The sequence below is a fragment of the Deltaproteobacteria bacterium genome (assembly GCA_026388415.1).
Taxonomy (GTDB): Bacteria; Desulfobacterota; Syntrophia; order Syntrophales; family JACQWR01; genus JAPLJV01.
This window is the reverse complement of the sequence record JAPLJV010000054.1, coordinates 1-51698: the sequence shown is the minus strand read 5'-3', so window position 1 is coordinate 51698 and position 51698 is coordinate 1. Positions and strand designations below refer to the sequence as shown.

The window sequence follows — 51698 nt, the reverse complement described above, 5'->3', positions numbered from 1 at the left end:
CACAATCTCCAGGATAGATACCAAGCGTTCCTCCTGGGCGGTAAGTGGTGTCTTCAAGCATTGGTTCAGATGGGGGAATAAATTCTCTTGGACACGCCCCATCAACCATGATACCTTTTCCACGACCTTCATGGCATCCTCTTCGGTTCCGTTTTGCTGGTTACAAAACTATACCAGGAAATACCTTGAAGGTCAATAATTACAATATGTTATTTTGCATTTTTTGGTAAAAATAAATCATCCCTCTTTTTGCAAGAGGCTCGCGCGTTAACGAAATTGTTTTCCGTTGGAAACAATTTCTAACTTGCTAAGGAGCACACAATGACCCGGAAAAATAATTGTCCTCCCCCCACTATGGCGGCCGGTGGGCAGCGGCACGGCTTTAATGTGTTGCGGGTGGAGCAGATAGAGGATATCCGCGTCACGGCCTATGAAATGGAACATGTTAATACGGGGGCCAAGGTACTGCACCTCCACTGCGACGACCCGGAAAATCTCTACGCCATCGGCTTTCGCACCCCGCCCACCGATTCCACGGGGGTTCCGCACATTCTGGAACATTCGGTACTGGCCGGGTCCGAGAAGTTTCCGCTCAAGGATGCCTTCAACGAGTTGCTCAAGGGAAGCCTCCAGACCTTCATCAACGCCTTTACCTATCCCGATAAAACCATTTATCCCGTAGCGAGCCAGGTGCGCAACGATTTCTTTAATCTGGCCCGTGTCTATACCGATCTCGTCTTGAGGCCCCGGCTCCTGAAGGAAAGTTTTTACCAGGAGGGGCACCATCTGGAATTTACCGATCCCGATAATCCGGAAAGTGAACTGACCATCTCCGGCATTGTCTACAATGAAATGAAGGGGGCCTATTCTTCGCCCGATACCCTGATGTTCAAGGCGATCCAGGAAAGCCTTTTCCCCGACAACACCTACGTTCATGATTCGGGCGGCAATCCCGAGGTCATCCCCTCGCTCACCTATGAACAGTTCAAGGCCTTCCATCGCTCGTACTATTCGCCGAGTAACGCCCGTATCTTTTTGTACGGCGATATAACCACCGAAGATCATTTGCAGTTTCTCGCAGAGATGTTTCGCGGCTTTGGCAAGACCGCCGTGGATTCCCTGATCGTCAGTCAAGAGAAGCGGGAAAAGCCGGATTACTTGAGAGGCGTCTATCCTCTGGGCAAGGAAGAAACAGCAGTCCGCAAGACAACCGTCAATTGCGCCTGGATGCTGGCGGAAAATACGGACATCGAAACGGCTCTCCTGCTGAAAATCGCCTGCGCCATGCTCGTGGGGAGTTCAGCCGGGCCGCTGCGCAAGGCGTTGATTGATTCTCATTTGGGCGAGGATCTGTCGCCGGTCACGGGTCTGGAAGCCGACTTCAAGCAAATGGTCTTTGCGGTCGGCTTGCGGGGGACGGAAACTGACCAGGCGCCGCTGATCGAGGCACTGATCATGGAAACTTTGCAGAAGATTTACGCCGACGGCTTCGACCCGGAACTTGTCGAAGGCACCATCCACCAGGTGGAATTCCACGGCAAGGAGATTTCGCGCACTTCCATGCCTTACGGGATTATCCTGATGGGCGGGGCCTACCATACCTGGCTCTATGGCGGCGATCCGCTGGCTGGGCTTAACTTCCCCCTGGCTATTCGGCAGGTGCGCAAACGCTGGGCTGAGAATCCGGCTGTCTTCCAGGAGATGATAAAATCATGGCTCATTGATAATCGCCACCGCGTGCTGTCTATTCTCGAACCGAGCAGCACGCTGCTTGAGGAGCGGGAGACGGCATTCCGGCAAAAGATGGCCGATCTGAAGGCTTCCTTGTCTTCTCAGGAATTGGAGAAAATCCGCACCGATGCAGTCGCCCTGCGCCGTTTTCAGACGGAACCCGATACCCCGGAGGTGGCCGCCACCCTGCCCCGGCTGAAGATCAGCGAACTCTCCCGGGAAACAGACAAAATCCCTACCGAAAAAAGCCTGCTGCAAGGCGTGCCGGTGTTGAGGCACGACATTTTCACCAACGGGATTGCCTACCTGGATATGGCTTTCGATGTGAGCGACATTCCCGAGGACTTGCAGCTCTATCTGCCCCTGCTGGGCAAACTGACGACCAGCATGGGGGCGGCGGGGCTGGATTACGAGGCAATGGCCAAAAGGATCGCCCTGAAGGCCGGCGGCCTCTCCTGCCACCTGGCAGCCGCTAACAACGCCGCCGGGGACGGAAACTGGCAAAAGATGATCTTTCAAGTCAAGGCCCTTTACCGCAATGTGGAGGAAGCCGTGAAAATTTTGACCGATATCCTCACTGCCGGAGATCTTTCCCAGCAAGACCGGATGTATGATTTGATTGCGGCAAGAAAGAATGGCCTCCATGCCTCCATAGTCCCTTCCGGGCATATTTTTGCCAAACGTACCGCCGCCGCCGCGCTCTCCCTTCCCGCCTGCCGTGATGAACAGTGGCACGGCCGGACGCAACTTGGCTTCATGAACGGCATCGCCGGGACAGGTAAAGGCGGCCATAATGACCTGGCGGAAAAGCTTGATCATCTGCGCAAGCTGGTTTTCCGCCCCGAGAGACTGACGCTGAACATGACTGCCGATCAGGAGGGCCTGGCTATATTGTCGCAGGCCACGGCCGCTCTCCTTTCACAATTGCCGGGCCGGGGAGAAGGCGGCGTGCCTTACACTGCCCGCCCTGCCGCCCCCTCCTGTTTTGTTCCCATCAATCTGGGTATCGCTATCCCCACGGAAGTCTCTTATGTGGCCAAGGCCTTCAAGGCCCCCGGTTACGCCGACCCCCGGGCCGCTTCACTGCTCGTAGCGTCCCGGTTGCTGTCCAACGGCTATCTTTACAAGCATATCCGTGTCCAGGGCGGCGCTTACGGGGGCATGTGTCAGTACGACCCCGCGAGCGGTCTTTTTGCCTTTCTTTCTTACCGTGATCCCCATATCGTGGAAACTCTGCAGGTCTACCGTAACGTACAGACATTCATGACTGGCAGCCGACCTGCTCGTGAAGATATGGAAAAAGCCATTATCGGCACCATAGGCGCGCTGGATAGGCCGATGGATCCGTCAACACGGGGTTACGTAGCGATGATCAGAGATTTTGCCGGCCTGGACGACGAGGCAAGATCCAGCCTGAGGCGCAAAATACTGGCTATGGAGGAAGCGCATCTGGGAGACGATATTTCCCACTATCTGGAAGAAGCGGCGGCGTCAGGCATAGTGGCTGTATATGGGGAAGAGAACCGGCTCCGTGTCGCGAATGCCGCCCTGACAGGAAACAGTCTTAATCTGGAACCCCTGGTGTGAGAAATCCTAAATAACAATTCCTTTGACCAACACCCATGCCCGGCGCGGGCACAACGAAACATGAAAATCCCCCCTTAACCCCCCTTTGGTAAAGGGGGGATGGGGGGGATTTTCATATAAACGAAAAGCTAATCGGCGCAAGGTTTTTTGCGCGCCCGGGCTGGGTTCTTGGTAACGCAAGCCGATCAATAGCAGTGTGATGGCTGGTCGCTGTTATCAGCGCTTTGATCCCAATGTCAATTTCTATTGACTTATCGGTCAACTTAGTCATATCATTCGCAATAAATCAAGATCATTAAATATATAAGGTGCGACCAAAGAATCTGCCGTTCTTTAAGGTAGGGAAAAGGCTGAAGGGATTGGTTGATAGGAATAAACAGGACATGAATATGGGGGATAACCATGAAAATCACTAGAATTGGCGATATGGAAAAAACAAGGATGGCGATGGAGGGAGCAAAAGATGTGTGGAAACAGATGCCTATATCAAAAGCTGACGGTACGCCGCATGTTTCTATTCGCGTCTTTACGATCATGCCAGGAGGACATACCCCTTATCATGTCCATCCGTTTGAACATTTGAATTATGTCATTGACGGTAACGGGGCTGTTATCACTGAGACTGGTGAAGAGCGACCTGTCAAAAAGGGGGACTTTGTGTTGGTGCTACCGGATGAAAAACATCAGTATAAAAACACATCTGCACAGGAGCCTATGGTTATGATCTGTGGAGTGCCCAAGGACTATGAATGATAGATCGTTGGAAATTTAATAGGGAAATTCGGCAAGAGCTTTTGGATGTCATTGAATGGCTCTTGGGAGAATAAAACTAATGATTCAAAGCCTTCTACACCCTACAGCCTGGAAAAAGTTTCTCTTCTTTTTTCTGTCCGATATAATTTTATTTTATCTTTCTTTATACATTGCCTTTCTTTTCCACTTTGATTTCAGTGTCAACATCGGCTATCCGGCTCTTATCATTGAGGTGCTGCCGTATTTCCTGGCCTTGAAACTCGTATTTTTGTGGTTCTTTCGTGTTTACAAGATCACCTGGCGGTATGTTGGCCTCTATGACATGATCCACATCGTGATGGCCCTGTTCGTGGCCGGTTGCGTTCTTATCATCCTGAGTCTTCCCAATCTGCCCATACCGGAACTGACCATTGCCAACTTCCCGAAACGCGTGATCTTTGCCGACAGCGTGATTTCCCTGTTTCTCGTCTCGGGCCTGCGGATTTCCAAGCGTCTGTACATGGAAGTCTTCCGGGAAAAGGGGATGTCGAAGCAGGGGAAGCGCACCCTGATTATCGGGGCCGGTAATGCTGGGGAGATGATCCTGCGGGATATGGCCCGGCAGGGGTACGATTTGTACCGGCCCGTGGGGCTCTTAGACGACGATGACATGAAAGTGGGCACCTATCTGCGCAATCTGAAGGTGTTCGGCAGGACGGCGCAATTGTCGGACGTTATTGCGTCGGAACGTATCGAGGCGATCATCATCGCCATTCCCTCCCTGGACCATAAAGCGCTGCGGCTGTTGTACGAGGCGGCGCGGAAATCGCGGGTGCTGGACATCAAGGTAATCCCGCGCATCTACAATTTCAATAAGCCGGAGTTGAATGTCAAGGGGCTCGAGGAGATCAGCATTGAAGACCTCATCGGGCGGCAGTCGGTGACCGTGGATTCGTCGGCGCTGGAGGGTTTCATCGCAGGGAAGGTGGTTCTCGTTACGGGCGCCGGCGGCTCAATCGGTGCCGAGATCGTCATGCAGGTCTGCGCCTTCCAGCCGGGCCGCCTGATCCTTTTTGACAGCGATGAGACGGAATTGCACAATCTGGGGATTAGATTGCAGCGGCGTTTTCCCCACCTGGCAGACCGGATTAATTATGCCAACGGCGACATCCGGGATCGGCTACGGTTGGAGGAGATATTCCGGGAGCTGGCGCCGCAGATCGTATTCCATGCGGCAGCGCTCAAGCATGTCCCCATGATGGAGTACAATCCCAAAGAGGCGGTCAAGGTCAACGTCTTCGGGACTTATGAGCTGGCAAAGGCGGCGGCGGCGCATGATGTAGAGAAATTCGTCATGATTTCAACGGATAAGGCGGTGCGGCCGACAAGCGTCATGGGGGCGACGAAGCGGGTGGCGGAGTATATTTGTCAGGCGATGAATGCGAGCGGAGGAACCCAATTTGTGTCGGTGCGGTTTGGGAATGTTTTGGGCAGCCGGGGGAGCGTCCTGCCCATGTTTCTGGATCAGTTGCGGCATGGCGAGGCCCTGACTGTTACCCATCGCGATATGAAGCGTTACTTCATGACGATCCCCGAGGCGGTTACCCTGGTTCTGCAGGCGGCGGTTATTGGCCGGGGCGGTGAGGTCATGGTGCTGGATATGGGGAAACCGGTCAGAATCACCGATTTTGCCGAGGGATTGATCCGTATCCACGGTCTGGAGCCATACAAGGATGTGGATATTGATGTTGTGGGACTGCGGCCGGGGGAAAAGCTCTTCGAAGAGATACTGACGGCTGAGGAAGGCACTGACGCCACCCGTCACGAAAAGATCTTCACGGCCCGCAATCCAAATGGCTACAATCGGGAACAGATTGAGGGCATCCTGGCGGAATTTCAAACGGCGCTGCAGGAAACATCCCGGCAGAATGACAGCAAGGTGCGGAATTTGCTAAAAAAGTATGTTAAGCATTATGAGGAGGGTGACAAACAGATTTAAGCTTTAAGCTAAGGAAGATGGGGAGGGAAGATGATAAGGAAACATTTATTGGGATTCTTGGTAATCGGATTGTTGTTATCCTTGTGTTGTGTAACGGGGTTTGCCGAGGATTCGGAGGTCAGCCGGGAGACGCTGGTCGGGATTCCGGGGTTTAGAGTGGTCGTGGAGGAGGTGCAGCCCAATGTGCAGAAGTATGCCGCCAAGTTCGGGCTGAGCGGCGCGCAGATTCGCCGCGATGTGGAGCAGAGGCTGCGGGAAAACGGGATACGGGTTATGGAGGGCAATGACTGGCTCGCAATCCCCGGCCGGCCTGCGCTTTGTGTCAACGTCAATACTCATGAGACGGAGAAGTACTGGTATGCCTACGATATCAAACTGGAATTACGTCAGTTAGCTGCGCTGGAGGCCAATCCGCAGGTAAAAACGCTGGCGGCTACCTGGTCGCTCAGTATCACGGGGCTGGCTAATATCGGCAGTCTGAACGTGATTCGGCAGGATGTGGGGGTGCTGGTGGGGAGGTTTGTGCAGGCTTACAAGGCGGTGAATGGTAAAAGATAGTTTTTCATTAAAAAGTATTGACAAGCTAATCATTTTGTAGTTATAACATAGCCAGAATAGAATTATCTTGATTTGAAAGGAGGAACAATATGGCAAATGTACCGGACAAAATCTTGACTTGGCAAATGGTCCAACCAACCTCGCGTAACAAGGAGACGGGGGAAGTCACACCAGGGAAAATCGAAAAAGCGGAGTTACCTGTGCCGGTGTTGAAGGCCGGAGAGGTATTGGTGGAAGTTGCAGGCTGTGGTGTGTGCCACACGGATCTGGGATATTTTTACGACGGCGTTCCCACCGTATCGAAACCTCCCCTGACACTGGGCCATGAGATATCGGGCACGGTCGTGGCGGGTGACGCAAAGTGGATCGGCAAAGAGGTTATTATCCCCGCGGTTATGCCTTGCCGTCAATGTTTGCTCTGTAAAACAGGCCGGGGCAACAGATGCCTGGCTCAGAAGATGCCGGGCAACAGCCTGGGCGTTTACGGCGGCTTTTCCAGCCACATCCCGGTTCCCAGCGTTGATCTCTGCGAAGTTAAAAACAGGGGCAGCATTCCCCTCGCCAACTTGGCTGTCGTAGCCGATGCCGCCACGACGCCTTATCAGGCGGCTAAGAGAGCTGACTTGCAGCCCGGCGACAACGTGATCGTAATCGGTATTACCGGTGGCGTTGGTCAGTACATGGGACAGGTGGCGAAGGCCCTGGGGGCGAAGACCGTCATCGGGATCGCACGCAATAAGGAGAAATTGGAGAGATCACTGAAATACGGGGCGGATTTCGTTATCAACTCTACGGACAAGGATGCCAACGCCATTTCCAAGGAATTTCGTGAACTTTGCAAAGGCAAGGACCTGCCGAACTTCGGCTGGAAGATCTTCGAGATAACCGGTGTCAAGGGAGGGCAGGAGATTGCGCTGGCGCTCTTAGGCTTCACCGGCAAGCTGATTGTAGTTGGTTTCGGCATGGCCAAGACGGAGTACGCCATCGGCCGGCTGATGGCCTTTGACGCCGATATTATCGGCAGTTGGGGATGTCTGCCCGAGTATTATCCCATTGTGCTGGATATGATCCTGACGAAGAAGATAGATATGGAACCCTTCGTGGAGAAGAGGCCCATGAGCACGATTGCCCAGACCTTTGCGGACGTCCACAAGGCCGGCTCACCTGCCAAGCGGATCGTGCTGACACCCGATTTTTGATCACTGTCGTCATTCCGGCGTAAACCGGAATGACGGTAATTTTTTGTGTACAAATAAAACCTATCAGGAGGAAAAATTATGGCTTTAGAATGGATGCCCAGAGAACATGGCAAAAAGGATCACGACAGGCACGGCTCTAACCACTGGGGAACAACGGCGCCCTGCGTAACTTATGAGAAGAAACCCCTTAAAGACCCCAAGGGTAACGTAGTTCCGGGGCTGTTTACGTCCTGGATCACGCTGAACAACCCGGCCCAGTACAACTCCTATACCACCGAGATGGTAAAGGGTGTCATCGCCTGTTTTGAGAACTCCTCGACGGATCGCGAAGTGGTCGCTACGATCTTCACGGGTACGGGACCCAACGCCTTCTGTACTGGCGGCAATACCAAGGAATACTCCGAATATTACAGCATGAGGCCCGAAGAATACGGTTCCTATATGGAGCTTTTCAACAACATGGTGGACTCCATCCTGATGTGCAAGAAACCCGTAATTTGCCGGGTCAACGGGATGAGAGTTGCAGGCGGCCAGGAAATCGGTCTGGCCTGTGATATCGCCATCTCCTCTGACTTGGCGATTTACGGCCAGGCAGGTCCGAGACACGGTTCTGCCCCGGTGGGCGGTTCATCCGATTTTCTCCCCTGGTTCCTCTCCGCTGAAGATGCCATGTGGAACTGCGTTTCCTGCGAGATGTGGTCTGCCTACAAGATGAAGGCGAAGAACCTGATCAGCAAGGTTGTGCCGGTCCTTAAAGACGACAAGGGCAAATGGGTACGGAACCCGCAGGTTATTACCGAGACCTACGTAAAAGACGGTGAGATCGTATATGGCGAAAACAAGACCGGCGACGAGGCCAAACAGGCGCGGACGTGGGTAAACGATAAACTGAAGAATAACGACTATGACTTCTCCCTCCTCGATGCCGAAGTGGACAAGATCGTGTGGATCTTCGCGAACCTCTTCCCGGGCTGCGTCATGAAGTCTATTGACGGTATCAGGCAGAAGAAGAAATCCTACTGGGATACCATGAAGAACGATCACCGGTACTGGCTGGCCACCAACATGATGGGCGAGGCCTTCCTCGGCTTCGGCGCCTTCAACACGAAGAAGATCACGGGCAAGGATACCATTGATTTCATCAAGAACCGTCAGCTCATTGCCGAAGGCGGGCTGGTGAACGAGGCTAATTTTGCGGCAGTTCTCGGTACCCCGCTGCCACCGAAGTAGTTTTCTTTGCGTCAGATTTGTATCTGCAGGCAGACTGTTCAGGCAGTCTGCCTGTTTTTTTTCGTGCGCCAGCTTATGAAGATTATCTGTCCACGATAAATATCTCCACGGGCGTCTTGCTTATCAGGCGGCCTCCCTTTTCCGTAACCACAAAGACACTTTCAATACCTGCGGCAAATTCTCCTTCGAAAACCAGCTTTGGTTCCAGGGCGAAGGTCATGCCGACTTCAAGCAAATCTGATCGTCCTTGAGCGATGTACGGCGGTTCCACGAGTTCCAGCCCGACACCGTGGGCGATGAAGACAACCTTGTATCCCGGAGGGCCAAGATATTGTTCTTCGTAACCCAGAGCTGCCGCCCGGGAAACGGAGAATTGAAACAGTTCGGAGACGGCAGTGCCCGGCGTTGCCCGTTCCAAAATTTCATCGTGTATCTCCATGGCGGCCAGGCAGGCCTGCTTGGCGCGCTCCGGCATGGAACCGATGGCAAAGAATCTTGTTTCGTCAATGTGATAGCCGTTCACTACCGTCCCGAAGTCAATCATGATCGGCTCATCGGCAGCCAAGAGTTTGCGCCCCGGCCCAGTGGGGTAGGCAGCCGAAGTTCCTTCTCCCGTGGCGGGTGAATCTATCAGACCGACGATGCCGCCGCTTCTGCCGCTCAGGATATGTCCGGGATAGGCCAGGGTTTGATAATCCCTGATCCGGAGCTGGGCGCCGTGGCCATGCTTGCGGGAAAAGGTCTCCATCATTCCGGCAAATTCCAGCTCCGTAAAGCCGGGTTGCAGTGTTTCCTGAGCGTAGGCAAAGGTGTCCCGCGACAAGGCCGCCGTCTTTTCCATCTGCTCGATTTCCCACGCCGATTTGATGGCGCGCGTTTTCAGGATACCGGCCGAGGCATCCACGAATTTCCGGATGGCAAAGAGGGACTGGTAAAAATGGAATTGCTTGACGGGCATTACATCAAATTCGAGACCCATGACCCCCGGTAGCCGGCCGTAATAATCAGCGATCAACCCCGGGATTTCCTTGACAGAATCAACCCCTAAGATCTGTTTGAGCGATGATTCCTTTAAAGCCCTCGGCAGGTATTTCTTGATGAGTAATAGCGGCTCACCCGCGGCGGGGATGTAGAGCCAGCCATTCTGTGCGGTGCCGGTGAAGTAAAACAGATCTACCTGTTGACCGACCAGAATCCCTTCAATGTCTCTTTTCTGCATTTCCTGCTGGATCTTTTCCCGGCGCGCCAGAATCTCGCTTGCCGGCACTCTAAATTCATCCATAATTTCTCCTGATTAACCCTACGTTACTAAAATCATCATCACCCGGTCAACCTTTAATCACCGCCAGGGGTTCCAGCCTGGCGACGATATCCACGAGATCCTGCTGTTCCTCCATCACCACATCAATGTCCTTATAGGCGCCGGCCGCTTCTTCGAGGTCCTGCTTGCCGCGGATGGCATGGAGAATCCCCTTGTCGTCGAGGATCTTTTTTTCCGCTTCCAGATCGAGGGTCCTGATGGCCGCTTTTCTTCCCATTTTACGGCCGGCGCCGTGGGAGCAGCTCATGAAACTCTCGGGATTTCCCTTCCCTCTGACAATATAGCTGGCCGTTCCCTGGGAGCCGGGGATGATGCCCATCTCTCCCTCCCGCGCCGATGTTGCGCCTTTCCGGTGGACGATGACGTTCTTGCCGAAATGATGCTCGAATGCTGCATAATTATGATGAATATTAATGGGTTCATCAAATTCCACCTCCGGTATTTCCGCGCGGAAGGCTGTTCGCACCCGGTCGGCCATCAGTTTGCGATTGGCAAGGGCAAATTCCAGACAGTAACGCATCTCCCGCAGGTATGTCTTTGCCTCATCCGTTTCCATGGGCAGATAGGCCAGCTCCCATTTCTTCGGGACAACGGAATGCCAGCGCTCGTTCAAGGCAATGGCCGTCTGGTTATAGCGGCTGGCCACCTTGAGCCCGATATTCCGGCTTCCCGAATGGATCATAAACCAGATACGGTCGTCTGATCCTTGCTGGATTTCGATGAAGTGGTTGCCGCCGCCCAGGGTTCCGATCTGCTTGCACGCGGAGCGGTATTGGCGGTTCACCTCCGGATACAGGTCCGGATCTTCCATCTGCGGCATCAAACTTTCGTCCTGGGCTTTTTTCTGGTGGTCGAAGCCGACGGGAACAGTTTCCCTGATTTTGCCCAGGATTTTCTTGAGCGTCGGTAAAGCGATTCCCGTCAGGTTCGTTCCGGTCGCCAGCATTCCACAGCCGATATCAACGCCGACGGCATTGGGAATCACCACCGCACTCGTGGCAATGACGCCGCCGATGGGCATCCCGTAGCCTTCGTGGGTGTCGGGCATGAGACAGACCTGCCTGAAGATGAACGGCAGGTTGGCCAGATTCTTAGCCTGTGCAAGGGCATTTCCTTCCGGGTTGTCGCACCAGCTCTTGATGATAACGCCTTCCGTATCGAAATATTTCATCTTTCCGGTCCTCTAATTATTGGGGAGGGGGCTGCCACTGATTAATTCACAGTGAGTGGCTCTCCCTGATTCGCTCGGCGGTAAAGATGGCAACATGCCGGAATTCCTCTGGTTCATCAAGATCTGGGCAGGTTATGGCCATTCCGCAGCCAATCTTGGCATAGGGCGCCGGGAGTTCCTTGACCCTTGAATCGGCCACCACCACCAGCTTTGAACGTTCAATAAAGATATCCAGAAGTTGCAAGTTGTTTCGGTCATAGAGGACATCGGCGGCCAGAAGGATATCAAAATCACCTCTTAGGGAATCCAGATTCGCTGCCGGGGTGACGGTTACACTGTTCAGTTCGGCATTGGCCTCGATTGCCCTGCGGGAGAGCGGGTCTGTGTCCAGAGCGATGACTTCGCGGGCGCCGGATAAGGCAGCGGCGATGGCCGCAATGCCGGATCCGGAGCCAAAATCCAAAACCCTTTTTCCGGCCAGTCCCTCCCCAAAGTCGCGGAGCCATCTGGCCAGCACCTGCCCGCTTGACCAGCAAAAGGCCCAGAAAGGCGGCTCATCCATGAGCACGCACCGTTCTTCATCCGTCAGGTCTTCCTGCCGGTAGTCATGGCGCAGCAGGTAAAGACGGATTTCCGGCGTGAGCGGCAGAGGTGTCTCCACGATCTCGGCATTCTTCAACAGGCGCCTGAGTTCAACAGTCAGGTTTTGCTTTGCCATCAATCTTCAAGTTCCTTTCCATGTTCACCCCTTAATGCGGGTTTTTTATTAAACCCTGCTTAAAAAATTCTCCAAAACAAAGATATTTCGTCTCCTGAAAAACACGGGGCTTTGCACAATGGCAAACGCCTTGATGTTTTCAATCTCCGCGACAAACCAGGGTTCTGATAACCCGGGCACTTCGCAGGACAAACCCGGTGTTGTCATCTTCAACTCACCGCACAAATATTTTCAGTCGAAGCCAATAACGCATCCAAGCGTGGGGAATCAAGCGCAAACCGTTCGGGAAGAAGCAGAGATAAATTCCGGCAATACCGGAAATCATCCACGAAATCGAAAAACGGCACTTCCCATTGTTGTTTTTTAGCCCTAATCATTGCCGTCTTGGTCGTCGGTATATAGCTCAATCAAAAAGCTCCTCTATCAGGGTTTTCGTCGCAGGCTTAATCATGTTTTTTGGATAATACTTTTCTATAAGTTTCAGCGCTTCAGATGCAGCGGTCAATTCCATCTCACGAATAAGAAAGCGAGTAAATCATATCAACTCTTAATGCAAAGGGCAAGTCACATACCGCTCCCCCTCATACATTAGCCGGTAAAATTTATGAAAACAGTGGTCGGTAAAAAATTTTTCTTGACAAAATTATTTTCAGAGTTTAATTACTACCAACATATTAACATTAGTAGTAATTGAAAAAGGGATTTTTATTATGAAGCTTTCGACGCGATCGCGGTACGGTGTCCGGTTTATGCTCGCTTTAGCACGTAATTATGGCCAAGGCTATGTTTATTTGAAGGATATCGCCAGGGGTGAGGGCATGTCGGAGAAGTATTTAAGCCAGATTACGATATCCCTCAAAGGCGTTGGCCTGGTAAATGCCAGCCGGGGCGCCCGAGGCGGATACACCCTGTCCCGCCAGCCGGCGGAGATTAACATTAAAGAGATCGTTGATGCCTTAGAGGGCGAGTCTTGCCTGGTGGACTGCGTCAAGGATACCAATACCTGCCCGCGCGTTCCCATTTGTGCGAGTCGCGACATCTGGGTTTTCTTAGGCGGCAAGATTGACGAAACCCTGAGTTCCTTTAATCTGGAGCAATTAGTCAGACTGAATCAGGAAAAGGCGGAAGCAACCCTGGCGCATAATATTTGATCGGCACAGTTAACTAAATAACCCCCATGCTCGGCACGGGCACAACGAAACATGAAAATCCCCCCTTAACCCCCCCTTTGGTAAAGGGGGGATGGGGGGGATTTTCATATAAAATAAGGATGGATCATGAAACGTATATATCTCGACAATGCCGCCACCACGCCCATGGAACCGGAAGTAGTAGCAGCGATGCTGCCGTACTTCACGGAAATTTATGGCAATCCTTCCAGTCTGCATTCCTTCGGTCAGGAAGCGAAGCGGGCGATAGAAGAGGCGCGGGACAGGGTGGCCCTGTTTATCGGAGCGTCACCGGAGGAAATTATTTTTACGAGCGGGGGCACGGAAAGCGATAATCATGCGCTAAAAGGTGTGGCCACGGCCCTCCGGGAGAAAGGCGATCATATAATTACAACGGGAATTGAACATCACGCCGTCCTGGAGACCTGTCATTACTTGGAAAAACAGGGATTCCGCGTGACTTTTCTGCCGGTGGACGGCTTCGGCATCCTGGACCCGGCGGATGTGCAGAAGGCCATTACGGAAAAAACGATTTTGATCTCCGTGATGCACGCCAATAACGAGGTTGGCAGTATTCAGCCTTTGCAGGAGGTCGGCCGGATTGCCCGGGAAAGGGAAATTACGTTGCATACCGATGCGGTCCAGACCTTCGGGCATCTCCCGATTAACGTGGATGACCTCGGTGTATCGCTGTTGAGCGCCTCGGCCCATAAATTGTGCGGACCCAAGGGAACGGGCATTCTCTATATAAGAAAGGGTGTCAAGATCAATCCTTTTATGCATGGGGGAGAGCAGGAACGAGGGCGGCGGGCCGCAACGCATAATGTGCCGGGCATCGTCGGTTTGGGAAAGGCGGTGGAGCTGGCAGAGAAGGGCTTGCCCGAGGAGATGGCAAGAATCAGCCGCCTGCGGGACAGATTTATCCAGGGTATCCTGACGGGGATAGAGTATACCCGTCTGAATGGCCATCCTGCGCAGCGCCTGCCGAACAACGCCAATGTCTGCGTGCAATATATTGAAGGCGAAGCGATGATCCTGAGACTCGATATGAGCGGTATTGCCTGCTCCTCCGGGTCAGCCTGTTCGTCCGGCAGCGCGGAGCCATCCCACGTGCTGAAGGCGATTGGCCTTGCCCCGGAGTTTGCCCACGGCGCCCTGCGGTTTTCGCTGGGGAGACACACCTCGGCAGAAGATATTGATCAGGTGCTGGCGGAGCTGCCGGGGATAGCGGAGAAGCTGCGTTCCATCTCGCCGCTTTATAAGAAGGCAGGTTAGTAAGTTAGAAATTATTTCTTGCGTTTTTCCGGCAAGAAATAATTTCGTTAACTTACTTATCCCGGTTAGCGGGGCTAAGGGGAAGAGAAACGGCGTGGCGGAAAAAGTAATGGTGGCGATGAGCGGCGGCGTTGATTCTTCCGTGGCCGCTCTGCTCTTGAAAAACGAGGGTTATGAAGTCACGGGCGTAACCATGTGCCTGGGCGTCGAGATGAGCGGGGAGAAGAGATGTTGCGGCCTCGATGCTGTTGATGATGCCCGGCGGGTCTGCGATCGCCTCCATCTTCCCCATTACGTATTTGATTTTTCCCAGGAGATGGAAGAGCAGGTGATCGGCAAGTTCGTCGCCGAATACAGCCGGGGCCGGACGCCGAATCCCTGTATTGACTGTAACCGCTTCCTGAAATTCGGAAGCCTTTTGCAGAAGGCGACGGCTCTGGGTTTTGATTACCTGGCCACGGGGCATTACGCTGCAATTACGCGGGAGAAAGAGCGTTTTCTTTTAAAGAAGCCGCGGGATAAGGTGAAGGATCAGACCTATTTTCTCTATGCTATGCCTTATGAAGCGCTCAGCCGGATTCTTTTTCCGCTGGCCGATCTGACTAAGGCGGAGGTACGCGGCATGGCCTTGAAGGCCGGTCTGCCCGTGGCGGAAAAGGCGGAAAGCCAGGATCTTTGCTTCGTGAACCGGGACAGCTATCCAGACTTTGTCGCCCGGCGTATGGAGACGGTTTGTCCGGGGCCCATCGTAGATCAGACCGGGCTAAAATTGGGGACGCACCGCGGGATTGTTTATTATACCATCGGGCAGAGAAGCGGTCTCGGGATTGCGCATCGGGCGCCGCTTTATGTGGTGGCAATTGATGCAGAGGACAATCGCCTGATCGTGGGCGAGAAGTCAGCTTTGAAGGCCGCGGGGCTCGTCGCGGGAGATTTGAATGTCCTGACGGACAGTTGGCCGGCGGAGGTGGAAGCCAAAATCAGATACCGCCGGAAGCCGGCAAAATGCACTTTGGTCTGGAATGGCGATAAGATAACGGTTTTATTTCAGGAGGCGGAAGAGGCGATTACCCCCGGTCAGGCAGTGGTTTTTTACCAGGGCGATTGTGTTCTCGGGGGCGGAGTCATCGAAGAGGTATTATATGGAACTTGTTGAAAGGATAAACAAATTACGCCGAGAAAAGAAGGCCGTCATCCTGGCCCATAACTATCAACTCCCGGAAGTGCAGGACATTGCCGATTATGTTGGCGATTCTCTGGGCTTAAGCGTTCAGGCCTCCCGGACCGACGCCGAGGTGATCGTCTTTTGCGGCGTTCATTTCATGGCCGAGACGGCCAAGATTCTTTCTCCGGGGAAGACGGTGCTGTTGCCGGACAAGGATTCCGCCTGCCCCATGGCCGATATGATCAATGCCGACCAGCTCCGCAAGTTAAAGGCCCAGCACCCCCGCGCCAAGGTGATGTGTTACGTGAATACTTCGGCGGAGGTAAAGGCGGAGTGCGACATCTGCTGCACCTCGTCGAATGCCGAAAAGATTGCCCTGGAGGCCTTCGCGGCTGATGAAGAGGTCATTTTTGTCCCCGACAAGTATCTGGCCCATTATGTGGCCGCCCAGACGGGGCGGAAATTTATCGTTTGGAAAGGGTTTTGCCCGACCCATGCCCGTATTTTGCCGGAGGCTATTTTAGAGCAGCAGCGCCTGCATCCCGCGGCCAAGGTCATTGTCCATCCCGAAAACCGGCCGGAAGTGATTGCCCTGGCTGATCGCGTGCTTTCGACGGGCGGGATGAGCAGCTACGCCCGAGACGATGAGGCCAGGGAGTTTATTGTGGGGACGGAGATCGGCATTCTCCACCGGATGCAGAAGGAAAATCCCGATAAGATCTTTTATCGTGTCTCTGATCTGGCTATTTGTCCGAATATGAAACGGACGACGCTGGAAAAAGTACTTTGGTCGCTGGAAGAAATGACGTTTAAGATTGAAGTGCCGCCGGAGATTATGGCGCGGGCGAGAAGCAGCATCACGAGAATGCTGGAATTTCAGGGGTAGGTGTTAGTACAGTGGAAAACTTTGTGATAACGTCCATCAGGCAGGGCGTCCGAGAGGAAAAAAGCGATGCCGTCACCGAGGAAGTGCCGCTCACCATCGAGCTAAACGGCACGGAGCTGGCGACTCTCCTTTGCAGCCCCTCGGACTTGAAAAATCTGGTCGTCGGCTTTCTCTATACATCCGGATTTATCGAGGCAGCGGCGTCCATAAAAACGCTTACCATAGATCAGGACCGCTGGAAGGCCTACGTGGAGTGTTATGTTTCCTTTCCGTCGGATATGCTTTTCAAGCGGATTTATACTTCCGGTTGCGGGAAAGGCATAATCTTTCACAACCCGCTGGATTTGATGCAAAGAGTCCGGCTGGCCGACGGTTTTACTATGGCCGGCGAGCAGTTTTTCGGCATGATGAAAAAATTTATCACGAGTTCGGAAGAATTCCGGCTTACGGGCGGTGTCCACAGCGCTGCCCTGGTCGGTGGAGCCGAAATGATATTTAAAGACGATCTGGGCCGTCACAACGCCCTGGACAAGGCTATCGGGGAGGGGCTGCAAAAGAAAATTAACTTCAGCGCTCAGGTGGCGCTGACGAGCGGCCGGGTTTCTTCGGAAATAGTCGCCAAGGTGCTGCGCTGTCAGATCCCGATTCTGGCTTCTGCCGGCGCCCCGACGAATCAGGCCGTGAAAATAGCCCGGGAAGCCAATATGACCCTGTTGGGATTTGTCCGCGGGCAGCGCATGAATGTATATAGCGGGGAGCAACGGATAATCTGACTTTATTGGAGGGGATGATGAGCAAGATAGACAATAAATTGCGGGTGGAAACACTGGCCTTGCATGGCGGACAGGAAGCCGATCCGACGACGGGATCGCGGGCTGTGCCGATCTATCAGACGACTTCGTATCAGTTCAAAGATACGGATCATGCGGCCAATCTGTTTGGGCTCAAGGAATTCGGCAACATCTACACCCGCCTGATGAATCCGACCAACGACGTGCTCGAAAAAAGGATAGCCCTGCTCGAGGGCGGTGTTGGTGCTCTTGCGGTCGCGAGTGGCTCGTCAGCCATCACGCTGGCCCTCCTCAATATCGCCCAGGCAGGTGATGAAATTGTTTCGGCCGACAACCTCTATGGCGGAACTTACAATCTTTTTCATTACACCTTCCCGCGGCTGGGCATAAAGGTCAAGTTCGTGAAGTCCAACGATCTCGCTGCCCTGCAAGCGGCGATTACACCCCATACCAAGGCGATCTATGCAGAATCAATCGGCAATCCCAAGTTAGACGTGGTCGATCTGGAGGGCATCTCCGCGGTGGCGCACCGCAATAACCTTCCCTTTGTGCTCGATAACACCGTGTCGCCCTATCTGTTGCGGCCTTTTGATTTCGGCGTGGATATTATTGTCTATTCGGCGACTAAATTTATCGGCGGCCACGGCACCTCGCTGGGCGGCCTGATCGTTGATTCGGGCAAGTTTGATTGGACGGGCGGCAAGTTCCCTTTGATTACGGACCCCGACCCCAGTTATCACGGCCTGGAATTTGTGGAGGCCATGAAACCCATGGGAAATATTGCCTTTATCATCAAGGCCCGCGTAGGATTGCTGCGCGATCTGGGGCCGGCCATGTCGCCGTTTAATGCCTTTCTTTTCCTCCAGGGTCTGGAAACAATCCATTTAAGGATGCCCAGACATTCCGAAAACGCCTTGGCTATCGCCGGCTATCTGGAAAAGCATCCTCTCGTGAGTTGGGTAAACTACCCGGGGCTTGCCTCGAGCCCGGAAAAAGCCAGGGCCGACAAATATCTGCCCAAAGGGGCCGGGGCGATCATCGGTTTCGGCATCAAGGGCGGAGCCGAGGCGGGGAAAAAATTCATCAATTCCCTGGAGCTGGTATCTCATCTGGCCAACGTGGGTGATGCCAAGACCCTGGCGATTCATCCGGCCACGACCACGCACCAGCAATTATCGGCCGCCGAGCAATTAGCCACCGGTGTAACTCCCGATTTTATCAGGCTTTCCATCGGTATTGAGCACCTGGACGACATCAGGGCCGACATCGGTCAGGCGTTGGAGAAAACAAAGTAATAAGGGGACACCTTGTAATTAGGGGACACCTTACTAATTTTGAAAAAATTAGTAAGGTGTCCCCTAATTACGGCCCCCTTTTAAGGAGGGGAAAATGGCGAAAATATTCAGTGATATTACCCAAACCATCGGCAATACGCCGCTGGTGAGAATTAACAAAATAACTGCGGGACTTAAGGCAACAATTCTGGTAAAGCTGGAATCATTCAATCCCCTTTCGAGTGTGAAGGACCGGATCGGGGTGGCGATGATCGAGGCCGCCGAGCGGGACGGATTGCTGAACAAGGATTCGGTTATTATTGAACCGACGAGCGGGAATACGGGCGTGGCGCTGGCTGTTGTGTGCGCCGCCAAGGGTTACAAGCTAATCCTGACGATGCCCGATACCATGAGTCTCGAGCGGAGGCACCTGTTAAAAATTCTCGGTGCGGAACTGGTGCTGACGGAAGGCGCCCGGGGGATGAAAGGGGCCATTGAGAAGGCCACGGAGCTGGCAGACAGCACCGATTACAGTTTTATTCCGCAGCAGTTTAACAACCCCGCCAATCCGGAGATCCATCGCAAAACGACAGCGGAAGAAATCTGGCGCGATACGGACGGGCAGATAGATTATTTTGTTTCCGGGATCGGCACGGGGGGCACCGTCACGGGGGTAGGAGAGGTATTGAAAGCCCGGCGGCCTTCTGTTAAGATCGTCGGCCTTGAACCTGCGGACTCCCCCGTCCTGTCGGGCGGCAAGCCGGGAATCCACAAGATTCAGGGGCTCGGGGCCGGTTTTGTGCCCGGGATATTGAAGCGTGATGTCATTGATGAAATTATGCAGATATCCCACGAAGATTCGGGCGAGATGGCGCGCCGTCTGGCGAGTGAAGAAGGCATCCTGGTGGGTATTTCCAGCGGCGGGGCCATGTGGGCCGCCTTGGCAGTGGCCAAACGACCGGAGGCGGAAGGCAAAGTGATCGTGGCCCTTTTGCCCGATTCGGGGGAAAGGTATCTATCAACCTGGCTTTTTCAAAAGTAGGAGGTAATTGCAAAAGTCGTCACACCGGTGAAAAACGGTGTCCAGTGTTTTTGTAACACATTTAAATTTCTGGATTCCGGCTTCCGCCGGAATGACGTGCTGTGCATTTATACGACTTTTGCAATTGCCCCGTAGGAATAATCTTTTTGTGAAGGTTTTTATAGAGCATGACTAAAGAAGGAAACATCGGGAAAGTCTCGGTAAAATATTTTACCTTTGCCGAACCGCCCCAGGAAATGCCGCTGGAATTCGGGGGCGCGCTGGGGCCGGTCACGCTGGCTTATGAGACCTATGGGAAATTGAACGGCGATAAAAGCAATGCCGTTTTGGTTCTCCATGCCCTTTCCGCCGATGCCCATGCGGCCGGTTATCATGAGGGAGAAAAAGACCCCGGGTGGTGGGACGCCATGATCGGTCCCGGCAAGGCCTTCGATACTGACAGGTATTTTGTCATTTGTTCCAATGTTATCGGCGGCTGCAAGGGAAGCACGGGGCCCTACGCCGCCAATCCCGATTCCGGCCGCCCCTATGCCCTTAATTTCCCGGGCATTACGATTGCCGACATGGTAAAGGCGCAGCGGCACCTGATCGTTCACTTGGGCATAAAAAAAATGCTTTGCGTGGCCGGCGGTTCCATGGGCGGGATGCAAGTTCTGCAGTGGGTGGCCGCTTATCCGGAGATGGTGCGTTCGGCCATTCCCATTGCCACGACTACGAAGCATTCCCCGCAGCAGATTGCCTTTAACGAGGTGGTGCGGCAGTCCATAATGGCCGACACCTCATGGCGCGACGGAGATTATTATGACTATGGCCAGCCGGAAAGAGGGCTGGCGCTGGCGCGGATGATCGGCCATATCACCTTTATGAGCGATAAATCCATGGAGGAGAAATTCTCGCGCCGGCGGAAAAACACCAACGTTGCTTTCAAATTTGCGGCCGATTTTGAGGTAGAGGGCTACCTGCGCTACAAGGGGGACAGCTTTGTCAAGCGTTTTGATGCCAATTCCTATCTCTACATCACTAAGGCTATGGATTACTTCGATCTTTCCGGAGGCAAGCTTATCCCGGAGGGGGCAACGGTGGAGACGCGCTTTCTCGTTATCTCCTTCAAGTCGGATTGGCTCTACCCCTCCTACCAGTCCCAGGATATCGTCAGGCAGCTCAAGACCAGACATGTGGATGCCACGTACTGCGAACTGCGTTCCACCTACGGCCATGACGCCTTTTTAGTGGAATTGGGAGAAATGAAGGAATTGGTCAGGCATTTTATTGATAAAACATTCAATGGTTACGAGGTGACAAGTTCTGATGGCGGCTGAGTCCCTGCGTCTTGACTACAAGATTATCTACGAAATCGTCGAACCCGGCGCTCGCGTTCTGGATCTGGGCTGCGGCAGCGGCGATCTGCTCTACCACCTGGTCCGCGACAAGAATGCCAAGGTGCAGGGGATCGAGTTTGACGACGAGGCAATCTACCAGTGCGTTAAAAAGGGGTTGAGCGTCTTCAACAGCGATATCGAAAGTGGCCTCGTGGAGTATCCCGATAAATCCTTCGATTACGTCATCCTGAACCAGAGCATGCAGGAGGTGACGCAGGTTGACTATATCATTCATGAAGCGCTGCGCGTCGGCGGCAAGGTCATTGTCGGCTTTCCTAACTTCGCCCACATTGCGGCCCGTTTCCGGCTCTTTTTGCGGGGGCGGGCGCCCATGACGAAGGCGTTGCCCCATCACTGGTACAACACCCCCAACGTGCGCAGCCTGAGCCTCAGCGATTTCCGGGAATTTTGTCAGCAAAAAGATGTCCAGATATTGAAGGCTTATTATCTGGGTGAGCAAAAGATAATAAATTTTTGGCCGAACCTCTTTGCCCTGAATGCCATCTTTGTATTGGCGAGGCAGTAAAAATTAAGAGTTAGGAGTTACAGACAACCAACAAGGGTATTTTTGTGAATAATTTTTTCTCGATCGTAAAAGAGGATGTCCAGACCGTCTTCAAGAAGGACCCGGCGGCTCGCGGCATCCTGGAGGTTATTTTATGCTACCCGGGCTTGCACGCCCTCTGGATGTACCGGGTGTCTAACTTTCTTTGGCGGCATGCCTTCTATTTGACGGCTCGCATCATCTCACACCTCGGCCGATTTCTCACCGGCATCGAAATACATCCGGGAGCGAAAATCGGCCGGCGTTTTTTCATAGATCACGGTTCCGGTGTGGTGGTCGGCGAGACGACGGAAATCGGCGATGATGTCCTGCTTTATCAAGGAGTTGTGCTTGGCGGAGTGAGCCTCAAAAAGGAGAAGCGTCATCCCACCATCGGCCATAATGTCATGATCGGCGCAGGCACCATTATTCTGGGTCCCATCACTATCGGCGATGGCGCCAAGGTTGGCGCCGCTTCGCTGGTGGTGAGGAATGTACCGGCAAATTCCGTGGCCGTAGGTGTTCCGGCCCGGATAGGCGTGGGTTATTCGGCCAAGGAGCTCACGGATTTCGGCCATAACCGTCTGCCCGACCCAATTGCCGATGCCTTTAAATTCATCAGCAAACAGATTGATACCATTGAAGAAAGACTCGGAGATGTGGAGCATATGCAGGGCATCAAGGTGGAAATAGACAGGTACGTGGAAGACAAAAAGCGTGAAATTAAAGCGATTTTTTCTTTAACGGAAGAATTTGAAACAGGTGCGGGTATCTGATGCCAATAAATAATAACGCCTTGGCCCTGCTTTCCGGTGGCCTGGACAGCACGCTGGCAGTCAAGATGATGGTTGACCAGGGGATCGCGGTCACGGCCCTGAACTTTACGAGCCCCTTCTGCAATTGCAGCTCCCATAAGGCCGGCTGTCAGCACCAGGCCGGCAAAGTGGCGAGTGAATTCGGGATTCCGATCCGTGTTATCGCGAAGGGCATGGATTACATGCGGCTCGTGGAAAATCCGCCGCATGGCCATGGCCGGGGCATGAATCCCTGCATTGATTGCCGTATCTACATGCTCAGGAAGGCCAAAGAAATGATGCCCGAACTGGGGGCGTCTTTTGTCATCACGGGCGAGGTAATCGGTCAGCGCCCCATGTCGCAGCGCCGCCAGCAAATCGAGCTGATCGAAAAGGAAAGCGGCCTGGCCGGTCTTATTTTGCGACCGCTGTCGGCGCAGCATTTTCCCCCGACGAGGCCAGAGCAGGAGGGCGTGGTTGATCGGGAGAAGCTCCTGGCTGTTTCCGGAAGATCGCGGAAGGTGCAGATAGCGCTGGCCCGGGACCTGGGGGTCAAGGATTATCCCTGCCCGGCAGGCGGCTGTATGCTCACCGATCCCATCATGGCGGTGCGACTGCGCGATCTTTTCGCCCACGTGCCCGATTATGATTTTAATGACTTACAGTTTCTGAAAATTGGCCGGCACTTCCGGCTGGAGAACGATCTGAAAATAATTCTGGGTAGGAATCACGAGGAAAACGAAAAGATTGCCCTGCTGGCGTGGGGACACCTTTCCAACAAAGGTGTCCCCGCTGCGACTATCTTTCTACCCGAGGACTTCCGCGGCCCCACGGCCTACGTGCCTGAATCCAGCCATGACGATGATGATACCGTAGTCGGGGAGATTCTGGCCCGCTACTGTCAGGAGGAGCATGACACTTATCTGATTAAGAAAAAGGTTTGCGGCGGAGAAGAAACCTTTTTTTCAGTTCACGAGAAATTTTCCGCAGCACGGCTGGAGGCCTTCCGCATGGGATGAAGCCCCCCTTTACTGGTCATCAAGAATAGTAAGCTTTTATCACTCGGCGGCGCCGAACTCGATGACATTCTTATCCGATTCCACGCCTCGCCCTGACAGGGCGTTGTCCATGCGGCACATACCGTTAAAGATCGCGCCATCCATGATGGAAATGCTTTTCGTCAAAATATCCCCGGTAATTTTGGCCGTGCTCTTGATTTTGATGCTTTCCGTCCCCAGCAGGTTACCTTCAATCTTTCCGGCAATGGAAATGCAGTTCGCGGAAATATCACCCTGGATATAGGCTTTCTCGCCCAGAATGACTTTTTCGCCCTGCACATTGCCCAGGATCGTCCCTTCAACAAGGATTGTTCCCGGAGATTCAACGTCTCCTGTGATTTTCGAATTTTCTCCCAGAACCATTTTCAGCCTGTCTGCTTTTCTAATAAACATCAGGACTTTTCCTCCATGTAATTCAGCGGATTCCGAGCCTTGCCCTCTCGCCAGACCTCATAGTGGATGTGGTTTCCAGTTGCAGAGCCGGTGGAACCGGTGTAGCTGACGGTCTCTCCGCGTTTGACCCTCTGGCCTACCTCCACAATAATTTTACTGTTGTGGGCATAATAAGTAAAGAAACCTTGACCATGAGCGATGACGACGAGCTTACCACCACCGCGATTCCAACCGGCGAAGCTGACGATGCCATCCGCAGTTGTCGTAACGGGTGTACCCGCGCTCGCCGAAATATCCAGACCATGGTGGAATTCCGAATGTCCGTTAATCGGATTGATACGACCGCCATAGGAGGACGTAATTGGCCCGGCAACAGGCAAGCCTCTAGGAGTGGCGAGATACAGGTCCTTCTGGGTGCGGAGATAATCTTTGATAGCGCCTACGGTCTGCAGGGAATATTCGATCTGCTGTTGAACCTGATTGATATCGAAGGCTCCCATGCCTGATGCGTCAACTTTCTCCATGATCTTGGCCTTTGATCCCAGGGAAACCAGGGCGTGAAGATATTTTTCCTCCTTCTTCAGAGATAACAGGGTGGAGTTGAAGTCCGACACTTTTTTCGAATAATCAACCAGTTGCTGTTTTACATCCCGATAGCGGATGGCATCGGGGATCAGAGAACAGAAATAGATGAGGCCGACAAACGAAAAAAAAGTTGATATGACGATGGCGATGGCAGGGACATTTAAATTCAAGGTCCTGCGGGTGTAATCATGGGGGATTAGCATGATGGTGATAGGTGTTACGGCCTTACGACATAGCGTTCTGATTTTATGATAGAATTCCATGACGATGCCTCCCTCAAATCAAAACAATTGCTCAGTCAATAGATGGTACTGATTTGTCGCTCAACTCTGGAAAGCAGAGGGTAAAAAGAACCTTTGTTTGTTTGATTTTTTGATGAGATATTGCCTTCGGGGCAGAGTATAGGGGGGCTGTTATTGCTTGTCAAGGGATATTTTGGCAACAGATATTTTTGCTTCGAAAAGCAGGGGCTTGCGATGCATTTGGGAAAGAGATGTGGCCTGGTAAGGATTTACCTGTTTAACAATAAACTTATGAACGATAAGATAATCCAGCGGAAAAAGGCGATTACCGGGTCCAGGGCGCCGATGTAGAGCAAGCCGATGATGATAAAAAATCCATAAGGCTCGAGTCGGGAGAAGGAATATTGAAACCGGGACGACATAAAGCCCATGAGGATTTTGGAACCGTCCAGAGGTGGAATGGGAATCAGGTTGAAGGCGGCCAGGATGATATTGATCTGCGCTATATAGTAAAGAATCAGTTTTATTTCTCCTGGAGCTGAAGGAGATAAAAGCCGCCCGCCCAAGAGGGCCGCAAAGGCCAACGCGATATTGGCCGCGATGCCGGCCGCCGAAACCATGATCAAGCCCTTACGCTTATTTTGGATATTGCCAAGGTTTATCGGCACCGGCTTAGCCCAGCCAAAGCCGAAAAAAAGCAGCATCAGCGTACCTACCGGATCGAGATGTTTAAGCGGATTGAGGCTTAACCGGCCTGCCAGCTTGGCCGTCGGGTCGCCCAGGCGGTTGGCAACCCAGCCGTGCGCCAGTTCATGAATGATAATTGAATACAAAATAGGTACGGCCAACATGAAGAAAACGGCCGGTTTGTTTAGCAGCAGGTTGAGAAGACCCATTTATTCCATCCGTTTCATTAAAGTAGTTTGCCATTGTGAGTTACAGGCCTCCGGATGTCAATATAAATCTGTCACCCTTTTCGACACTCAACTACCTGATCGAAGACCCGATCCGCGGCGCATTGTTGAACGGCGATGCTAAGCTTGTGCTCATCCCGCAACCCATCCGCTATGCCTTGCACAAACTGATTGTTTCACAGGAGCGTGAAGTGACGGCAGGAGCAAAGCGCCAAAAGGATCTCTGGCAGGCATTTCAGTTGCCGGAGTTTTTTGATGGTGAGGTATTTTCATTTCGCATTTATTGAAGTCATCAGGTGAGGTTGATGTTTTTTTGTACCAGCTTTCGATCGGTAATGATCGAAGCGAGGTATGATCGTTAAGGCGACTTTGGGAGTTCTTTATCAATCACCTGATCAAGCTCTTTGATAAAATGCTCAGCCAAGGTTAGCCACTCCTTCATCTTCTCCGCTTCGAATTTGACAAAATCGGCATAATCGCCTTTCTGCCGAAAATCGTACATGCGTGAGAAGAATTTGCCCAATTCCACACTCACTTTACCGGTCCTGATAAAGTGCTCGTTGAACAAGGCCCTTATCCCTGTATGTTTTGCCGAAGAAAGATTTTTCGTCAAGAGGAGCGCCATCACTTCGTAAAACAAGGCATAATAGATCCGATTAAGCGTTGAGAACAGTCGCCCCGCCTGAAAAAGAAGGTGTGCATCATCCAGGGTTTCCCGGGATTTTTCACGTCGGTAACGGATTAAATCCTCGTTCATACAAAGAGACTTTCCCGCTGAATATTTTTATATAGTGGCATTGAAGCCGCCTGTTCCGAAGACCAGAATTCTTTTGAATAAACGATGGTGCCGATGATCACGCCACACTCCAATTCAATATCGTATGCCAGGTCAAAGACCTGCTCTTCGATAGCATTACTCACCTGAGAAGGTAATACAACGAGAATGTCTATGTCCGAGTTCTCGTGATAGTCGCCTCTGGCCACCGAACCGAAAATCCGCAATTCCACATCATCGCCGTGCAACTCGACCAGTCTTTCTTTTAACGACCTAATAGCCTTTTCAATTTGCTTTTTGTTCATGATTCATTCCCCATACGTTTTTCCGGTCTCATTATACATTACAATCGCTAAATCACAAATGTTTTTCCTGTATTTTTGATAAGATCGTTCAAACACGATGGACCTTCTTTCTTGGCGGCTGGGCCATCGCCCTGATAAGGGGTTCGGTGTAATTTCGATAGAGGTCGAAAAGGAATCTCAACCGTTCCAGTTCCGACTTGAAGGCCGCTGGGCGGTAGCAGAGATCAACAACGGCGTCCAGAGCGCGGTGGGCGTCGAGGAGCTGCTTCGGCATGGCGTCGGGATCGTAAAGATCAGCCAGGGTGGAATTGGCAAATTCGGCGCGAACGTCCAGGATTTTTTGCGCGGCCGCTGCAACCCGTTCCTGCCGCTCCGGCGCCGGTGTCTCGGGCCAGGGAAAGTTGTTGTAAACGAGGCTGTTAGAGTAGCGGTAATCGCTTTTCAAGCGGCCGCAGACCTGGCGCATCCAGGCCATGTGCATGAGCGAGGTGAGGACGCCGAAGTGCCACAGGGTTGCGTTCGGAACAATTGAAACCGCATTATTTACAATCACATCCCTGGTTAAAAAACCCAGTGGAATGTACTTTCTGTGCTCAGAAGATACCAATGGCACAAGGAGATAATCATCGTCCGTTTGACGGATCTCAGCAAATAACGAAGGTATTTCTGCCTGTCTGACCGTTGCATCCTTCTTGCTCTGCATCCGGAACTTTCTCACCGCCTCCACACGCCTCATGATTTCCGGCATGGTCCTGATTTCCCCCGGCGCAGCATCTTTTAGCCAGAGGCACCAGCGATTCTCGCCGTTGATGAACTCCTGGGAGCCAAGAATCCGCCGCAGATACTTTTCTGCACGGGGCTCTTTGCTCAAGAACTCGCCTTTCTCAGCATCTGTCAGGAACAGGTTGCCGCCGTCTACCGGCTTGTTGCCGAAAAACATCTCCGGCACGTTCTGCAACGGTCTGTTCCGGCTCGTAATCACAATATCATCCGCATCAACGAGATAGGGATTGATATTCTGCGCCCGGATTTCCATCGGCTCACTAACGGGTGTTTCGTAGTCGTAGAGGCGCTTGATCGGGCCGTCAAAGGCCGCGAAGCCAATAATGACGCAGAAGACATGGGCGTTGCCTCTGGCCTCGTTGGACCATTTGAACGTCCGGTGGGCGAAATGGATTTTGACGCCCTTGCTGAAAAGCCAGGGCCACAGGACGCCGGTCTGCTCGCCCTGGGTGATGGAATTCGTGGAGACGAAGGCGACCTTAATTTTTGTGTCCCGGACGTATTCGGCCGCCTTCAGATACCAGGCGCAGACGTAGTCGAGGACGCCAAGACCGGTCAAGTCTGCACCGAGCGCCAGCATGTCGGCGGTTTGTTCTGCACTGCGGTTGTGTTTGCCCACAAAGGGCGGATTACCCAGGATGAAAAGTGTTGTCTCCATTTCCGCGGCCGCCGGTTTGGGAACAAGCGCGTCCCAGTCTAAGCGCAGGGCATTCCCCTGGGCGATATGGGCTGATTTTTTCAGGGGCAGGCGGGTGTAGGTCTGGCCGAACTCCGCCGAGAGCTCCATATTCATCTGGTGGTCAGTAAGCCAAAGGGCGACCTCAGCGATGCGGACGGGAAACTCCTCCAGTTCAATCCCGTAGAACGCGTCCACGTCAATCCGCGACAACAGGCTGATGTCGGTCTGCAAGGTCTCCGGGAAGTTGCCCCGCAATTTCCGCATCTGCTTGAGGACGGCGATCTCCAGCCGACGCAGCTCCCGGTAGGCGATGATGAGGAAGTTTCCGCAGCCACAGGCCGGGTCGAAAAAACGCAGCCGGGCGATTCGTTCGTGGAACCGGTTCAGCTTCCGGAGATCGCTCTGCAGTGCCTCAAATTCGCGGTAGAGATCGTCGAGGAACAGTCCGCGGACAACCTTCAGGATGTTCCTTTCGGAGGTGTAATGGGCGCCGAGGTTGCGGCGTTTCCCCGGATCCATGACGGACTGGAACATCGAGCCGAAGATGGCCGGAGACACCCGGCTCCAGTCGAAGGCAAGGCACTCCAACAGGGTCCGTCGCATCCGGGAGTCGAAATTGGGAAAGCGGAAGACCTCCTCGTAGAGGGCGCCGTTGACGTAGGGAAATTTTTCCAGGTCTTCGTCCAGGGCTTTCTCCCTCTTATCAGGTGGCGTATCGAGGGTCTGAAAGATTTGGGCAATGAGGGCGCCGGTGTCGGTTCCGTCTTCCCGGGTCTTTTCCTCCATAATAAACCGGAAGTGGTCCCGCGGAAATATGCCCGTGTCGTCCGCAAAAAGGCAATAGATAAGACGGATGAGAAAAATCTCGAGTTTGTGACCATCGTACCCACCCGCCAGCAGGGCGTCGTGCAGCTCGCCCATCTTCTTGGCGACCTGCACATTGACGGGATCTTCATCCTGGTAGGTCCGTTTCGTATAGCCGGACATGAAGCCGAACCGGTGGATTTGCGCTGGCAGATCAGCCAGAGGAAAATCCGTCTCTCTGTCTGCCTCCAGATCATAGAGACGAAAGTTGGCGAAATCGGAGACGAGAACGTATTTGGGAAGGTCCTGTTCCGATATTCCGGGGAAATAGTCCAAGGCCTGCTGGTAGGCTCGATCGAGATTTTTGCCCAGGGATTTATGCTCGACGATCAGCATGCCCTTCCAGAACAGATCAATGGCGCCGGCATTGTTACCAAGCTTTTTGACCGGGGCCTCAAAGGCGGCCACGCGGCGGCGGGAAATGCCGAAGATATCGAAGAATTCGTTCCAGAAAGTCTGGGCCTCGGACCGTTCCCGCACTACAGAAACCCATCGAGAGGAAAATTCCAGGGCGCGATCGCGTATCTCTTTCTGGCTCAGGGGCATAAACTAACCTTGTATCATTTTTGTTTGACTGGAAGTGGATTCCCACAATTTCCGTCAATCCCAAACCTACGAATACATTAAAACGATTTTCCTTTAACCCATATCATAGTTATCAAGGTAATGACATGATTGCTTAGATTGATGTTATGCACCTATTCTTCCCCCTCCTATGCAGCTTTGATCCAGTAATCAATGGGCTGAGCCAAAGACCAAATCTGATCACTTGTATTTGCAGTACTCTTTGAAGGGGAATCCTATAAAGGCACTTTCCATCCTTTGACCGACCGGTCAAATATCAGCTTTCTTTCAACATCCCGGCTCACCCGGATGGTTGCAGCAATTCTGAAGCTTGATGATCTTAATAAAATTGTTTCTCAGCAGGAGTTTTAATTTCTTGCCCAAAGGCATCTGAACCTTGAGATTTGCAACAACCGATTCTGCGTTAGGACGATCCATTCTTGTCATCACACCTCCTTTAGCGGGAAGGGAAAAACAGCACCATACGTTTACTTTTTTCATCGCCACAAAAATGCGACCGAGCGCTTGCCCAAAATATAGTCATCAAATATCAGTGTTGCCGGCTTGTTTGCCATAGAGAGACACACATGAAGTGGCAACAAATGCTCTTCCCGGGGGTGACAGTAGCGTGCGGATGGTGCTTTCGACCATTCGATCAGACGTTGTTCACGCTCGGATTGGGAAATTGGACCAATGCATGTCTCGATCAGCCAATTTTGAAAGGCATCATTGGCTGGATCAGGCTCATTAATACCATCCCAAGAAAATGCGTTCATGTTATGGAATGAAAAACCAGATCCGACCACCAGGATATTCTCACGCATCAATTCGCGCATTGCTTTACCAAGAGCTATGTGCATGGTTGGGTTGAGACCGCGCAATAACGAAAGTTGGAGCGACGGAATATCGGCTTGGGGGTACATCAGCTTCAATGGGACAAATAATCCATGGTCAAATCCCCGATGTGAATCGATGTGCGCTGGTATATTATTTTTTCTCAGTAAACCGGTGATTCTCTTCGCAAGCTCAGGGCTGCCAGGGGTTGGGTAAGCGATTGTATAGGCCTCATCTGGGAAACCGTAATAATCGTAAAACATGGGAGGGTTTTGTGCTCCTAAGAGTGTTGCTGTGCTTTCTTCCCAATGAGCGCTGATGACAAGAATAGCATTTGGTTTCTTGAGCCGCGACGGAAGGTGTAACATGAAATCCACCATCGCTTTGTGGCTAGAGTCTCCGAGAATGGGCAAGGGACCTCCACCATGGGAGAGATAGACAATTTCGGCATTATTCCGAGCATTGTTTTGATTCAGCATCGTTGATTAAATCACACTGAAAAATGTGCGCCTTTCATACTCCCTGCTCTTGCCCGATTGGTCATGGCAAAGATTAGTATTTGCAGCCAAGTTAGTCCGGGGCCTGAATAAATGACACGTGATACCATCTGCAACTACTCAGTATCGTGAATTCATCCGCTCGACATCGTGTATGGCTCTCACAACAATTCGCCTGTCGTCTGCTATTATGTTCGGATAAAGGTGCCGTTGTCCATGTCGGTAAATGCCTGTTCCAACTCCTCCCTCGTATTCATTACGATGGGGCCACCCCAAGCGATCGGTTCCCGCAGCGGTCTACCAGCGAAAAGTAAAAAGCGTATGCTCTTTGGCCCCGCTTGCACAACAAATTCATCACCTTCGCCAAAGAGGACAGCCCGGTGGCTTTCCACCTGCGTCGCTAAGGCATCAAAAAATCCACCGCCTTCCACAATGTAGATGAACAGGGTTGTTGCGCCATCCACCGGCAGGCGCCATCCGGAACCCGGGTTCAAGGCAACATCCAGCATTAGGGCTTGCACATAATCACCCTGGGTTACGCCCTGCACGTTGCCATAGGCTCCAGAGATCACACCCACTGTACCGCTCTCTTCTTGCACCTTGGGAATCCGGTCCGCGGTAATATCGCGATATTGCGGCTGGGTCCATTTATTCTTGCGCGGCAAGTTTAACCAGAGCTGAAGTCCTAACATCCGCTCCGCGGGTTGTGGCATTTCCTGGTGGATGATTCCGCTCCCTGCGGTCATCCACTGGCAGCCTCCGTTCAGAATGTGGCCCTTATTGCCCAAACTGTCGCCATGCTCAATGTCACCGGTAATCAGATAGGTCACCGTTTCAATGCCTCGGTGGGGATGCCATGGAAAACCTTTAATATAATCTGCGGGATTTCGAGAATCAAAAGCATCCAGCATCAGAAATGGATCGAATTCTTCAACATCCGCACGGCCGATTACACGAACCAGTTTGACGCCAGCTCCATCCTCCTGATGCGATCCGGTCACGATCCTGCGAACTTCCCTTGTTTTGCCCATACGCTGCTCCTATCGGTCATAAAGGTCCTGTTTGTCCATCTGGGAAATACGGAAAGCGGTTTGGAGATCAAGACTTAGCCACGTTCATTATACGCATGTTTCGATCCGTATTCAACAAAATGCTGAGCCTATCCTGAATCAACATTTGTATTTGAAACCCTTTCTCTGCAGGTTAGCCGGTGCTGCTTTATCCAAGTTTTATGGAAGCGATCTTCTTTCTTCCTCGACAATAACACAAAAAGAGTTTAAATACCTTCCATTAGGAAAAATAAGGAGCGTCCAGAAGCTATGAAAATTAGTTTTTCGAAGAATAACGGCCCACTTGACAAACTCATAGAACAATTAATGGAAACCGCCGATGGCATAAAGAGACCTGAATATGTCCGCGAGATGATCATTACCTCTCTTAAGGCCGGGCAGGAAAACGAGGAGACAAGAAACCTCAAGCTTATGAATACCACGCTGAAGGAGATGAGGTTTACTGCCAAGACCTTTGGCCCCTACCGGAACACACGCAAGGTGACAGTGTTCGGTTCAGCGCGTACACCGCATGACAACCCTATTTACGAAATGGCAAAGCTCTTCGGAAAAAAACTTGCTGAGGCGGGATACATGGTTATCACCGGTGGTGGAGGAGGCATCATGCAGGCAGTAAACGAGGGAGCCGGCTCCGAGCATTCTTTTGGCGTAAATATCCGCTTGCCGTTTGAGCAGAAGGCAAATCCGGTTGTAGAAGGTAACCCACGGCTCATCACGTACAAATATTTCTTCAACCGCAAGGTTGCGTTCCTGCAACAATCCGATGCCGTAGCTCTCTTTCCAGGCGGATTCGGCACACTCGACGAGGCCATGGAGACGCTGACTCTATTGCAAACCGGCAAACACAATCCCCTGCCGCTTGTATTAGTGGACGATCCGGATTGTTCATACTGGACGCAAATTATCAAACTTATCGAGGAAGAACTTCTGGCAAGCAACTATATCAACCTGTCGGACCTTAAACTCTTTGATCGGGTCTGTTCCGTGGATGATGCAGTGGAAAAAATTCAGCATTTTTATCGCCGGTATCATAGCATCCGGTATGTCCATAACCAACTTGTGATCCGGCTCTTGACACCGCTCAGCCAGGATGACATCCGAAAGTTGACAGACCAGTTTCACGATATATTACTGCCTGGGGGAAGCATCATTGCATCTGGGGCATTGGGAGCTGAAATGGATGACGAAGATGTTATTCACCTACCGCGGCTTGTTATTGATTTTAACCGCAGGGATTTCGGCAGACTCAGGAGTTTCATCGAGGCAATCAATGATTTTTAATAATGGTTTCATCTCGGTAAGAGATAGGTAATAGCAATTCACGAAGGAGCGTTTGCCCCCGATTCTCCCCCAATAATGCCTTCTTTCATCCCGTACTCGTTAAGATACCTGGATAACCAAAATTGCAACTTTGTATTTGCATTGAATTTGAAATATTATTGAACAAATAGGTATTTACATTACCGGCTTAGCTTCGCTCCAACTATACGGTTTAAGCTGACGCCAGATTCCGATGCCTGAATTGCAAGATTCCGGTGAATATCAGGAGGGACACGAACCATAAATTTACCGCTATATCTTTTACAGGCTATCGGTTGAGGGATTTCTTCGCCGGTATGCGTCATATCGTTGATAACACTCTCAATGGTCTTACGTATACCCTTCAAGGCCGACTCAGGCGTCTTATCCAACCAGCTCAGGCTCGGAAATTCGGTGCATAAACCAACATATTCCTGATCATCATCAGACCAGGTTACGCGATATGTATAACGATCATTTTCCAATGGCATTTTCAACCTCCAACTTGTCAATAGCCAAAAGTACCTGTTTTACTTGGTAGGCCTTGGCCTTGCCCTTATTATTCTGTATGTTAATCCGTGGATCTCCTTGCCATGGCGTTTTGTATACATGGTGACTTCCGTCCTTTTGGCGTGCTTGCCCGAAATAAAAAATACAGACCTTGCTTATGTCAGCAAACCGAACGTCCGCAGGGTTATTTTTCATATGTATAAGAATATCTTCAACCTTGGCCATATTTTTGATAGTATCAATATTGATATTTGTGTCAAGTATTTTTTTGGTTGCGACGAAGTATTTGACAGCGGGCAATCTTTCTTATAGCATTCCCAAATATACCGGGGCGGAAACTGTTCCGGGAAAATATTTTTTAATGAGGCAGAAATGGAGAACAGTCCTATCTTACTAAAAGGAAACGGTGATTTTACCGCCGAGCAGTTTCTGGAAGTCATGCAGGGGGAGGACGATGCGCATCAGCTCCTTTCTTTAGGGCTGACCACGGCCCCAGGCTGCAATATGCGTTGTGTGTACTGCTACAACGAAGGGGGCAGCCGGGAGGCGGGAAACCCCATCAAGGGACGCATGACCCTGAAAGACTACGAGAAGTCCATCCGTCAAGCGGCCGCCATGGGAGCGCAATCGGTAATTATGGTCGGTGTGGGTGAGACCATGATGGACAAACATTTCCGTAAAATAGTGGAACTTACCAGCGCCAGGGGCATGATTCCGCTTATTTTTACCAACGGCACCCTGCTCGACAGGGATACGGCCGATTTTCTTTATCAGTGCCAGGCCACTATCTATCTGGCCTTGGACAGCATCCGCGAGGAGACGTTCAATCTGATTACCCGGTCGGAGGGCTTTTTCACTGACGTGATGCGGGGGATTGATAATTGCCTGGCGGCGGGCTTCGGTAAAATAACCACCCGCAATGGCCATCAGATAACCGATTTTGCCGTCAATACTATGGTCATGAAATTGAACGTGGACCAGATTGCGGAAATTGAAGAGTTCTGCCGGGCGAAAAATATGCTTTTTACCTGCCGTTTCCCGGAAAAAATAGGAACGGCCGCTGATCTCTGGGACGTTTTGATTGCCCCGCAGCCGGAAGAGGAGGTCAGAATGCGGGAGTTGGCGAAACAGCACTCGCTGGGCAACGAAGTCTTCAGCACCGATTTCGGGTGCCTTTTCTGGATCGTCGGCGTGCTCCTCGGGGTAGACGGACAGGCCCGGCTATGCTATTCGCTGAACCAGAGGATAAATTTAGGCAACATCAAGACCGAAAGTCTGCGGGAAATCATCAGCAAAAAACGGAGCTCCTACCCGCATAATGCTGATTCTTTTTGTCCGATTCATCTGGACACGATCATCCCGGTATAACGAAAGGAGCAGCGGGAAATTTAACAATGGAGATTATTGCCTATCCCAGCCCCTTGCCCGCCCAGTGGATGGCTCCCGGTTCCTTTCTGGATCGCAACCCCAACATGTCCTACCTGCTGGCGGCAGGCGAGCACGCGTTGCTCGTTGATGCGTGCAGCAATATCGCTGCCGTGCTGAATGATTTGCAGCAACGGCGCCTGCAGTTGGATGCACTGCTGATTACCCATCATCATCAAGACCATACCTTTGCGCTCAAGGATTGGCTCCGGGAATTTCCCGACCTGTCCATTGGCGTGCACTTTTTATCGGTCAGCGCCCTGGCGGCAGCCGGGGTCAAGATTAAACAGCTTTTCCCGCTCATAGACGGCCTGAAACTTAAATTGGAAGGCGAAACGCTCCGAATGATTGCCGCGCCCGGACATACCCGTGATTCCCTGTGTTTCTGGGATGAAAAAGGACAAAATCTCTTCACGGGCGACGTGATCTTCGGCGGCGGCATCGGCTGCACCGATTATAACGGGGGCGGCAACCGGAATGTCTTTTACCAGACCATCGTCCAGTTGCTGAAAATGCTTCCCGAGACCGCCCATCTCTATCCGGGACATCGCTCCGAACATCATCAGACGCCGCCGCCTTATGAGCTTAGCGCGGAAATAATCAGCAACCCCTACTTAGCTAATGCCTTGGCAGGCAAGCGGGGTAATTTTGACCGGGCCTTGAAATATTTTTCCCTGGAATTTGAAACTGCCGAAGCGGTGCTCCTGGATGAGTCGTCCCTGGATGACATCTGCGAACTGGAACAAGAAATCTGGATACCCCCCATGCAGGCTTCCCGCGAGGTCATACAGGAAAGGTTGCATCATGGTCACAAGTTGCTGACCATCAAGGACGAAAAGGGCCTGCCGGGTATGGTCGGATGGTGTTATTCGCCCTTTAGCCGCGCTGACGGCCCGGATGGTTTCCCGAAAAGCTTTCGGCAATTTTCCAATTGTAAATCCTGCTGCGCCGATAATGCCCGCTCCGCCTTTATCTACAATGTGGGCGTAAAACCAAACCGCCGCCGCCAGGGCACGGGCAGCCTGCTGCTTCAGGAAGTATTTGAAAAAATTAGGAAAGCTGGTATCTTCGAAGTTTTTATTGACAGCCGCATGGCTTCCTATAACGGCAGCACGCAGTATGACCAGGAGAAAGTCCCCCGGAACGAAGTTTTCCGGAAAGCTGTGGACCAGTACTTCTCAACAGGCCGGCTGCCAGAAACGGCAGTGCTGGCCTCCGATCCGGCGGTCAGCTTTTACATGAGAAACGGTCTAACGCCCTGGATTATCAGGCCGGATTTTATCCCCGATGATCCGAGCGGCAATATGCGTGTTATCTGCTATGCCAACCTGGACCAGGAAGGGCCGCTTTAAATGTTGGACTCTTTTTTGATGCGTAGGTAATCAGTGCGAATGGTGTGAAATAATAAACTTTAAACAGCGATATCTATCTGTTGCAATGAGCCAGCTATGCCAAGGTTGCTCAAATAAACTCCGGTACGGATAATCTGCCCGTTGAAATTGTTGATTCCGATAAACGGGATAGGGGTGGCTGTGAAAATGAGGGTGCTTGGGCTTGATTATGGGGAAAAGAGGATAGGGGTTGCAGTCTGTGATGAGCTGGGCGTGACGGCTCAGGGGCTGGGCGTGATCGCGAGGAAAAACAGGAAGCTGGATTTGGCAGCCATCGCTAATTATGTTCAAACCTACGGCGTGGAAAGGATTATCATCGGCTATCCGCTGCGTCTTGATGGCACGGTCGGCATCCAGTGTGAAAAGGTGGATCGTTTTATCCATGCCCTGACGTCCCGGTTTTCCATCCCCATCATCAGATGGGACGAGGCATTAACAACCAAGGACGCCGAAGAAATTCTTCGATCATGCAATGTCCGGGCGAAGAAGAGAAGGGCCGTGGTTGATAAAATAGCGGCCGGCATGATTCTGCAGGGCTATCTTGATGCGTCTGCCCGGCAGACAGAAATTATCTAATCGAAGTATAATCAAATGAAAATGCTTAATATAACAAGGAAAAAAAGATTGTACGTCTTGTTTTTTCTGCTGCTCATTCCTCTTTTTTCGTGTTTGTCATTGCTAAATTATGCGGCCAGTCCCCTGGGCGAAAGTCATGTCCCGCATACGATTGCTATCCCGAAGGGGACAAGCTTCAGCAGGATCGTGGATATTCTGGATGAGGCCAGCCTCGTAAAGCACCGGCGGCTTTTTTACCTGCTGGCTTTTTCGCAGCATGCCGCCGGTCACATCAGGGCCGGTGAATATGAACTGGCAAGTTCCATGACGCCGCTGGCAATTATCAAAAAAATGGTCCGCGGAGAAATCATTGAATACCCCGTCACCTTTCCGGAAGATTGGACGATCAAGGAATTTGCGGCCCGGCTGGCATCAAAGAATCTTGTAGATGAAAAGATTTTTATGCGCCTTGCCGTTGATCGCGACTTCCTGACCTCTCTCGGCATAGAGGGTTCCAGCCTGGAAGGCTTTCTTTACCCCGATACTTATCGTTTTGACCGGTCCATGGAGGTCAGGGAGATCATCCAGATAATGGTCTCCCAATTCTGGAAAAAAGTTACGCCGAAAATGCAGGACCGCGCCCGGGAATTAGGATTCACTCTCTCAGAGTTCATAACCCTGGCCTCCATGATCGGGAAGGAATCGGGATATAGCGAGGAAAAACCGCTTATAGCGGCAGTTTTCCACAATCGGCTCAAAAAAGGAATGAAGCTGCAGAGCGATCCCACCGCCGTTTATGATCTGCTGAGTTCTAACGTTACCATCACCAGGAATGACCTCCATAATAACAACGTATACAACACCTACCGCATCAGCGGATTGCCCCCGGGTCCCATTGCCAATCCCGGGATAGATTCTCTCCAGGCGGTCCTTCATCCGGCGGCGGTTAGGTATCTTTTTTTTGTGTCCAGAAAAGACGGCACCCACCAGTTCTCGGAAAATTTTGCCGGCCACAACGAGGCCATCTCCAGGTATCAGAACCGTAAAGAAAAAGAATAGCACTAAGGGTTTCAGCAATAAAAACTTCCCCCATTACTTGCACTCGTATCTAACTTCCTAAATCATTTACATTAAATATTTATATTTTTATAAATTTTTTATAAATTTTTCTTGACAAACGGGATTTCCCCCTCTATAGTCGCCTCAAAGTGGAGGAAAGTGGTTTATTGTGGAGGAAGTTCCGTGTCCCTGTTCCGAGGTCAATACTACCATACCATAGATGATAAGGGTAGAATCATCTTCCCGGCCCGGCTGCGCGAGGTGTTTGCCGATAATTACGACGGCCGCATGGTCATTACGAACTGGGACGGGTATCTGATGGTGTTCCCCTACGATGAGTGGCGCGTGATTGAAGAGAAGGTCAGGCAGCTTTCCCTGCTGAAAAAGGAAGTGCGCGCCTTCCAGCGGTTTTTCATGTCCGGCGCCGTTGATTGCACCTTTGACAGTCAGGGCAGAGTCCTGATTCCGCCCAGCTTGAGGGAGTATGCGCAGTTAGAAAAAGATATTGTCCTGGCCGGCATGCTGAACGTCATTGAAATCTGGAGCAAGGAGCGTTTCGAAGGCGAAATACAAAAAGCGGCCAGCAATCCGGAAAGTTTCAGTGAATATATGACGAACCTGGGCATTTAAGAAACAAATGGCAAATGATGGATGACATTTCACGAGCCGGTCATGATCAAGGAAGTTGTGGAATCTCTCCGCTGCAGAGCGGGCGGTGTTTACGTTGACGGTACGGTGGGCGGCGGCGGGCATGCCTTGGAAATCCTGGAGCAGTCGGCGCCCGAGGGGATGCTGATCGGTATTGACCGGGACGAGGAAGCACTTGCGGAAGCTGAAAGCAGGCTAAGTGGTTTTGGTCGCCGGAAGATTCTGGTCAAGGGTAATTATGTGGACATCGCCGCTATCCTGGCCGGGTTGAAGATAAAATGCGTGGATGGGATTCTTCTGGATCTGGGCGTTTCTTCGCACCAGTTGGAAGAAGCGGGGCGTGGTTTCAGCTTTACGCAGGAGGGGCCACTCGACATGCGGATGGACAGCTATCAGGGTTTTACCGCCGGCGATCTGGTCAACAATTTTGCGGAAAGTGAATTGGCCAGGATCATCAGGGATTATGGCGAGGAGAGAATGGCCGGAAGGATAGCCAGGGCCATCGTGCGGAAAAGGTCGAGAGCGCCCATTACGACTACCACGGAGCTGGCCGCCATCGTTCGTCAGGCAGTGCCGGCGGCATATGACAGGCAAAGAATCCATCCGGCTACGCGGACTTTTCAGGCCATCAGAATTGCCGTTAACGACGAATTGACTGATCTTCCCCGGGCTATCGAAAGCGGGATAGGAGTCTTGGCCGGCGGCGGCCGGTTTTCCATTATTGCCTTCCATTCTTTAGAAGATCGAATCGTAAAAAATGAGTTTCGCGGGCGGGAAGGTGCTTGCATCTGCCCGCCCCGTTTGCCGGTTTGCATTTGTCAACGTAAGGCCGTGCTTAAAGTGCTGACGAAAAAGCCTTTGCGTCCCGGCCCGGAAGAATTAGCCGGTAATCCGCGGGCACGGAGCGCCCGGCTCAGAACGGCGGAGAGGATTTGAGCATGGCGACGGCAGTGCATACCATAGATAACGTACATGATGGCGGCCGATTGGTTTTCGGGCTGAAACAGGTTCCCTTCCTCATGGTGATCTGTGCCGTGATGTTGCTGCCCCTGTTTTATGTCTGGCCCCATATACGCATGACTGAGCTGGAGTACAAGGTTGCCGAGGAAATGGGTAACAGACAGCGGCTGCTGGAAGAAAGAGAAAAGCTGAAAATCGAACATGCCACGTTGAAATCACCGCAGCGTATTGAAACCATTGCGAGAGAAAAATTGCAGATGACCTACCCGGAAAGAGAACAGTTGGTTAACTTGAAATCCCCATAGAGGGGGTAAGTAAGTTAGTGAATTTGCAAAGAAAGCAAATTCTAACTTACTAATAGCGGCCGTCCGGACGGTTTTCAATATTGGGCAACATAATGGACAAGGCATCAAAGAAATGGTTGAACTTCAGAACGCTTTTCTTGCTCATGTTCTTTGTGGTGCTTTTTGTCGCGTTGGTATCAAGGGCGTTCCAACTGCAGATTCTTTCGGCCAAGTACCTGCAGACACTGGCCAAGAAGCAGCATACGAAAGTTCTGCTCGTGCAACCGGAGCGGGGCGTCATCTACGATCGCAATGGCACCAAGCTCGCGGCAAGTCTGCTGGCCGGGTCCGTTTTTGCCGACCCGTCGAAAATTAACAATCCACGGCAAACGGCGGAAAATATATCCACCCTCCTCAATATTGATAAAAAGGCCACCCTGGAAAAAATTTCCCGCGCCAAGAGTTTCTGCTGGCTGGCCAGGAAGGTTCCGCCCGGGACCATAGAAGCAGTCGAAGCCGCCAATATCCCGGGTATTTTTGTCGTCAAAGAGCCCAAGCGTTTTTATCCCAACGGCACCCTGGCCGGTCACCTGCTGGGATTTGTGGGATTGGACGATACGGGCCTGGAAGGGCTTGAAAGCGGGTTTGAAGAGTATCTCAAAGGCAGTCCTGTCAAGCTGACCGTGTTGCAGGATGCCAAGAGGAAAACAATTTATGCCTCCGGTGGAGATGCTCCCGCCGCACAGGGGGACAGTGCCAATCTAATACTTACGATAGACAGTCGTATCCAGCATCTGGCCGAGACGCAACTCAAGGAGGCAGTGCAGAATAAAGGCGCCAAGGGAGGCGTGGTCATTGTCATGGATACCCGCACGGGCGAAATATTGGCCATGGCCAATGAGATGGGGTTCGATCCGAATACTTTTTCGGCCTCAAGCGCCGGTGCCGGAAAAAACAAGGCCATCACCGATTGCTTTGACCCGGGTTCGACGTTTAAACCTTTTACCGTGGCCGGAGCGCTCGAGGAGGGAGCCGTTAAGGAAACGGATCTTGTTAATTGCGAAAACGGGAATTATAAAGTGGCGGACCGCGTGATCCATGAGGCAAAACGGTCCCGGCACGGGATACTCACCGTTCATGATGTCATCAAATACTCCAGCAATATTGGGGCGGCCAAAATAGCCGAGAGACTGGGCAAGGAGAAATTTTACGAGTATATTACCAAGTTCGGGTTCGGTCTCAAGACCGGGATTGACCTCCCCGGGGAGTCGCCGGGGCTCCTCCGACCGGTACAAAAGTGGACCAAGGTTGACGCCACCACGATCGCCTTCGGTCAGGGCATATCCGTCACGCCTATCCAGTTGCTTGCCGCTCTGTCGGCCATTGCCAATGACGGCGTGCTGATGAAGCCGTTTGTCGTGCGGGCGATTGTGGATAGAAAGGGAGAGATAATCAGGGCCTACCGTCCCACCGTGGTCAGACGGGTGATCTCCTCCTCGACAGCAAAACGGCTGGCGGCCATCCTGAAAGATGTGGTCGGGGCCGAAGACGGGACGGGGAAAAATGCCCGCATCGCCGGCATGGAGGTGGCCGGGAAAACAGGTACGGCACAGAAATTTGATTTTGCCCGGCATATCTATTCCTCTCAGAAGGTCCGGACATCTTTTATAGGATTTTTCCCGGCCGACAAACCCCAACTGGCCATTCTGGTTATGCTTGATGAACCGCAGCGGGGCATGTGGGGGGGCGTAGCCGCGGCTCCCGTTTTTAAGAATATCGGTGAGCAGATCATTACCTGCTTCCGTAATCCCCTCCGGGAAAATGCGCTTCCCCTGCCCAAGGAAGAACTTAAAGCAACGGGCCTCCAGTTGGTATCCACTCGCTCAGTGGTTATGGAACCAGGATCAATTGTTACGGAGGAGACCGAGTCTGTGATGCCCGATTTCCGCAACATGACGATCAGAGATGTCCTGAAAGCGGCGCGCGGGAGAGGAATCGAGATCAAGGCGCAGGGAACCGGCTGGGCTGTAAACCAGGAACCGTCAGCAGGCACGCCGATAGGCGATTTTCCTGTCTGTACGATTTCTTTTGCTAATTGATGGGCAGGGGCGGGTTTGAAACCCGCCCCTACGATTTGATAAGGATTGCCGTGAAACTATCACACCTCCTGGAAAATATTGATGTCCTCAAAATCAAGGGTGAAGCGGGGGGTGATGTTTTATCTGTCTGTTATGACTCGAAAAATTGCGGCCGTGGTTCTCTTTTTGTGGCCATTTCCGGTCTGAGCAGAGACGGTCATGATTTTATTCCTGAGGCGGTGGCCGGCGGGGCCGGTTATATCCTCCATGAAAACGACTTTATCCCGCCCCCGGGGGTGACGGCCGTCGAGGTGGCCAATTCCCGCCGCGCTTTAGGCATCCTGGGCAAAAATTTTTATCGGCATCCCTCGGCGGAACTCTGTCTCGTCGGCGTTACGGGAACTAACGGCAAGACGACCGTAACCTACCTGCTGGAGGCTGTCTTCCGGGCGGCCGGTTACCGCACCGGCGTGCTGGGGACGGTAAATTATCGTTATGCAGACAAGGTATTCCCGGCGCCGAATACGACTCCGGAGTCCTTCGAATTGCAGAAGATCCTGCGGGAGATGGCGGATCAGGGTGTTACCCACGTGATTGCCGAGGTTTCATCGCATGCCGTGGATTTGCGGAGAGTGGACGATTGTGAGTTCGCGCTGGGCATTTTTACGAATCTTTCGCAGGACCACCTCGATTATCACCAGACCATGGAAAATTACTTTCAGGCCAAGCTGCGGTTTTTCCGGGAAATCCTGCCCGCCGAGGGGAAGCGGCGTCCCGGTAAAATGATTGTGAACGGTGATGATCCCTGGGGACAAAGAATACTTAAAGAGACCAACCGGTCCCAGCTGACGTTCGGATTGCAGCATGGCAATGATGTGCGCGCAGAAATTGTTTCGCTGACGGCGGAAGGCATAAGGGCGATCATCCACAGTGAACTAGGCACCCTGGCCATATCCTCCCCGTTGAGCGGCCGATTCAATCTCTACAATGTGCTGGCGGCTGTCGCTGCGAGCATGGTTCTGGGCGTGCCCGCAGATTGCATCAGGGGTGGCATTGCAGGGTTGACGGGCGTACCCGGCCGCCTGCAAAGGATCAGCCGGCGGTCAGAACCAGCCGTTTTCGTTGATTACGCCCATACTCCCGATGCCCTGCTGCGCGTGCTCCAGAATCTCGTGGAATTCCGCCGCGGCAGGATCATTACTGTTTTTGGTTGTGGGGGCAACCGGGACCGCGGTAAAAGGCCACTGATGGGAAGCGCTGCCACCGCTAATAGTGATGTGACGATCATCACCTCCGATAACCCCCGGGGGGAAGACCCTCTGCAGATCATCAGTGAGATCGAGGCGGGAGTAGATGGGAAATCGGTGCGCAAGTGTCTGCCGGAAGAGATATCCGCTGCCGGAGGGGACAAAAGTTACACCCTGCTGCCGGATCGGCAAAAAGCCATTGAGCTGGCTGTGCGCCTGGCCGCCCCTGACGACACCATCCTGATTGCCGGCAAGGGCCATGAGGATTATCAGATCGTCGGCAGTAATCGTTTCCCCTTTGATGACCGCCTGGTGGCCAGAGAGGCGTTGGATGTCAGGCGCAACAAAGATTTGAGGTACTAAATGCCCTATTCCGGCCGGGAGATAATAGCGGCGACAAACGGAACCCTGCTTACGGGGGACGCCACTCAGATGTTTGCCGATGTCTCCACCGACACGCGGGAGCAGCAGGCCGGAAAATTGTTTATCCCCCTGCCGGGGCCGAGGTTTGACGGACATGATTTTATCCCGGCGGCCGTCAGAAGCGGGGCTGCGGGTCTGCTGATCAGGGAGGGTGAAGAATACCGGTTGAATGAGATTGCGGGGCAGACGGCTCTGACGGTTATCAGTGTGCGGGATACGTTGGCCGCCCTCGGGGATGTAGCCCATTTCTGGAGAGAAAAATTTCCCATTCCCGTGGTGGCTATTACGGGGAGCGCCGGCAAAACAACGACGAAAGAAATGACCGCCCAAATCCTGGGGCAAATCAAAAATACGCTGCAGACGGAAGGCAATTTTAACAATCTCGTGGGGTTGCCTCTGACACTGCTCAGGCTCAGGCAGGCGCATGAGGTGGCTATCGTAGAAATGGGAACCAATGTCCCGGGTGAAATAGGACGATTGAGCCGCCTGGCTGCCCCGGATGTGGGGCTGATTACCAACATCGGCCCGGCGCATCTGGAGGGGCTGAAGTCTGTTGCCATGGTAAAGGAAGAAAAGGGAGAACTTTTCCGTCAGCTCGCGGAGAGCGGCACGGCGGTCGTCAATGTTGACGATGAGGCGGTGCGGGAGTTGGCCGCGCGCCGGTCAGGCCGGCGTGTTACCTATGGGCTGCGGGGCAAGGCCGATGTAGCGGCGGCAGATGTGACCATGAGCCGGCAAGGACTGGGTTTCACCCTGACCATCGGATCGGACAAGGGCCGGGTCGAGATGGCCGCGGCGGGGACCCATAACTTGATGAATGCTTTAGCCGCGGCGGCAATAAGCAGTGCTCTTTCAATCCCGCTGGATGTTATCCGCCAGGGGCTTCAGTCTTTTAAGCCTGTACCAGGGAGGATGGAAATAATCCCTCTTAAAAACGGCGGTTTCCTGATTGACGATTCCTACAATGCCAATCCGGTTTCCGTCCGGGAGGCATTGATGACGTTGCAGAAGCTGCGAGCGGACCGCCGTGGTACGGTGATCCTCGGAGATATGCTGGAATTGGGTGGGCAGACAGAGGCATGGCACGAGGAAATCGGCGGCCTGCTGGCGACGACAGGCGTGGATCGCCTGTTCCTCCGGGGCGCTTTTGCGCGGATGACGGCGGCGGGAGCAAAAAAAAGAGGCCTGTCTCCGGCCTGCATTTTTTTCCCGGCAACGTCGAAGGATATTGTGGCTGAACTTAGCTCCTCCTGGCAAAAAGGTGAATGGCTGCTCGTTAAGGGGTCACGAGCCATGAAGATGGAAGAAGTTGTCTAGGGAATAAGTGCCGAATTCGGCCGGGCAGACGCAGGGCAGTAAAATTTGAAGGTGTAAAATGCTTTACCACTTATTATATCCATTGCACACCGCCTATTCGTTTTTCAACGTCTTCAGATATATTACGTTCCGGACGATCTATGCGGCCATTACTGCCCTTATCATCTGCTTTGTTGTCGGTCCCTGGATGATCAACAAATTAAGGTCACTGCAAGTTGGTCAGACGATCCGGGAGGATGGTCCGCGCTCCCACCTTTCCAAAAAAGGCACCCCGACCATGGGGGGCATTCTCGTCATCTTTGCCATTGTCATCTCCACGCTGCTCTGGGCCAATCTGCTTGACGATTATATCTGGTTTGTCATTATGGTAACCGTCGGTTACGGACTTATCGGCTTTATGGACGATTACCGGAAACTCACCTCCGGCAGCAGTTGCGGTATTTCCGGGAAAGCAAGGCTCACGGGCGAAATCCTGATTGCTGTTTTTTTCAGCGTCGTGCTTTATCTGAAGCCGGGCTTCACCACGACCGTGACGATACCTTTCTTTAAAACAGTTTTGCCAAATCTGGGTTGGGGGTATGTGCTCCTGTCCACCTTCATCATTGTGGGCACGGCCAATGCCGTGAACCTGACCGATGGTCTCGATGGTCTGGCCATAGGTCCGGCCATTACTTCTTTCATGACCTATCTCCTCTTTGCCTATCTGGCGGGCAACATCAAGATTGCCAATTATCTGCAGATACCTTATATCGCCGGCGTGGGGGAGCTCAGTGTCTTTTGCGGCGCTGTGATCGGCGCCGGCATCGGCTTTCTCTGGTACAACAGCTACCCGGCCGAGGTGTTCATGGGCGATGTCGGCTCCCTTTCTCTGGGCGGGGCCCTGGGGACGATGGCGGTGCTGACCAAGCAGGAGATTCTGCTGGTTATTGTGGGTGGTCTGTTTGTGATGGAGACCTTCTCCGTTATCTTTCAGGTGGGATGGTTCAAACTGTCCCGGGGCCGGCGCATCTTTCGGATGGCCCCCCTGCACCATCATTTTGAGCTGAAAGGATGGGCGGAGCCCAAGGTTATTGTGCGCTTCTGGATCATTTCCATCCTGCTGGCCCTGGTGGCCATCAGTACGTTAAAATTGCGTTAAAGGAAATCATGGACTTATCGGGACGGAAAGTATTGATCATCGGTTTAGGGAAGACAGGACTCGCGACCGTGCGGTTTCTGGCCGGCCGGGGCGCCTCTATCTTCGTGACGGACGAAAAGCCCGCCTCCGAAGTGGAACGTCTGCTGGACGGACAGGATCTGCGCGCCCAAGCGGAAATCGTCGCCTATGATCCCTCCTGTCTGGCCAGGGTTGATCTGGTTGTGCCCTCCCCCGGCGTGCCGCCGTCTAACCCCCTCCTGCAGGAGGCCCTCCGGCGACAGGCGCCGATTATCAGTGAACTCGAACTTGCCTATCGCTTTTTGTCCTGTCCCGTTATTGCCATTACGGGCACCAACGGCAAGACGACCACCACCACTTTAACGGGTAATATCCTGAAAAAGGCGGGGAAGAGGGTATTTGTGGGCGGGAACATCGGGGACCCGCTCATCGGTTTTGCGGCGGGCGCCCAGGATGCCGACTACGCCGTGGTCGAGGTGAGCAGTTTCCAGTTGCAGTGGAGCGAATCTTTTTGCCCGGCCGTGGCGGCGCTGCTCAATACCACCTGCGACCATGTCAATTATCATGGCTCCTTTGATGCCTATCGCCAGGTCAAGGAACGCATCTTCGCCAACCAGACCCGCCAGCAGCTGGCCATCATCAATGCCGCCGAACCATCATCCCGCTTATTGGCGCCGCAGTTGGCCGCCCGGGTGTCTTATTTCAGTTCCACCGCTCCCGTTGACAGGGGCATATATCTGGCGCCGGAAGGGCTCGTTCATGTTTCCGACAACGGAGACCGGGATACCTATCCGCTGGATATGGTGAAGATCCCGGGGCGGCACAATCTGGAAAATGTGATGGCCGCTATTCTGGCCGCCCGCGATTGCGGCGTGTCTCGCTTGGACATTATGGCCGCCATTGCCGATTTCAGGGGGCTGCCGCACCGGATTGAATTTGCGGGCCGGAAAAAGGGGGTGGCCTTCTATGACGACTCCAAGGGCACCAATGTGGACGCCGTCGTGCGGGCGCTGGAGAGTTTTTCCGGGCCCCTTTTTCTCCTCATGGGCGGCCGGGACAAGGAAGGAGATTTTGAGACGCTGGCGCCGCTGCTCAAGGGTAAGGTGCGGGAATTGATTCTGTTCGGCGAGGCCAGAGAGAGGATTGGCCGGGCGCTGGGCGGGATTGTAAAAACCAGCGCGGTCAATACGTTAAAAGACGCAATCCTGACCGCTTACGGACAAGCCGCGGTGGGTGACATTGTTCTTTTGTCGCCCGGGTGCGCGAGTTTTGATGAGTTTTCCGATTACAAGGCGCGGGGTCTCTTCTTTCAGAAAGTGGCAGGTGGTTTAGATGAATAATTTTCCCTCGGTTCCCAGCAAGCATGACACCATTTTGCTGATCGTGACGCTCCTGCTTTTGACCGTCGGGATTACGATGATCTACAGTTCCAGCTCTATCCCGGCCCTGGAGCGATACAAAGACGGGCTGTATTTCCTCAAACGGCAGTTTTTTTACATTCTGCTGGGGCTTATCAGCATGATGATCCTGAGAAAAACATCTTACCAGAAACTTGGCAAATTTGCGTATCTGGGGCTGGGCATTTCTGTGGTCTGCCTGGTACTCCTCTTTGTGCCGCATTTAGGGGTTAAAGTTAACAACGCCACACGCTGGCTGAGGCTCGGACTTTTCAACTTTCAGGTTACCGAATTGGTCAAGGTGGCCATCGTGCTTTTTCTGGCTCATTACTTGGCAAAAAAGGAGATCAACCGCCAGGATTTCAAGCAAGGCTTTCTGATACCGCTGTGCGTGACGTTGTTCATCATGGCCCTGATTCTCCGGCAGCCTGACTTCGGAACGGCGGTAATCATCGGCATGATCATGTTATCCATGCTTTTTCTGTCGGGCGCGAGAATTCGGTATCTGGCTGGGCTTGTGGCCCTGTTGTTGCCTCTGGCGGTCTGGCAGGTGGTACGTTCCGATTACCGCTGGGAGAGATTGAAGACCATGCTCAATCCCTGGAATGATCCTTTGGGCACGGGGTTTCAGATCATTCAGTCTTTTATTTCCTTTGGCGCCGGAGGCCCGTTCGGGGTTGGCATCGGGGACGGCATGCAGAAACTCTATTATCTTCCGGAACCGCATACCGACTTTATCCTGTCCGTTATTGCCGAGGAAGGCGGCTTCATCGCCGTGGCCGTAATTATTTCGCTCTTTGTGATTTTCATCTGGCGCGGTTTTGTGATTGCTTATAAAGCCCCTGATCTTTTCGGCACCCTGCTGGCGGCGGGCTTAACCATGACGATTGCCGTGGAGGCCTTTGTGAATATAGCCGGGGTGATGGGTCTGATCCCCGTGAAGGGCTTGGCGCTTCCTTTCGTCAGCTATGGCGGTTCATCGGTGGTAATGAGTCTGGTTGCAGTGGGCATATTGATGAATATATCTTCTTATAGGTGACAGATGGCAGGCAAGGGTTTCAAAGTCATCATTGCGGGAGGCGGGACGGGGGGGCATATTTTCCCCGGAGTGGCTATTGCGGAGGAGTTTATAAAAAGAGAGGCGGCGGCTATCCTCTTTGTCGGCACCGGGAAAAAACTGGAAAAAGACATTCTGGACGGCCTGGGTTTTGACAATTGCGCCATTTTGGTAGCAGGATTCAAAGGCAAGGGGCCCTTGCGGGTTCTTTTGGCCCTGGCAAAACTTCCCGTCAGTATGTGGGAATCATACCGGATTATCAGGAGTTTTCGTCCGCAGCTCGTCATCGGCGTGGGGGGCTACGCCTCCGGTCCGGTGGTGCTTATCGCGCACTTGCTGGGCATCAAGACGGCCGTGGCGGAACAGAATGCCCTGCCAGGGCTTGCCAACCGGATTCTGGGGAAATTCGCCGATCGTATTTTTCTGACCTACCGTGAAACAAAAAAGTGGTTCCCCAAGAAAAGTACGTTCGTCACGGGCAATCCCGTCCGAGCCGATTTTGTAGTGGGCAACAGGGTGGAAAAGGAAGCAGGGAGCAGCTTTACGATCCTGGTTTTTGGCGGCAGTCAAGGCGCCCACGCCATCAACCGGGCGGTCCTGGGAGCTCTTCCGCATCTTTGCGCGGCGGGGCTGAGCATAAGGATTATCCATCAGACGGGCCAGGATGATCTTACTTATGCAGCCGGCGTTTACCGTACCTGCGGGATTTCGGCCGAGGTATTGCCCTTCATCAGGGATATGGCGGCGGCCTATCGCACGGCGGACCTCGTGATTTGTCGAGCCGGGGCCACTTCGCTGGCCGAGATAACGGTGCTCGGGAAAGCTGCCATCCTGATACCGTTCCCCTTTGCCGTGGATGATCATCAGACCAAAAACGCCCTCGAGATGGTCAAGGCCGGGGCGGCCGTGATGATCGAGGAAAAGGGCCTGACAGGCGAGAAAATGGCGGAAACTATCAATCTTTATTATCACCACCGCGACTTGTTGCGGGATATGGAAATAAAATCAGCGGCGCTGGGCAATATCCGGGCGGCGGCCGACATAGTTGATAACTGTCTGGCACTTAGCGGTCATCAGATTGATATAGGCACATGAATAATCATAATAAATTAAGCGGGATGCGACGGAAAGTAAAAAGCATCCATTTTGTGGGCATCGGCGGCATCGGTATGAGCGGGATTGCCGAGGTGCTTATTAATCTCGGCTACGATGTCACAGGTTCCGATCTTGCTGCCACGGATATTACGCAGCGGTTGGCCGGTCTCGGGGCCCGGATTTTTTCAGGCCATCAGGCCGCCAACCTGAGCTCCGCGGATGTGGTGGTGACTTCCACGGCGGTCAAGGCTGACAACCCCGAAGTGCTGGAGGCGCACCGGCGCAACATCCCCGTCATCCCCCGGGCGGAGATGCTGGCCGAACTCCTGAAAATGAAAATGTCCGTGGCCGTATCGGGCAGCCACGGCAAAACAACAACCACTTCCATGATTGCCACGGTGCTGGCCACCGGCGGTTTGGATCCCACCATGGTGATCGGGGGGAAGCTGGCCAGTATCGGCAGCAATGCCAAGATCGGCGACGGTGAAGTCATCGTGGCGGAAGCCGACGAGAGCGACGGATCTTTTCTCAAACTGAGTCCATCGCTGGCCGTAATCACGAATATTGACCTGGAACATCTTGATTATTACCGCGGCATCGAGGAAATTCGCGAGGCCTTTCTCACGTTCGCCAATATCGTGCCTTTTTATGGCGCCACGGTCATCTGTTACGATGATCAGAATGCGCAGACCATATTTCCCCTGATCAAGAGGAGAGTTATTACCTACGGCTTGACCGCCGGGGCGGACTACCGGGCGGAAAATATCGCCTACTTGGGGCGAGGTTCACGCTTTACCGTTTTCTACCGGGATGAATTGCTGGGCGAGATATCCCTCAATGTTCCCGGGTTGTTCAATATCTACAATTCCTTGGCCGCAATCGCCGTGGCCCGGGAATTGGACATGCCCTTCCCGGCTATTGCCGCGGGATTGCTGCGCTTTCTGGGCGTGCACCGCCGTCTGGAGGTGCAGGGTGAGATCGGCGGCGTTACTGTACTCGATGATTACGGCCACCATCCGACGGAGATCAGGGCTACCCTGGCGGCGGTGAGGCAGGCCTGGGGAGGGAGGATCATTGTGGTCTTTCAGCCGCATCGCTATACCAGGACCAGGGGCCTTTTTGAGGAGTTTCTGACGGCCTTTGCCGATGCCGACCTCCTGCTGGTGATGGACATCTATCCGGCCGGCGAGACAGCTATTCCAGGGGTAAGCGCGGCCTTGCTCTGCGCAGGGATAAGAGACCGGGGGCAGAAAAATGCTGTTTATCTTGGCGACTTCGAGGCCGCAGTGGCCTATCTTGAGGAAAATGCCGTGAGTGGGGATGTCGTTGTGACGCTGGGCGCCGGGAGCATCTGGAAAGTGGGGAAGACCTTTCTGGACGGGAGAAGATGATGCTGGATTTGGTTATCCGGGAAAAATTGCGGGAGCTGGTGGCGGGGGATGTGCTTTTCGATGAACCGCTGAGTCGCCATACATCCTTTGGTGTGGGAGGGCCGGCCGATGCCGTTTGTTTCCCCCATGACCAGGAAGAGTTAAAGAATACGATAACCTGTCTTACGAGATACGGGCTGCCGTTTAAACCGCTGGGTAACGGCACCAACATCATCGCGCGGGATGGCGGCTATCGAGGCATAATTGTTTGCTTGAAAAAGCTAAGCGGTATGAGCATG

Annotated in this window: 49 protein-coding genes and 1 pseudogene; 36 read left to right on the top strand and 14 right to left on the bottom strand. The window is 52.8% G+C overall.

All coding sequences use genetic code 11. The features are described 5' to 3' along the window. Positions 1-321 precede the first annotated feature (321 nt). The 6 genes from NT140_11260 (at position 322) to oah (ending at position 9036) form a co-directional block, all read left to right on the top strand. A complete protein-coding gene (locus NT140_11260; protein ID MCX5832442.1) occupies positions 322-3318 on the top strand; it encodes an insulinase family protein in 2997 nt (998 codons plus the stop codon). Positions 3319-3720: 402 nt separating this feature from the next. After that, positions 3721-4071: a cupin domain-containing protein gene (locus NT140_11255; protein MCX5832441.1), complete on the top strand. Its 351-nt coding sequence runs from the start codon at positions 3721-3723 to the stop codon at positions 4069-4071. A 79-nt stretch (positions 4072-4150) separates the two neighbouring features. After that, positions 4151-6049: a nucleoside-diphosphate sugar epimerase/dehydratase gene (locus NT140_11250; protein MCX5832440.1), complete on the top strand. Its 1899-nt coding sequence runs from the start codon at positions 4151-4153 to the stop codon at positions 6047-6049. 30 nt (positions 6050-6079) lie between these two features. Continuing rightward, on the top strand, positions 6080-6607 hold the full coding sequence (locus tag NT140_11245; GenBank protein ID MCX5832439.1) for a hypothetical protein: 528 nt from the start codon (positions 6080-6082) through the stop codon (positions 6605-6607). Between the two features lie 89 nt (positions 6608-6696). After that, positions 6697-7806: a 6-hydroxycyclohex-1-ene-1-carbonyl-CoA dehydrogenase gene (gene had / locus NT140_11240; protein MCX5832438.1), complete on the top strand. Its 1110-nt coding sequence runs from the start codon at positions 6697-6699 to the stop codon at positions 7804-7806. A 78-nt stretch (positions 7807-7884) separates the two neighbouring features. Beyond that, positions 7885-9036: a 6-oxocyclohex-1-ene-1-carbonyl-CoA hydratase gene (gene oah, locus NT140_11235; GenBank protein ID MCX5832437.1), complete on the top strand. Its 1152-nt coding sequence runs from the start codon at positions 7885-7887 to the stop codon at positions 9034-9036. 82 nt (positions 9037-9118) lie between these two features. Here oah and NT140_11230 read toward each other — a convergent pair whose 3' ends face one another. Genes NT140_11230 through NT140_11220 form a run of 3 tightly spaced genes read right to left on the bottom strand, consistent with a single transcriptional unit; the run spans position 9119 to position 12246 of the window. Then, a complete protein-coding gene (locus tag NT140_11230; GenBank protein MCX5832436.1) occupies positions 9119-10318 on the bottom strand; it encodes a Xaa-Pro peptidase family protein in 1200 nt (399 codons plus the stop codon). A 46-nt stretch (positions 10319-10364) separates the two neighbouring features. After that, the gene (locus NT140_11225; protein MCX5832435.1) at positions 10365-11528 is read right to left on the bottom strand and encodes an RtcB family protein; all 1164 of its coding nucleotides are present in this window, start codon (positions 11526-11528) and stop codon (positions 10365-10367) included. 46 nt (positions 11529-11574) lie between these two features. Further along, positions 11575-12246: a 50S ribosomal protein L11 methyltransferase gene (locus NT140_11220; GenBank protein ID MCX5832434.1), complete on the bottom strand. Its 672-nt coding sequence runs from the start codon at positions 12244-12246 to the stop codon at positions 11575-11577. Between the two features lie 118 nt (positions 12247-12364). Here NT140_11220 and NT140_11215 point away from each other — a divergent pair, with 118 nt between their 5' ends. The 12 genes from NT140_11215 to NT140_11160 all read left to right on the top strand — a co-directional run bounded on the left by NT140_11215 (position 12365) and on the right by NT140_11160 (position 23584). Continuing rightward, positions 12365-12613, top strand: coding sequence for a hypothetical protein (locus NT140_11215; GenBank protein ID MCX5832433.1), 249 nt, complete (start codon positions 12365-12367; stop codon positions 12611-12613). A 343-nt stretch (positions 12614-12956) separates the two neighbouring features. Next, on the top strand, positions 12957-13397 hold the full coding sequence (locus tag NT140_11210; protein MCX5832432.1) for an Rrf2 family transcriptional regulator: 441 nt from the start codon (positions 12957-12959) through the stop codon (positions 13395-13397). A 126-nt stretch (positions 13398-13523) separates the two neighbouring features. Beyond that, entirely contained in the window at positions 13524-14690 is a 1167-nt protein-coding gene (nifS, locus tag NT140_11205) for a cysteine desulfurase NifS (GenBank protein MCX5832431.1), read from the top strand. A 94-nt stretch (positions 14691-14784) separates the two neighbouring features. Further along, a complete protein-coding gene (gene mnmA, locus NT140_11200) occupies positions 14785-15846 on the top strand; it encodes a tRNA 2-thiouridine(34) synthase MnmA (GenBank protein MCX5832430.1) in 1062 nt (353 codons plus the stop codon). After that, complete coding sequence (gene nadA / locus NT140_11195) at positions 15833-16741, top strand: quinolinate synthase NadA (protein ID MCX5832429.1); 909 nt, start codon at positions 15833-15835, stop codon at positions 16739-16741. Before mnmA ends, nadA begins: the two co-directional genes overlap by 14 nt. Positions 16742-16752: 11 nt before the next feature. Continuing rightward, positions 16753-17514, top strand: coding sequence for a formate dehydrogenase accessory sulfurtransferase FdhD (fdhD, locus tag NT140_11190; GenBank protein ID MCX5832428.1), 762 nt, complete (start codon positions 16753-16755; stop codon positions 17512-17514). 17 nt (positions 17515-17531) lie between these two features. Continuing rightward, a complete protein-coding gene (locus tag NT140_11185) occupies positions 17532-18827 on the top strand; it encodes an O-acetylhomoserine aminocarboxypropyltransferase/cysteine synthase (GenBank protein ID MCX5832427.1) in 1296 nt (431 codons plus the stop codon). A gap of 94 nt (positions 18828-18921) precedes the next feature. After that, on the top strand, positions 18922-19848 hold the full coding sequence (cysK, locus tag NT140_11180; GenBank protein MCX5832426.1) for a cysteine synthase A: 927 nt from the start codon (positions 18922-18924) through the stop codon (positions 19846-19848). 167 nt (positions 19849-20015) lie between these two features. Continuing rightward, the gene (locus NT140_11175) at positions 20016-21167 is read left to right on the top strand and encodes a homoserine O-acetyltransferase (GenBank protein ID MCX5832425.1); all 1152 of its coding nucleotides are present in this window, start codon (positions 20016-20018) and stop codon (positions 21165-21167) included. Then, positions 21157-21753 carry a methionine biosynthesis protein MetW gene (gene metW, locus NT140_11170; protein ID MCX5832424.1) on the top strand — a complete coding sequence of 199 codons (597 nt, stop codon included), beginning with the start codon at positions 21157-21159 and terminating at the stop codon, positions 21751-21753. Before NT140_11175 ends, metW begins: the two co-directional genes overlap by 11 nt. A 44-nt stretch (positions 21754-21797) precedes the next feature. Beyond that, positions 21798-22547 carry a serine O-acetyltransferase gene (cysE, locus tag NT140_11165; protein MCX5832423.1) on the top strand — a complete coding sequence of 250 codons (750 nt, stop codon included), beginning with the start codon at positions 21798-21800 and terminating at the stop codon, positions 22545-22547. Positions 22548-22552: 5 nt separating this feature from the next. Next, positions 22553-23584: a hypothetical protein gene (locus NT140_11160; protein ID MCX5832422.1), complete on the top strand. Its 1032-nt coding sequence runs from the start codon at positions 22553-22555 to the stop codon at positions 23582-23584. A 39-nt stretch (positions 23585-23623) separates the two neighbouring features. On the opposite strand, the gene NT140_11155 is transcribed toward NT140_11160, so the two are convergent. The 3 genes and pseudogenes from NT140_11155 to NT140_11145 all read right to left on the bottom strand — a co-directional run bounded on the left by NT140_11155 (position 23624) and on the right by NT140_11145 (position 25463). Further along, positions 23624-24016 (bottom strand): polymer-forming cytoskeletal protein, encoded by a 393-nt coding sequence (locus NT140_11155; GenBank protein ID MCX5832421.1) that lies wholly within the window; start codon positions 24014-24016, stop codon positions 23624-23626. Further along, the gene (locus tag NT140_11150; protein MCX5832420.1) at positions 24016-24864 is read right to left on the bottom strand and encodes a M23 family metallopeptidase; all 849 of its coding nucleotides are present in this window, start codon (positions 24862-24864) and stop codon (positions 24016-24018) included. Before NT140_11150 ends, NT140_11155 begins: the two co-directional genes overlap by 1 nt. A 380-nt stretch (positions 24865-25244) precedes the next feature. Then, a pseudogene (locus tag NT140_11145) lies at positions 25245-25463 on the bottom strand (site-2 protease family protein). 311 nt (positions 25464-25774) lie between these two features. Between NT140_11145 and NT140_11140 the strand changes: the two are divergent. After that, positions 25775-26044 (top strand): GSU2403 family nucleotidyltransferase fold protein, encoded by a 270-nt coding sequence (locus NT140_11140; protein MCX5832419.1) that lies wholly within the window; start codon positions 25775-25777, stop codon positions 26042-26044. 71 nt (positions 26045-26115) lie between these two features. On the opposite strand, the gene NT140_11135 is transcribed toward NT140_11140, so the two are convergent. From NT140_11135 to NT140_11110, 6 genes are all read right to left on the bottom strand, one after another. Further along, positions 26116-26514, bottom strand: coding sequence for a HEPN domain-containing protein (locus NT140_11135; protein MCX5832418.1), 399 nt, complete (start codon positions 26512-26514; stop codon positions 26116-26118). Continuing rightward, complete coding sequence (locus NT140_11130; protein MCX5832417.1) at positions 26511-26837, bottom strand: nucleotidyltransferase domain-containing protein; 327 nt, start codon at positions 26835-26837, stop codon at positions 26511-26513. The genes NT140_11135 and NT140_11130 overlap by 4 nt, the downstream gene beginning before the upstream one ends. An 88-nt stretch (positions 26838-26925) precedes the next feature. Then, positions 26926-29709, bottom strand: a complete 2784-nt coding sequence (locus tag NT140_11125) for a class I SAM-dependent DNA methyltransferase (GenBank protein MCX5832416.1) — start codon at positions 29707-29709, stop codon at positions 26926-26928. A 306-nt stretch (positions 29710-30015) separates the two neighbouring features. After that, positions 30016-30174 carry a hypothetical protein gene (locus NT140_11120; GenBank protein MCX5832415.1) on the bottom strand — a complete coding sequence of 53 codons (159 nt, stop codon included), beginning with the start codon at positions 30172-30174 and terminating at the stop codon, positions 30016-30018. A 50-nt stretch (positions 30175-30224) separates the two neighbouring features. Further along, positions 30225-31040 carry a class III extradiol ring-cleavage dioxygenase gene (locus tag NT140_11115; GenBank protein ID MCX5832414.1) on the bottom strand — a complete coding sequence of 272 codons (816 nt, stop codon included), beginning with the start codon at positions 31038-31040 and terminating at the stop codon, positions 30225-30227. A 206-nt stretch (positions 31041-31246) separates the two neighbouring features. After that, positions 31247-32089 (bottom strand): pirin family protein, encoded by an 843-nt coding sequence (locus NT140_11110; GenBank protein MCX5832413.1) that lies wholly within the window; start codon positions 32087-32089, stop codon positions 31247-31249. A gap of 288 nt (positions 32090-32377) precedes the next feature. Between NT140_11110 and NT140_11105 the strand changes: the two genes are divergently transcribed. After that, positions 32378-33409, top strand: a complete 1032-nt coding sequence (locus NT140_11105) for a TIGR00730 family Rossman fold protein (GenBank protein ID MCX5832412.1) — start codon at positions 32378-32380, stop codon at positions 33407-33409. Between the two features lie 179 nt (positions 33410-33588). On the opposite strand, the gene NT140_11100 is transcribed toward NT140_11105, so the two are convergent. Next, a complete protein-coding gene (locus tag NT140_11100) occupies positions 33589-33918 on the bottom strand; it encodes a toxin-antitoxin system HicB family antitoxin (protein ID MCX5832411.1) in 330 nt (109 codons plus the stop codon). Beyond that, positions 33902-34162, bottom strand: coding sequence for a toxin HicA (locus tag NT140_11095; protein ID MCX5832410.1), 261 nt, complete (start codon positions 34160-34162; stop codon positions 33902-33904). Before NT140_11095 ends, NT140_11100 begins: the two co-directional genes overlap by 17 nt. 147 nt (positions 34163-34309) lie before the next feature. Here NT140_11095 and NT140_11090 point away from each other — a divergent pair, with 147 nt between their 5' ends. The 16 genes from NT140_11090 to NT140_11015 all read left to right on the top strand — a co-directional run. Next, entirely contained in the window at positions 34310-35305 is a 996-nt protein-coding gene (locus tag NT140_11090; GenBank protein MCX5832409.1) for a radical SAM protein, read from the top strand. 26 nt (positions 35306-35331) lie between these two features. Then, a complete protein-coding gene (locus tag NT140_11085; protein MCX5832408.1) occupies positions 35332-36714 on the top strand; it encodes a GNAT family N-acetyltransferase in 1383 nt (460 codons plus the stop codon). A 186-nt stretch (positions 36715-36900) separates the two neighbouring features. Next, entirely contained in the window at positions 36901-37329 is a 429-nt protein-coding gene (gene ruvX, locus NT140_11080; protein MCX5832407.1) for a Holliday junction resolvase RuvX, read from the top strand. Between the two features lie 48 nt (positions 37330-37377). After that, positions 37378-38367: an endolytic transglycosylase MltG gene (gene mltG / locus NT140_11075; protein MCX5832406.1), complete on the top strand. Its 990-nt coding sequence runs from the start codon at positions 37378-37380 to the stop codon at positions 38365-38367. A gap of 183 nt (positions 38368-38550) precedes the next feature. After that, positions 38551-38997: a division/cell wall cluster transcriptional repressor MraZ gene (gene mraZ, locus NT140_11070; GenBank protein ID MCX5832405.1), complete on the top strand. Its 447-nt coding sequence runs from the start codon at positions 38551-38553 to the stop codon at positions 38995-38997. 21 nt (positions 38998-39018) lie between these two features. Next, positions 39019-39951, top strand: coding sequence for a 16S rRNA (cytosine(1402)-N(4))-methyltransferase RsmH (gene rsmH, locus NT140_11065; GenBank protein MCX5832404.1), 933 nt, complete (start codon positions 39019-39021; stop codon positions 39949-39951). A gap of 2 nt (positions 39952-39953) precedes the next feature. Continuing rightward, complete coding sequence (gene ftsL, locus NT140_11060) at positions 39954-40280, top strand: cell division protein FtsL (GenBank protein MCX5832403.1); 327 nt, start codon at positions 39954-39956, stop codon at positions 40278-40280. 92 nt (positions 40281-40372) lie between these two features. Continuing rightward, a complete protein-coding gene (locus tag NT140_11055; protein ID MCX5832402.1) occupies positions 40373-42358 on the top strand; it encodes a penicillin-binding protein in 1986 nt (661 codons plus the stop codon). A 50-nt stretch (positions 42359-42408) separates the two neighbouring features. Then, positions 42409-43947 carry a UDP-N-acetylmuramoyl-L-alanyl-D-glutamate--2,6-diaminopimelate ligase gene (locus tag NT140_11050; GenBank protein ID MCX5832401.1) on the top strand — a complete coding sequence of 513 codons (1539 nt, stop codon included), beginning with the start codon at positions 42409-42411 and terminating at the stop codon, positions 43945-43947. After that, complete coding sequence (locus NT140_11045; GenBank protein ID MCX5832400.1) at positions 43948-45324, top strand: UDP-N-acetylmuramoyl-tripeptide--D-alanyl-D-alanine ligase; 1377 nt, start codon at positions 43948-43950, stop codon at positions 45322-45324. A 58-nt stretch (positions 45325-45382) separates the two neighbouring features. Further along, the gene (mraY, locus tag NT140_11040; GenBank protein ID MCX5832399.1) at positions 45383-46462 is read left to right on the top strand and encodes a phospho-N-acetylmuramoyl-pentapeptide-transferase; all 1080 of its coding nucleotides are present in this window, start codon (positions 45383-45385) and stop codon (positions 46460-46462) included. Positions 46463-46470: 8 nt separating this feature from the next. Then, positions 46471-47820 (top strand): UDP-N-acetylmuramoyl-L-alanine--D-glutamate ligase, encoded by a 1350-nt coding sequence (gene murD, locus NT140_11035; protein MCX5832398.1) that lies wholly within the window; start codon positions 46471-46473, stop codon positions 47818-47820. Then, positions 47813-48916 (top strand): putative lipid II flippase FtsW, encoded by a 1104-nt coding sequence (gene ftsW, locus NT140_11030; GenBank protein ID MCX5832397.1) that lies wholly within the window; start codon positions 47813-47815, stop codon positions 48914-48916. The genes murD and ftsW overlap by 8 nt, the downstream gene beginning before the upstream one ends. Before the next feature lie 3 nt (positions 48917-48919). After that, the gene (gene murG / locus NT140_11025) at positions 48920-50029 is read left to right on the top strand and encodes an undecaprenyldiphospho-muramoylpentapeptide beta-N-acetylglucosaminyltransferase (protein MCX5832396.1); all 1110 of its coding nucleotides are present in this window, start codon (positions 48920-48922) and stop codon (positions 50027-50029) included. A gap of 23 nt (positions 50030-50052) precedes the next feature. Then, positions 50053-51420, top strand: coding sequence for a UDP-N-acetylmuramate--L-alanine ligase (gene murC / locus NT140_11020; GenBank protein MCX5832395.1), 1368 nt, complete (start codon positions 50053-50055; stop codon positions 51418-51420). Then, on the top strand, positions 51420-51698 hold a 279-nt coding region (locus NT140_11015; GenBank protein MCX5832394.1), incomplete at its 3' end, for an FAD-binding protein. The genes murC and NT140_11015, both read left to right, overlap by 1 nt.

Bases quoted from the DNA above. Each gene is read 5' to 3' on its own strand.
- NT140_11260 (MCX5832442.1), top strand. From the start codon at position 322: ATGACCCGGAAAAATAATTGTCCTCCCCCCACTATGGCGGCCGGTGGG.
- NT140_11255 (MCX5832441.1), top strand. From the start codon at position 3,721: ATGAAAATCACTAGAATTGGCGATATGGAAAAAACAAGGATGGCGATG.
- NT140_11250 (MCX5832440.1), top strand. From the start codon at position 4,151: ATGATTCAAAGCCTTCTACACCCTACAGCCTGGAAAAAGTTTCTCTTC.
- NT140_11245 (MCX5832439.1), top strand. From the start codon at position 6,080: ATGATAAGGAAACATTTATTGGGATTCTTGGTAATCGGATTGTTGTTA.
- had (MCX5832438.1), top strand. From the start codon at position 6,697: ATGGCAAATGTACCGGACAAAATCTTGACTTGGCAAATGGTCCAACCA.
- oah (MCX5832437.1), top strand. From the start codon at position 7,885: ATGGCTTTAGAATGGATGCCCAGAGAACATGGCAAAAAGGATCACGAC.
- NT140_11230 (MCX5832436.1), bottom strand. From the start codon at position 10,318: ATGGATGAATTTAGAGTGCCGGCAAGCGAGATTCTGGCGCGCCGGGAA.
- NT140_11225 (MCX5832435.1), bottom strand. From the start codon at position 11,528: ATGAAATATTTCGATACGGAAGGCGTTATCATCAAGAGCTGGTGCGAC.
- NT140_11220 (MCX5832434.1), bottom strand. From the start codon at position 12,246: ATGGCAAAGCAAAACCTGACTGTTGAACTCAGGCGCCTGTTGAAGAAT.
- NT140_11215 (MCX5832433.1), top strand. From the start codon at position 12,365: ATGGCAAACGCCTTGATGTTTTCAATCTCCGCGACAAACCAGGGTTCT.
- NT140_11210 (MCX5832432.1), top strand. From the start codon at position 12,957: ATGAAGCTTTCGACGCGATCGCGGTACGGTGTCCGGTTTATGCTCGCT.
- nifS (MCX5832431.1), top strand. From the start codon at position 13,524: ATGAAACGTATATATCTCGACAATGCCGCCACCACGCCCATGGAACCG.
- nadA (MCX5832429.1), top strand. From the start codon at position 15,833: ATGGAACTTGTTGAAAGGATAAACAAATTACGCCGAGAAAAGAAGGCC.
- NT140_11185 (MCX5832427.1), top strand. From the start codon at position 17,532: ATGAGCAAGATAGACAATAAATTGCGGGTGGAAACACTGGCCTTGCAT.
- cysK (MCX5832426.1), top strand. From the start codon at position 18,922: ATGGCGAAAATATTCAGTGATATTACCCAAACCATCGGCAATACGCCG.
- NT140_11175 (MCX5832425.1), top strand. From the start codon at position 20,016: ATGACTAAAGAAGGAAACATCGGGAAAGTCTCGGTAAAATATTTTACC.
- metW (MCX5832424.1), top strand. From the start codon at position 21,157: ATGGCGGCTGAGTCCCTGCGTCTTGACTACAAGATTATCTACGAAATC.
- NT140_11155 (MCX5832421.1), bottom strand. From the start codon at position 24,016: ATGTTTATTAGAAAAGCAGACAGGCTGAAAATGGTTCTGGGAGAAAAT.
- NT140_11150 (MCX5832420.1), bottom strand. From the start codon at position 24,864: ATGGAATTCTATCATAAAATCAGAACGCTATGTCGTAAGGCCGTAACA.
- NT140_11135 (MCX5832418.1), bottom strand. From the start codon at position 26,514: ATGAACGAGGATTTAATCCGTTACCGACGTGAAAAATCCCGGGAAACC.
- NT140_11130 (MCX5832417.1), bottom strand. From the start codon at position 26,837: ATGAACAAAAAGCAAATTGAAAAGGCTATTAGGTCGTTAAAAGAAAGA.
- NT140_11125 (MCX5832416.1), bottom strand. From the start codon at position 29,709: ATGCCCCTGAGCCAGAAAGAGATACGCGATCGCGCCCTGGAATTTTCC.
- NT140_11120 (MCX5832415.1), bottom strand. From the start codon at position 30,174: ATGACAAGAATGGATCGTCCTAACGCAGAATCGGTTGTTGCAAATCTC.
- NT140_11115 (MCX5832414.1), bottom strand. From the start codon at position 31,040: ATGCTGAATCAAAACAATGCTCGGAATAATGCCGAAATTGTCTATCTC.
- NT140_11110 (MCX5832413.1), bottom strand. From the start codon at position 32,089: ATGGGCAAAACAAGGGAAGTTCGCAGGATCGTGACCGGATCGCATCAG.
- NT140_11105 (MCX5832412.1), top strand. From the start codon at position 32,378: ATGAAAATTAGTTTTTCGAAGAATAACGGCCCACTTGACAAACTCATA.
- NT140_11100 (MCX5832411.1), bottom strand. From the start codon at position 33,918: ATGCCATTGGAAAATGATCGTTATACATATCGCGTAACCTGGTCTGAT.
- NT140_11095 (MCX5832410.1), bottom strand. From the start codon at position 34,162: ATGGCCAAGGTTGAAGATATTCTTATACATATGAAAAATAACCCTGCG.
- NT140_11090 (MCX5832409.1), top strand. From the start codon at position 34,310: ATGGAGAACAGTCCTATCTTACTAAAAGGAAACGGTGATTTTACCGCC.
- NT140_11085 (MCX5832408.1), top strand. From the start codon at position 35,332: ATGGAGATTATTGCCTATCCCAGCCCCTTGCCCGCCCAGTGGATGGCT.
- ruvX (MCX5832407.1), top strand. From the start codon at position 36,901: ATGAGGGTGCTTGGGCTTGATTATGGGGAAAAGAGGATAGGGGTTGCA.
- rsmH (MCX5832404.1), top strand. From the start codon at position 39,019: ATGACATTTCACGAGCCGGTCATGATCAAGGAAGTTGTGGAATCTCTC.
- ftsL (MCX5832403.1), top strand. From the start codon at position 39,954: ATGGCGACGGCAGTGCATACCATAGATAACGTACATGATGGCGGCCGA.
- NT140_11055 (MCX5832402.1), top strand. From the start codon at position 40,373: ATGGACAAGGCATCAAAGAAATGGTTGAACTTCAGAACGCTTTTCTTG.
- NT140_11045 (MCX5832400.1), top strand. From the start codon at position 43,948: ATGCCCTATTCCGGCCGGGAGATAATAGCGGCGACAAACGGAACCCTG.
- mraY (MCX5832399.1), top strand. From the start codon at position 45,383: ATGCTTTACCACTTATTATATCCATTGCACACCGCCTATTCGTTTTTC.
- murD (MCX5832398.1), top strand. From the start codon at position 46,471: ATGGACTTATCGGGACGGAAAGTATTGATCATCGGTTTAGGGAAGACA.
- ftsW (MCX5832397.1), top strand. From the start codon at position 47,813: ATGAATAATTTTCCCTCGGTTCCCAGCAAGCATGACACCATTTTGCTG.
- murG (MCX5832396.1), top strand. From the start codon at position 48,920: ATGGCAGGCAAGGGTTTCAAAGTCATCATTGCGGGAGGCGGGACGGGG.
- murC (MCX5832395.1), top strand. From the start codon at position 50,053: ATGCGACGGAAAGTAAAAAGCATCCATTTTGTGGGCATCGGCGGCATC.